This window comes from Rheinheimera sediminis (assembly GCF_004005375.1).
Taxonomy (GTDB): domain Bacteria; phylum Pseudomonadota; class Gammaproteobacteria; order Enterobacterales; family Alteromonadaceae; genus Pararheinheimera.
In genome coordinates, this window is record NZ_RZUF01000005.1 from 115,343 (window position 1) to 173,013 (window position 57,671).

Genomic DNA, 57,671 nt, shown 5'->3' on the forward strand with positions numbered 1-57,671 from the left:
ACTGATCCTGTCCTGATTGCGTACCCTTGGTACCCTTGGTTCAGAAACAGGCGTCACTTGTTGCACTTGTGGTAAGGCCGCCAGACTTTGTAATAATGCTCGATGGTAATTTTGTTGCTGCTCACTATTGTCTACATCGGCATAATTCACCGTTAAAGACCAAAGATCAGTGGAATTCAATCCGGTTGGACGACTAGCTTCAGACCAGGCCGCTGCAAATACGTGTACAGTTGCCAACAATACCAACAGAGATAATAACAACTGCACACCAATTAGACTGTGAGCTGTTCCCTGACGCAGCTGTTTCCCTGCGCCTTTACCACTGCTTTGCAAACTTGCCATTAGCTGCATCTCCCGCACTCCGCTGAGCTCAATCCAGCTAAACAGCAATGCAATACCCAACAACACTAAGGCGGTAAGACATAATATAAAACCATCTATCCGCAGCACGCTAAGCCGCGGTAGTTGCTCTGCAGCAACCTCGATAATCACGCCAAAACTCAGCGATGTTAGCAACAATGCAAAGATGCCTGCGCTGGCTAACAAAGTCGCATTATGGCGAAACACCTGATAAAACATTTGTTTTTTACTAGCGCCAAAGGCATAGCAGACTGCCAGTGGCTGCAACCGCTTTACGGCTCTGGCCAATTGCATACTACATAAATTAACCAAAGCAATCAGAGTGAGTAGTGATACACCGGCCAACAGCATCAATACCAGACGACCAGAATCGCCCTGAATTTGCTGACGTAACGGCACTGCTTTGCCGTTATAATCAAACATATGCTGTAAATCCGGATGGCGTTCGGCCGACGCCTGCTTCATTAGTTTCGAGACTTCATTACTAGCTTGTTGCTGGGTCACACCTGTTTTTAAGCGGCCTAAAGCGGAAAAGTTTGCGTTGTAGCCGTCAATGCCACGAATATTAACTGTCTCATCCATATCCAAAGGTAGCCAGATCGCTTGATGAGCTTGATGAAAGCCAGGTAATTCCAACTCCTGCTTAAGTACACCTATTACCGTAAATTGGCGCTGATTGAGCTGAATACTCTGGCCGACAATATCACTGCGACCTTGATAATACTGTCGCCATACCGCCTGACTTAGTATCGCCGAGGGTTGCTTATTACCCACCTGTTCCTGCTCATTAAATAGCCGGCCTAAGAATGGGTCAACTCCCATAACTTCAAAAATATTATGGGCACCCAAAAGCACCTGTACCTCGGGCCGCTGCGGTAAATCTACCAGTTGGTACTCTGTTTGAAGGCCAAAATATACGGCCATCTGTTCCAGCAACTGGCTTTTTTGCTGCAAATCAAACAATCCCTGAATATGAGTTTGTTGATGCAAGGCTCCCTGATAATTCAACTCGCCACCTATATAATAAAGTTCAGTATCTTTTTTATAAGGTAGGGGCGCAAAGAAGGTGATGTTAACCAGACTCAACACACTAAAGAGTAAAGTTAGAGTGAACACCAGGCTCAATACCACAGTGATATAGTATTGCCGGGCATGGTAAATAGTGCGCCAGATCATTTGCCAATTCATGCAACCTGCTCCAGCTGTTCTGCCGAAACTACCTGGCCATCCAATAAATGAATTTGCCTGTGTGCCATAGTGGCATAACGCGGATCATGGGTGACCAGACAAATGGTGGTTCCCTGAGCATGCAATTCGGCCAGCAAAGCCATCACCGCATCGCCATTTTTTGAGTCAAGGTTACCGGTTGGCTCGTCGACCAGCATAATACCCGAATCAGCGGCAAGAGCCCGAGCTATGGACACCCTCTGCTGTTGTCCGCCAGACAATTGATTGGGGAAAAGAGCAGCTTTATCAGATAAGCCAACTTTTTCCAGACACTGTAGCGCCCTTGCCTGACGCTGTTTGAGGCTATCCCCCCGATATTTGAGCGGCAAGGCGACATTATCCAGCACAGTGTATTCGTCTATCAGGTTAAAAGCCTGAAATACAAAACCAATGCGGCGACTACGCATCTGTGCCCGCTGCTCGGCATTCATATCAGAGACCAGTAAACCGTCGATATAATATTCACCGCTATCTGCGGTATCAAGTAAACCTAAAATATTCAATAAGGTCGATTTGCCACAACCCGAAGGACCACAAATAGCGACATATTCGCCTTCATGCACACTAAAACTAACACCGTTAAGCACTGTTTGCTGCTGCTGACCAGATTGAAAGCTTTTTTTAAGGTGTTTGACTTTAAGTACATCTGTTTTCATCATTGCAATCCTTATTGAGTCAATTTTAGTTGCGCAACAGAGTTTTCAATCTGAAGGTCACTGACAATAATACGGTCACCTGGTGCCAGGCCCGATATCACTTCGATTTGCTGACCTGAGGCCTTGCCGAACTGCACGGGCACCTTGGTTGCAACTTGAAAAGTATCTACCTTAAATAACTCTATTTCCGTATCCTCAGCCACTCCAACTGGCCGGTCGACAAAGTTTACCTGACCTCGGCTTTGTCCACGGATCCGGGCATCCACCATCTGCATAGGGCGGATATCAGCACTTAAATTTTCCGGTAATAGAATATCTACCTGAACTGCACCATCTGCGACCACCGGATCAATCCGCAATACCTGCCCAGTCACAATGCCATGCCGGGTATCCACTTCGGCACTTGCGCCTGGTTGTAATAAACGTACTTGCATTTGTGGCACTTTCACTTCAGCGATAAGCGGCGATAAGCTGCCAACCAGTGCCAGTTCTTCGCCAATATTTACACTCTGTCCCAAACTGACAGGTAAGCGTTGCAACACGCCAGCAATCCCAGCTCGCACCACAAGCAGTTGCTGTTGGTTAGTGGCATTACTAAACTCAGCTTCAGCTTGTTGAATTTCTTCTTGCAGGATCAGCAAATGTTCCTGATGCACTTCTTGCAAGGTATCAAATTTTTGTTTCTCTAATTGGTAACGCTCTTTCAGTTGCTCGGCTTTGGCTCTACTGCGTCTGGCATCCATTGCCGAGATAATACCTGCGTCAGCCAGCGGCGCTTCAGCCTCGACTTGTAGCCCAGCAAGTTCAGCTTCAGATTTAAATTCGGACAAACGTGAACGCTGATCCAATAGTTCGCGCTGCTGTTCCAATGACAGTTTACGACCGTTGGTTTTTTTATTGTGAACATTGGCCATCGCCTGTTGCACAGCTATTTCCAGTGTCGGGTTTTTTAACGTCAGAATAATGCTGTCAGGCTCAACGACCGCACCAGGGCGCAACTTAATTTCATCCACAGTCGCTGCGCTGCTGGCTGTGATCATACGTTGGTTCTGCGACTGCAAACTGCCATAGCCAGTAACTCTTTGGGTAAAGTTGCCGCTTTGTACTGTAGCTATGCTGACAGACGACAAACTCATGTATTGCATGCCTCCAGCAAAACCAATACTCCAACCGCTGATTAAAAGCAGTACCGATATCAGCCCAATGGCACTATAAACCAGTGTGCTCAGATTTTTTTTCATAATTCATCCTATCTTCATGCTCTTGCCATAGTGGCAATCAACTCGGTTAAATCAATAACCCGATCTGCCGCCGCAATAGTCTCTTTGCGGTGCGCCACACTGATACGCGTCATGTTTTTTTGTTTCAGGTACTGATTTACACGTTGTTCGCTCACGCTATCAAGATGGCTGGTTGCTTCATCCAGGAATAAAATTTTGGGTTGGGTATAAAATGCACGAGCCAACAGGATGCGCTGTTTTTGCCCGCCAGATAGCGCACTTCCCAGATCCCCTACCTGAGTATGCAAGCCCATGGGCATAGCCTGTATTTCATCCCAGATAGCAGCACCTTTAAGAGCTTCTTTGACTAATTCAAGATGGGGGGAAGGTTCAAAAAAAGTGATGTTTTCCAGTAAAGAACCGTTGAGCAACTGGTCATTTTGCATCACTGTTGCACAACATTGGCGAAATTGGCGGAACCCTAATGATTTAACAGGCATGCCATCCAGCAACAAGTCGCCTTGCTGTGGCGGTATTAAGCCAGTCATGATTTTTAACAGCGTCGATTTACCTAAACCTGAGCGCCCAATTATTGCAACGGACTCACCAGCCTCCACCCGAAAACTGAGCGCCTGATACAGCCAGGGGGTACTGTCGCTGTAACGAAAATGCAGATTTCGCACTTCCAGAGCACCAATTATCTGCTCTGATTTAAGCGCTACCCTGACTTGGTCCTGTTCCGGCACCTGCATAACGATATCGGACATACGACGCAGATAGGTACCCGCAATCCGAAAACGGAAGATGTTATCAACTAAAGACTGGGCGCTATCGGCAAATTGCTGGCGGTAGGCCAAATAAGCCAGAAACATGCCCAGGCTAAGCGCTCCTTCAATAATAAAAGAGGCACTAATCATCACAATAATCAAATATTCAATTCGGCCAAGTGCGTTTTGGGTAACATCGCTGGCAATGGTTACTTTCTCTCGTTGGATACTGGAGTTTAGTGTATCGGCATAAAGGTTCATCCAACTTGATAAACGGTTATTCTCTTTCGCAAAACTTTTAATCGGCATAATGGCCCGAATAGTTTCAATAAAATGACTATTTTCCTTGGCGTGTTTACTAAGCTGCTGCTCCAGGTGCTCATTTTCTTTGTTGGTCAGGAAAAATCTGATCAAATACAGTGCAACCAGAAAGCAAACCGAAACCAGTGCGAGAGTCTTGTTGTAGTAAAACATGATGGTTAGCGTTGTGATGCTCAATAGTCCATCGACTATAGCCGTAATAAAGCCTCTGCTAATCATACGCTGAACTTCATTAAATGCTTCGAATCTGGACTTGATATCCCCTACATGGCGACTTTCAAAAAAACTGAGCGGCAAATGCAAAAGATGGCGTTGTATATTGGCTTTGACCTGAAAGCTCAGGTTCTTATCCAAATACATTATGGCGGCCGAACGAATAATCTGGGCCAATACAGACAGCATCAACACCAATGAAAAACCGATAAAAACAGACCAGAGCATACTGGTTTGGCCTGAGTTAATCCCTTTATCTATAACAACCCGAATGTAATAGGGAGAGAGCAGTAATAACCCCTGCAACAACAGCGCAATGACCAGAATTTTTCCGAGTGATGCCCATAGGCCATCCACTTTACCTATAAAGTGGCGCAGCGGTATACGAATCCGTTCATCTTTGCGGGCAAAATCACTCGATGGGACCAGTTCAATGACTATACCAGTGAAAGATTCAGAGACCTGATTCCAATCCAGATTTAAGCGTCCTTTTGCCGGATCATGAATAGTGATCCCTTTGCTGTTCACTTTCGCAAGCGTGACGAAGTGATTAAAGTTCCAGTGTAGAATTGCCGGCTTTTTGACTTTTGCCAGTTGCCCGAGATCAAGTTTCAGTACTCGTGCAGACAGGCCTAATTCATCGGCAATATTGACGATTTGTTTTACCGTAACCCCGTGTAAACCAGCGGGGTATTTCTGCCGCATAGCAAGCATATTGGTTTTAAATCCATGGTAGCAAGCCACCATGGCAATACAGGTAATGCCACACTCAGCCACTTCACTTTGCAGATAAACTGGTAGTTGCTGGCTTCTGAATTGAATATAATCAGCAATAAGCATAACTAGCCCTCCTTGATCAGTGCAAAGAAGTTATTACGCTTCACATTGAGCTCAAGCCGAACGTCTGCGGATGGATGAAGCACGCCAGGCTCATAAGGCAGCTGAAGCTGTATCCCCACATTAATTCTGCCTTGCTGAAAAGGTCCAATCACAGAGTGAACTTTTCCCCTGGCCCACAGTGACCCGGCGCGCAGATTTACGACTTGCCCAGGTTGTATCTGATCAGGCTTAGTTCCTGTTAACGAGAAAAAAAACAAATGGTCTTCATTAATTCGCAATACTTTGGCAATGGTTTGAAAAGCCAGAGCAGTAGAGCCTGAGTTCACCATCGCAAAGTAGGTTCCAGACTCACTGCTTTTCAACAAATCAACTTGCTCAAGCTGACTTTTAGAATCGAAAGATCGCACTTGTACTATCACTTGCTCACGATTTATTCGACTGCCATCCATATTCAGATGACGTTCCACAACCACAGGTACAGGAGAAACAATAGGAAAATAGTTTGATTCATGAGCTGCCAGGTTTAATTGTTCGCGACTGACAAAGGGATACACCAAAGCGAAAAAAATAAGCAGACCAAAAGCAATGAACATAATGACTATTGCTTTATCCAACAGATGTGACTGCTGAATAACAGATTTACCAAACTCTTGAGTTTGGTACTGATGCCGCAAAGCCTCTTTCCGAAATAGTTTGAGATAAGACATCATAAGCCTTCTAATGCATGCAATACCGCCACATTTGGACCAATCATTGGCGCCATCAGCCATTCGGTGACCCCATCAGACATTGCAACTATCTGAGTACCCAAAGCATTTATGTTGTGACTAAAATTTCGCAGATTCATCATTCAGTTCAATGTAAACATCTTCCGGATTCAGCAAACCACCCACAATCTTATCCAGTTCATCCAAAGCAGTGACTTCAATAAAGCCTTCTGCTGTGATGGTTGCGGCTAGTGGTTCTTCCAAAGCTATATGATTTTTCATGCTGCACCTCATAGACAAATTTGCCAGCCAGACTATGGATGCTAACCACTGGATATCACCATCACTGTGCTGTGTTTTTTTTATCACCAAAAAATAACCATAAAAAAACTAAATATTATTCATGTAGTTATGAATGAGTTGTTGCCTGTTTGCGCTACCTGTTTTTTGCATACTGTTAGTCAGATGAAAATTCACAGTCCGCTCTGTAATACTGAGAATCCGGCTGATTTCCCAAGAGGTTTTTCCATGAGCAGCCCAGTGAACACATTCAATCTCACGAGGAGTCAGACGCACCTCGACGTCAGGTTCTGTTTCATTTAACCGTCGATAAGTGTCGTAAACGTAAGTACCTACAATTTGCCAAAACCAACCTAGCTTCTCGGCAAACTTTGGCTCTACGTCTTGATTGGTAAACCCCAGAATCAGGCATGCATGATCTGGACGGGAAGTGACAATAGGGATCAGCAGACTGGCTTGTGGTAAAGCTACTTTGGTCAATTTCTCTGAACCAGACCAGCATGGTTTATAGCAATGCAGACATAGCTGTTTAAGTGCTGCGAAGGTAAGCTTTTGCTTGACTCCATCTGGCACTGAACCTATATAGGAGGTACTGTCTCGATGAACAATAAAGCAGCACCAGTCTATATGAGGCAGTTCTGAGAATTGAATCAAATAACGTTCTAACTGAATCAATGTTTCTACCTGATCCAGTTCAGCCAAAGTTTGCTCAAAGAAACTCATAGTGCCTCCCTGAACCTTCAATCAATATCGCAGCTACTGGTCAATTTACACCAGGACAATGGTGGAACAGTTTCACTCTCAGAATTACTCTCAGCCATCAATGCTGAAGGAAATATGAGTACAAACGCAATAACAATGACTTTCATGAAATTCCCCTTTATTAGTAGTGAAGTCAGGGAAATTTTGAATGAGAAACAGCGCGGGGGAAATAACGAGAATCTAATTTTACTGTGGTTAATTTATCACTACTTTATAAGGTAAACAGATAAATCAATGCCACTGAGGCTTGTCATGCGTGTCCCTCGGCTGCTGTAAAGCACAAGACTCCCATTTTGATTAATCGCAAAACGAGGCCGCATTTTTTCGTAAGGAAAACTGGTTTGCCGAAACTCGCCACTGACAAAATCCAACTGGTTTAACCATGTTGATACAAAATCAAAATCGCTCCAAATCAAGGTCTGGTTTTTGACGTACCAGCGGCTAATAAATTCGGTGTTAATGCTATATCCGAGAGCACGAACCTGCCGCAACCCGGTGTCTAACTGATGTAACGCACCGTTTTCAGTCACAGCAATAAAGCCATTGCTGTATTCTCTGGCAGACCTGTAGCCTAACGCGAGTCTTTTGCTACGCTGACTAACACGGTCAAATTGGTGCAATTCCCAATCTCCGACGATCAATTGGCCAAAATAGACTCTTTGACCATCCGATGAAAACGCAGCCTGGCTATCCAGAAGACTTTTCGATGAAGATACTATCTCCACAGAACTTTTGGATACATTCACCACCAGAAGTTGCTCTCCCACATGTAATAACAAGACCCCCTGTTCAGGATGAATATCCAGTAACTCGAGCTTCTTATGGGTGCTAAAAAGAGTTTCTTTATTACCACTGCTTTGATCATACTTCACCAGCATACGTTTATTCTGATCACTGACAACGGCATAATATATATGGTCATGTTCGGAATAGCTCATCATGAGCGTTCCACTGGCAGCGTTAACAATCCGTCCTTCGGACAATTCAGGGGTAAGAATCAGCTCACGAAAAACTGGCTCAACAGCATCTGAATTACGCAATAAATACAATCTGTTATCTGTATTAGCAATTGAGAAATCCGTAATCTGATCTTCAGCCTGCTCCAACAAAATCTGCTCGCTGCCCGACGATAAGCTAACGACACTAAGTTGCTGTTCATCCAGTTTCATCAACGAATTACCGTTCAGCCATTCCAATCGACCAACACGGGCTTGTGTGGCTTTTGAATACACTGTACGCTGCGAGCTTACCTCTTGAATTTCCAACCAATATTCCTGACCACTACGCAAAATAGCACTTGCCAGCCACTGACCATCCAGGGAATGTACTGAATGATAAATGTGATCCAGAGCGCTGCTGCGAGCTTGCACTCGTTCTAAAGTATTTGACTGACTTTGCCAGCGGTATAGCATGGCTGTTCCTTGCTCTGCTTCCATTGCATTAATAAACAACTCTCCTTGTTGTTGACCAGGGCTTACCCGGAAAATCATGAAAAAATTGACAAGAGACTGTTCGCTGACAACGCGCTTATTCTCATCGAGCAGTAAAAGATAGACCGAAGAGTTACCCACCACTTCATCGACAACAAAAAGTGAGTTGTCATTATTAAATTCCAGCATTGATGGTTGCTGTGCACTGGTAGACAAAAGGTGAATATCTTTGGTTTTGCGGTTTTTCAGATAAATTTGCCAAGGTTCACTCTGGTTTAAACGACCAATAAAAGCCAGATATCGCCCATCCGGAGAGACTGTCAGCCCCTTTTTCTCGCCAGCTATGGTCGTAATCACCTGACTGGGTAGATGCCAAAGCTCAGAAATATCAGATTCAGTTTTTCCTCTTGGAAAAAAGAACAGTAAGAGAATAACCAAGACACCAAAAACAACAAAGCCCGCTATAGTGAGGATTTTAGCGGGCTGAAAAGCAATTGGCTCAAACTGTTCCGGCCTTGCGGTATAACCACCCGACACTTCAGCCATACCCGCTATCATTGTAGTTGCGATCAACTTCGGATGATCTGGGGTGACAAGGTCCGTATCTTCACTGATATAGCAAATCAACTTATAGCCACGTTTTGATAGCGATTTAATGTATTTGGGGTCAGCGACATTAGTATCGTCAAACAGGTTTCTGAGTTTTTTGATTGTTCCTCTGACAGCAGTATCACTGACTACACGACCAGACCAGACATGTTGATGCAATTCCTGCAAGCTGATATAACGATCACGATGTAAATACAAGTAAGCAAGCAGCTCCAATACCTGAGGCTCGGCTTCTAACTCTTTTTCGCCAGAAAACAAAACTTTGCTACTGGTATCGAAAATAAACTCTCCAAGAATAACCTTAGACATACACCCCAAATAGGCACAAAAAACCTAATGGCATTATTGTCTGTAAAAACTTACAGGGCAAGAAAATTATCCGTAGCAGGTAAAATTGTAAAGATTTAGTTTATATGCAGAGTTTTACGTCGTATAAGACGATCTGCTGCATAGCTTAGGAAACGACGATGAAACAGAGTAAGGCAAAGGCTTTGCCTATTTTCTGGCTGAATGCTGATTAACCTGCGCACACTGCCGTAACCAATCCGATTGAGCAACAAGCATTTGTTGAATGGTTTCTTTATAACGGTAGGCATGTCGTTCATTATTCAATAATAACAACTTGGCAGGTACGTGATGGGCTTTTAATGCCTGAAACATCATTTCAGATTGTAATGGAGCTGTACCTGGGTTTTCATCAGCCAAACCGTGGATCAGTAATACAGGGGTTTTTATCTTGTCCGCATGGAAAAATGGGGATAGTTGCTGATATAAATCAGGTACCTGCCACAAGGTTCGTTTTTCTCCCTGAAAACCCAAGGGGGTCAGCGATCTATTGTAAGCACCACTTCGTGCTATTGCACAGCGAAAATCTGTGCGTTCTGTCAGCAAGCTTAAAACACTAAAAGCACCGTAAGAGTGTCCCATCAATACCAGCCGGGTAGTATCAATACGGCCGGTCTGTTCCAGGGTTTTAATCAAAGACGACATGTTAAGTTGCTGCTGACTCATAAAAGTATCATTTGGTTCTTGACCGTTCTGGCGGACTATAGGGATCTGACTGGCATCCACAACCGCATAGCCATCTAATAGTGCAATCTCAGGTCCTTGCGGATCAAGAAGCTTAAATCCAAGGTGTTGTGATGGTTTTACTTGTTGCTGATGACTATGATACTCGCGAGGGTAAAGCCAAATCACTGCGGGTAACAACTCATTACTCTGCCTTTTCGGCAGATACAGCTGGCTGTACAACTGCACACCGTCACCACGTTCAAATTCCAGTAATACAGGCTTTGGTACTGAAACCAGATCATCGGAATGCCAATCATACAAAGGTTTTTCGTCGCCGTTGTTATAGTGTATTTGCAAAGATGGAGCTCTCTGAGGTGTCTCGGCAACAAGCATCAGCCATTCTTTCTCGCCCGTTGTTCTGAGATAAACGGGTTTTCTTTGTTGATCTAGGCTGTCGCTTTTAAAAGCAACGCTCTGTTCAGACGCCTTTCTGCCTTGCCTGACTACATAAACTCCATCCCCCCAGCGGTGCTGCCCCTCAGCTTGAAAATACACCTCTTGCCGCTGATTACTGATAAGCTCAATTCTCCCATCGGGCAACAACTGGGTGAGCAGATTGCCGGGAAACTCAGCACTATTGGTATAATCGTATTGAGTTAACAGACTTTCTTTCTGCTGTGCTGCGTTAAGTTGCAAGCTCCAGTACCTAAGCTGCTTTTGGCCTGCATGAAAATCGCTATACACAAGCCGACCTTCCTTTGTCAGATAGAATTGATGTAAACGCCAGTTTGTTTTAAAAAGTTCTGTTACTCCTTTTGTAAATGGAGCTTCAAAAGACATCACAGCATCACGATATCTTGCATCAATTCTATGCCCCTGCGGTTCCACGCTCTCCACCCAAATCACTGTAGCAGGTTGATCCGGCCGCCACTGCACAAGACGGGCGCCTTTGGCAGCAGCATCTGGCTCCCTTGCCCGCAGTCGATCCGTCTGCAGCTTTGGCAAGACGGCTTTTACCTCTGAGGTTAAGATGTCGACAACCTGATACTCTCGAGCCAACCTATTGATGCGGATCCCAGGTTGTACTTCATCCGAAAGATGCTGAACCAATAGATACCGCCCATTCGGGGAAACACTGATGGCCTCCAGTAAAAGCACTGACGTCAAAGAGCGTACTTCCCCATTTTTATGCAGCAGAACAGCTTGTTGACTCAACAAGGCTTTAAAGTTTTGTCGGGCTAGCTCCGTATCAAGTGTATTTCGATAGATCCGAGTCTGAACTGACTGCCCCTCCCAACTTTGCAGCGCAGCAGCTGGCGGTTTTGCTGCATTGATAGAATGCATACGGCTGTGCCGAAGAATAATGCTTTGGCTATCAGGCATCCATACGATGGAAGGTGAATCTAATTGTCCTGATACCTCAATATCCGACCAAAGCTCAAGCTTTTGCTGAGATATATCAAAGCGCCAGATATCCAACACCTTGTCACTCACACCAATGAAGGCAAAGCTTTCAGAGTCGGGAGCCCAACGCACATCACGAACTGTCCGCTCTGGCAATGACAGGTCTTTGCTACGACCGGTACTGATATGAATTAGTTGTACTGTGTTGATTAGAGTAGTGCTGACTTCCAAAGGTCGCCCCAGGTAAAACTCTCGGCCTAAGAACTCTATTCGCTCCAAATTACTTTCGTCGTTAAGAGATGGGTACTTGTTACCATTTGCCAGAATAAGCCACTGTCGATCCGGCGATAACCGCATCAAATCTGGTCCGACACTTTTCATCAGGCGCTGATAATCAAATGATAACTGACCTGATGTCTGGTCGGCCTCTTCTGCTGTGAGAGGCAAGACACTGAGGGCTATACATAAAAACAAAATATGGCAGGTAATCATCAGCACGTCAGACCATCGAAGTGACATTTATGCCTCCAATAACACAGGTCATTCTCTCCACAGCTAAAGTAGTCCAGTTGTTACCTGTTCTGGATATAAGGCCAAACCACAGCTTGGGCCCCTAGTTTCTTTAAGTGGTAATAATGCAAAGGACCCAAATATTCATCTGTGGACGAGGCAGGGCTGCTCGCGCCCTGCCTTTTCACATGAACCCAGTAGAATTAACTCGCGTAAAAACGAACGATGTTCTGACCGAATACGCAAAAGTCTGATGACCAGCTGGTGCTTTGTTTGACCACAGCGAGCTATAGCCAAACAAAGCAACACAGAGAGGTACAAAAAGAATGCAAATTCAGTGACGCAGCCTATTCCGAATTCAGATTTCCCAGTAAAGGGCCTTACTCAACCTGCTGGCTTTCTTTATAGCTACCACAAGCGAAACCGATACATTCGGAATCGTCAGCTTGCTCTGGATTCGTACCACCTGATATTTCATCCAGCAACTCAGGTGAAACCTCATCTGGAGTAGCAGAAGCTTTCTTTTTAGTCAGATCTTTAAATTCAGTCATATTAAACCTCATAAATAAATTGATACTTGGTTTTTTATTAAACCAGTTGGACCACCTTCCGCAGAAACTCTGCGACTTGTCGTTACAACAAGATGTTTAACAACGACTCAGAAAACTATTTTCGTTTTTAACTGAGCCAGATTTTGTTATAGGATTGTTTGTGTCATGCTAAAACCTTAGGAGACAACCAGCATATCTTCTCTGGTTTTTATATATGCTTCTGCCACACTGGCTCTGAATCTTTTCCCGTACCCATCACAATAGTTAGAATGCAAAGTACCGGTCTTTTCTGAAGCATAAACGGCACAACCGCCACCACAATGCAGAGCATAACGACATTGTGAGCACACAGAATTAGATACAACACTTCTTGAGCGCCAATTTTTTTCCTGCTCATTGAAAAACATTAAGCCGGCATATTTATCAACAGTGCCAATCCTGATGTTTTTATCTCCTGTTTTTTCCCAACAGGCATAAATGTCGGCAAGCGCGTCAAAAAGATACATTCTGTCATGTGCTGCGCAGTAATTAGTCTTAATACCTGAGGATGCTTTCTCTGGATTCTTAAATATACCTATGGCTTGATTTCTCATTTTATCGCCATCAACTGAAAACAATGCAGTCTGCGGATGCTGGGCGCGCATCATCTCCATTTCTTTATTTAACTTTAATGTAGTCATACATTGCTCTTTATCAGTATTGTCATTAAGAGCATGTATGGGTGCCAGATAAGCACCAAAATTGGCTTGTTCATGCCATTTTTTAGAATGAATGAAAGAAGATAACGCAGGTAAATCATTAATGTTTCCGTAGTCCACATTGACACGAACATTAATAAAAACTCCTTTTGACAAGGCTAAATCAATGTTACTGGCAATTTTAGCGAAACTGCCTGAACCATCCGGATAGATCCGTCTTTTGTCATGTTCTTCAGGTTTACCATCTAAAGTAATCTGAATTTCGCTGATGCCATCCTTACCTAGCAGATCATGGTAAAACTCAAGTTCAGTGCCGTTGCTTGTTGCTGAGAAGCTGGCCGAACTCAGTGTTTTCGCTTTATCCATAATGTAACTAATGATGTCACGGTTCGCTTTTAAAAGCGGCTCACCGCCAAAGAACGAGATATGCCTGTGCTGTCTCTCTTCAGATAATTCAAAACCATGTTTTTCTTCAATCAGCGGCATACTGGCAAAGATACGATCCACGGTTTCCTTATCCATCAACTTCAAGAATTTTTTAAAGCTGGGTTCTTTTCTCATATGATCCTGAAAGCAATATGGGCAGCGCAGATTGCAATCATAGGTGGGCATAAAAAGGTAACGAGGCATATTCATAGATGATTTACGCCGTTTCACCTCTACATAACGTTTAAAGAAGGCCAACTCTTCATCACTTGTTCTTTTTGTTAAAAAACCATAGTGCACAAGCTGCTGAAAGGTTTCTTCTGTCGGTTTTTCTGGCTCGCCCTGAAACTCAAAATCATCTTGCCACTCTCCGTACAACGGACGAGGCGGGCGCTTAAGTTCAAGCTTCCTTAGGTATGCAGCCACCTTTTTTGATACCAATATTCTATGCCCCAGATAACCATGAACAAGAATCATAGCCTCATCGTTATCCGGTAAGTCGACATAAATAGTGTATTGGCTTGTTCGATGAGCACTCAATGATGGACCATATGAAGGCTGTTCCTTTAAAACTGTACCATCAACCGGCAGATCGTTTTGGTCAGATAATCTAAAAATCTGAATGACATTTTCCATGCGGCACCTACTTGAACTTTTTTTAATACAAGATGGAAAGAGTTTTTTGTTTATCAAACAAGTCACTCCGTTCTGACCTTTGCTGTATTCTGAATTCTGATCTTTGCCATTTACCTAAAAAAACAACATACATATTTCACATAATTGATACAAAGTTCCATTAACCACAAGATTTATAGTTTTTCGGTTGATCGTCAACCTGCAAAATATGACAGGTAATAGGCTCACTCGATGGACTCCGTTTGCTTTCACCAGGGCGTCGACAATTAGGAAAGTGATGGAGATAGGTCAGGCGCTGCGGATTTAAGCTATAGCTTTATAGGATTGGCTTACCTGATATTTTCTACAGGTTTCGACTTAGGAAAATTTGGTTAGACTGATTTTTATGTCTAAATACCAGAAGCAATCCGGAGTCGCCATGAGAATTCTAATTTGTACTTTTGACAGTTTTGGCTTTCTTTACCCTATGATAGGACTGGCGAATAGTTTCAAACGGCTCGGATATGATATCCATTTTATTGGTAGCAAAAGCATCAAAGAGATTGTTCTTAAACAAGGAATTCGATGGATAGAACATGATAAAGAAAGTAAAGATGCATTTTTAATTAAACGCTTTGGTGACCTTGAGGACATTTCCAACCAGATCAAGTATGTTGAATATGCAGTTTCAAATTTTAGTTATGATTTAGTTGTAACATCTCCTTTGTCCTTTGGCACAATTCTGGCCGCTGAAAGATATAGCCTGCGTGTTGTTACTCTTGGTTTTTTTTCATATTTATGGGTCAACGATATAAATATATTTGGTCTTCCTAAAAAGATTCATGACCACTGCAAGTGGCGTACGACAGATATGTTTAATACCTATATGAAATCAAGGGCTAGTCTTGGCTTTCAAAAAATCAACCATGATTTATCTCGTATTCCGTTTACAGGTGATTTGATGCTTCAGAGAAGCGTTCCTGGTCTAATGCACAAAATAGGGGGTATACCCGAAAAAACTGTTCCCTTTGGTTCTTGTATATGGGAACCGGAAACAGTGAGTGATACAGAAGAAATGTTAGAAAATTGGCTTAACCTTACGAAGAATAGAGATCGAAAAGTATTGTATGTAAATCAAGGACGAACATTCTATATGAAGGGATTCTGGAGTTTGATCAAGTCAATATTTGGCGCTTCTGACTACTTAGTGATAGCTGATGTGAACAGGATGGACGGCTTTGTTGGTGAAGTACCAGACAACTTTTTTCTTGCTAACCATATACCCATCAGAGCGGTAGTTTCTCATGCAAGTTTGTTTATCTCAGCTGGGCATACAACGTCTGTACTCGCTGCACTTGAAAACGCTATACCAATGCTGTTATTTCCTAGTGGAGGAGAAACAGTAGATAACTCGTTTTACTGTGAAAAAATTGGCGTGGCAACTGTCTTTCATGAAGACTCATACAATGAGCAGCAAATCTCTGAGACAGTAGATCGCATTATAAAGGAACAAAAATTCAGCGAGACCTGTAGGCAAATGAGTAATGAATTTGCTCTCTACAAAGGGGATTCTTATCGCTCTGGATTAATAAAATCAGCAGCTTTGAGGTTGTCTGGTCATTTATATGCTCCTTAAGCTGGACGTAACGGAGAGCTTTATTTTTACAGCGGGTTTCAGAGTCAATTACAATGCAAATTTGACACACACTGGCAGTTACTCTGATATGACAATTTCAATAGTGAGCGATGTGCTGATTGCTTGGGCCGCTGGTTAACCAGAATTCTCCCTCACGAGCAATCCTGCGGCTGCTCAACGCTAGGCTTTTGTCTGTTCGTCAGGGCCAGCATTTTGCTTTCAGCTTCCTTCAGATTTNGCCGGGTGTGTAGAGGACTTACACCTCTTAGTCACTAGTTTGACTACCACAGTCGATCTGGTTGCGCTTACGCGCAACGCGCCATGCCTGCCGACCTATAAAAAAAGCCACCCTAAGGTGGCTTTGTCATACAGTAATCCGCTTATTTTTTGCGAAGTTTCTGAATTAAACGTAACTGGGCAATAGCTTCAGCTAATTGAGCTGCAGCTTCTGCGTAGTTGAAGTCTGCGCCTGCATGTTGCATCGCTTCTTCAGCACGTTTTTGAGCAGCTAATGCAGCTTGCTCGTCCAGATCTTCAGCCCGTACCGCAATGTCGGCCAGCACTGTGATGCTATGAGGCTGAACTTCCAGCACACCACCAGCAACGTAAATCAGATGCTCTTCGCCAAACTGTTTGACGATACGAACCATACCAGGCTTGATTCCAGTAAGAAGCGGAATGTGGCCAGGTAAAATACCCAGCTCACCTTCACTACCTGTTACCTGAATGGATTCCACCAGACCAGAAAAAATCCGTTCTTCGGCGCTTACCACATCCAGTTGTACTGTCATTGCCATTTCGCTCTCCTAAAGCTGCAGTTGATTACAGCTTCTTCGCTTTTTCGATGGCTTCGTCGATAGAACCAACCATGTAGAAGGCTTGTTCTGGCATGTGATCGAACTCACCGTCCAGAATACCTTTGAAACCACGGATAGTTTCTTTCAACGGAACGTATTTACCTGGTGAACCAGTGAATACTTCAGCAACGAAGAATGGCTGAGACAGGAAACGTTGGATTTTACGTGCACGGTAAACCACAGTTCTGTCTTCATCAGACAACTCATCCATACCTAAGATGGCGATGATGTCTTTTAATTCTTTGTAACGTTGCAGCACTGACTGCACGCCACGGGCTGTATCGTAGTGTTCTTTACCAATCACTAACGGGTCCAGCTGACGTGAAGTAGAGTCCAGTGGATCGATTGCCGGGTAGATACCCAGTGAAGCGATGTTACGAGACAATACAACTGTCGCATCTAAGTGAGAGAACGTAGTAGCTGGTGACGGGTCAGTTAAGTCGTCCGCTGGTACGTAAACCGCTTGTACAGATGTGATAGAACCAGTTTTGGTTGAAGTGATACGCTCTTGCAGTACACCCATCTCTTCGGCCAGCGTTGGCTGGTACCCTACTGCAGATGGCATACGGCCTAACAGAGCTGATACTTCAGTACCGGCCAGGGTGTAACGGTAGATGTTGTCCACGAAGAACAGCACGTCACGGCCTTCGTCACGGAACTTCTCGGCCATAGTCAGACCTGTTAAAGCTACACGTAAACGGTTGCCTGGCGGCTCGTTCATCTGGCCATACACCAGTGATACTTTGTCCAGTACGTTTGAATCGTTCATTTCGTGATAGAAGTCGTTACCTTCACGAGTACGCTCACCTACACCGGCGAATACAGAATAACCACTGTGCTCTATTGCGATGTTACGGATCAGTTCCATCATGTTTACGGTTTTACCAACACCAGCACCACCGAACAGACCTACTTTACCGCCTTTAGCAAACGGACATACCAGGTCGATAACCTTGATGCCTGTTTCTAACAGAGCGTTTGAAGCGGCTTGATCTTCGTAGCTTGGTGCGGCACGGTGGATAGGCATACGCTCATCTTCACCGATAGGACCAGCTTCGTCGATTGGCTCGCCTAATACGTTCATGATACGACCTAAAGTCGCTTTACCTACTGGTACGTGAATGGCTTTGCCAGTGTTAGCCACTTCAGCGCCACGACGTAAACCGTCAGTTGAACCTAACGCGATAGTACGTACAGTACCGCCGCCCAACTGCTGTTGTACTTCAAGTACTAAACCAGCCAGGTCGCCGCTTGTTACGTTTAACGCGTCATAGATACCAGGTACCGATTCTTGTGGAAAGTCGATATCCACAACGGCGCCAATGATTTGGACTACCTTACCTTGACTCATGTTTAATCCTCTAATTTCTGTAACCTTAGCCTTAAACGGCAGCGGCCCCACCGACGATTTCGCTCAGTTCCTGGGTAATAGCTGCTTGACGTGCTTTGTTGTAAACCAACTTCAGGTCATCCATTAAGCTACCAGCGTTGTCTGTTGCGGCTTTCATCGCAACCATACGGGCAGCTTGTTCGCTGGCGCCGTTTTCAACTACACCCTGGTACACCTGAGACTCCACGTAACGGCTCAGTAATTTGTCTAAAATCACCTTTGGATCCGGTTCGTAAATGTAATCCCAGCTATGGCTTTTCGCTGCTACGTCTGCTTTTGGCAAAGGTAAGAGTTGTTCGATCACTGGCTCTTGTTTCATGGTATTTACAAACTTGTTGTAGACCAGGAACAAACGGTCAATACGGCCTTCTTCGTATGCTTTAAGCATCACCTGAACCGAACCAATCACATCAGCCAAACGTGGGGTGTCACCAGCTCCAGCTTGTTGTGCCAGCACTTTGCCGCCAAAACGTTTGAAAAACGCTGTAGCTTTGTTGCCGATCACCGCAATTTGAGCCTGGGCTCCCTGCTCTTTCCAGCTTTTCATGTCCAGAGCAATACGTTTGAACTCATTGGTATTTAAGCCGCCGCAAAGGCCACGGTCTGTCGATATCACAATGTAGCCAACACTTTTCACCGGACGTTCCGTTAAATACGGATGACGGTATTCAATGCTGCCGTTTGCAATATTGCCGATCACTTTGCGCATACCTTCAGCGTATGGACGGCTTTGTGCAACCCGCTCTTGCGCTCTGCGCATTTTGCTGACTGCTACCTTTTCCATTGCGCTGGTGATCTTACGAGTATTGTTAATACTCCCGATCTTACTTTTTATCTCTTTTGCGCCGGCCATGACTAATCTCCGAAAGTTTCAACGACCGGGTGCGGTTACCCGCACCCGATATGTTTACCAAGTCTGAGTTGCTTTAAACTTCTCAATAGCGCCTTTTAATGTCGCTTCGATTTGGTCGTTGTAGTTACCGGTTTTGTTCAGATCAGCCATAAACGCTGCGTGCTCTGAGTGCATGTAAGCAATTAAAGCAGCTTCAAAATCAAGGATTTTGGCAACTTCGATGTCTTTCATGTAGCCTTTTTCGATAGCGAAAATAGACACACCCATGTCAGCTACGCCCATTGGCGCGTATTGTAACTGTTTCATCAGTTCAGTAACTTTCTGGCCGTGGTCTAACTGCGCACGAGTCGCGTCATCCAGGTCAGAAGCGAACTGAGCGAACGCAGCCAGTTCAGAGTACTGAGCTAAGGCTAAACGGATACCGCCACCCAGCTTTTTGATGATTTTGGTTTGAGCAGCACCACCAACACGAGATACCGAGATACCAGCGTTTACAGCTGGACGGATACCGGCGTTGAATAAACCAGATTCTAAGAAGATCTGACCGTCAGTGATCGAAATTACGTTGGTTGGAACGAACGCAGAAACGTCGCCAGCCTGAGTTTCGATGATTGGCAGTGCAGTTAATGAACCAGTTTTGCCTTTCACTTCACCGTTAGTTAAACGCTCAACATAATGTTCGTTGACACGAGATGCGCGCTCTAACAGACGGCTGTGGAGATAGAATACGTCACCTGGGTAAGCTTCACGGCCTGGTGGACGACGTAACAACAGAGAGATTTGACGGTAAGCAACGGCTTGTTTAGACAAGTCATCGTATACGATCAGTGCATCTTCACCGCGGTCACGGAAGTATTCACCCATAGTACAACCAGAGTATGGCGCCAGGAATTGCAGTGCAGCCGCTTCAGAAGCTGAAGCTACAACAACAATAGTGTGGGCCAGAGCGTTATGCTCTTCCAGTTTACGTACTACGTTAGCGATAGTAGAAGCTTTTTGGCCGATAGCGACATAGATACATTTCACGCCAGAAGTTTTCTGGTTGATGATGGCATCGATAGCTAAAGCCGTTTTACCCGTCTGACGGTCACCGATTAACAATTCACGCTGACCACGACCGATTGGGATCATGGAGTCAACTGACTTGTAACCAGTTTGCAGAGGTTGGTCTACTGAACGACGATCGATAACGCCCGGAGCGATTTTTTCTACTGGTGCAAAACCAGCAGCATCGATTGGGCCTTTACCGTCGATTGGCTCACCTAAAGTGTTGACCACACGGCCTAATAAGCCTGGGCCAACTGGTACTTCAAGGATACGGCCAGTAGATTTAACTTTTGTACCTTCACGCAGGTCCGCATATGGACCCATAACTACAGCACCTACTGAGTCGCGCTCAAGGTTTAATGCGATAGCGTAACGGTTGCCTGGAAGCTCAATCATCTCACCCTGCATACAATCAGCAAGGCCATTGATACGAATAATACCGTCTGTAACTGCGACTATAGTACCTTCGTTGCGAGCTTCACTGACAACCTCAAACTGCTCAATACGTTTTTTGATCAGTTCAGAAATTTCAGTGGAATTCAGTTGCATGCTCTAATCCCCAATTATGACTGCAGTGCAGTAGCTAAACGATGTAATTTGCCACGAACCGAGCCATCAATAACCATATCACCGGATTTGATAACCATACCGCCAACGACGGCCGGATCTACACTGCAGTTCAATTTTACTTTACGTGCTAAACGTTGCGATAAAGCTTCAACCAGTTTGGCTTGCTGAGCTGCGTCTAATTCGGTCGCAGAAACCACTTCTACAGTGGCTTCTTTTTCATATTCAGCTTTTAACTGAATAAAGGCGTCGAAGACTTCAGGCAAAGCAACCAAACGGTGGTTTTCAGCCATGATCCGGATCAGGTTTTGGCCCGAACTATTCAGCTGTTCTGCGCATACTTTGATAAAAAAGTCAGCTTGCTTTTCTGAAGAACCTAAAGCATGTAACCGTGAAGCTACTTCAGTGGTTTTTGCAACTTCAGCTGCGAAAAACAACATGGTGGCCCATGAATCCAATGCTTTTTGTTCTACAGCAACGTCAAAGGCTGCTTTAGCATAAGGACGAGCAACGATAGTCAGTTTAGACATGGCTCACCCTCATTAAAGTTCTGCGACCAGTTTATCCAGGATGTCGCTGTGTGCAGCTGCATCAATAGAACGCTGAAGAATTTTTTCAGCACCAGCTACAGCTAACACTGCAACCTGCTTGCGTAATTCTTCTCTGGCTTTAATACGTTCAGCGTCGATTTCGGCTTTAGCCTGAGCAAGAATTTTCTCGCGCTCAGACTGAGCTTTAACAGAAGCTTCATCAATAATTTGTTGTTCACGCTTTTTAGCTTGATCAATTAATGCAGAAGCCTGTGTTTTGGCTTCAGCTAATTGCTGCTTAACCTTGTCCTGAACCAGACGTAAGTCTTGTTCAGCACGGTCAGAGGCTGCTAAACCGTCAGCAATTTTTTGCTGACGAGCTTCTATAGCACCAATCAATGGTGGCCATACAAACTTCATGCAGAACAGCACGAACACTGCGAAAGCTATTAACTCTCCGAGTAGAGTGGCGTTAAGATTCACGACCCCTCCTCCTATTAAAGTTGTTGTTCATTAAAAAATGAGTGTTTTGAATTACAGAACGAACAACAACACCATCGCAATACCAACACCGATCATCGCTACCGCATCGATCAGACCTGCAAGGATAAACATTTTAACTTGCAGTGAAGGAGCTAACTCTGGCTGACGGGCACAAGCTTCTAAGAACTTACCACCCATGTTACCGAAACCAATTGCAGTGCCGATAGCACCGAAACCGATCAGCAGAGCAACAGCGATATATTTTAAACCTAATACTAGTTCCATTTTTTTCTCCAAAGTTTCAATTGTTAAAGTTAAAGCGAAATCTTCTAGTGATTGTCAGCGCTAGCCATGCTCAGGTAAACAATGGTCAGCATCATAAATACGAAAGCTTGTAACACAATAACCAGGATGTGGAATACAGCCCAGATAAAGTGCAGTGGTAACTGCATCAGACCTACAGCACCGATCAAAATAAAGATCAGCTCGCCGGCATACAGGTTACCGAACAGACGCAGTGCCAGCGAGAATGGTTTAGCTACTAATGCAATCAGTTCTAACAACAGGTTGAATGGTACTAACAACGCCTGCACGAACACGTTTGAAGCGTGGAAAGGGTGCAGAGTTAATTCTTTAACAAAACCTGTCACACCTTTAATTCTGATGGAGTAACCAATCATCAGTAAAAATACGCCAATAGCCAGAGCTGCTGTCATATTGATATCTGTGGTTGGTACTATCTTCATGTACACGTCATGAGAGTCGACACCAAAACCAGCTTCACCGACATAACCGGCAAATGCAGGAAGGAAATCAACAGGGATTAAGTCCATCAAGTTCATTAAGAACACCCAAACGAAAATCGTCAGGGCTAGTGGAGCAATAAGTTTGCTTTTGCCGTGGTAAGTGTCTTTCACGTTGTTGGCTACAAATTCAACAACCATTTCGATAAAACACTGGAATTTACCAGGTACGCCCACAGTGGCTTTGCTCGCTGCTCTTTTGAATAAAAACAAAAAAAGCAAACCTAAGCCAATAGACCATGCCAAGGTATCAATGTGCCAAGTCCAGAAGCCAGCCTCACTACATGCTTTATTAAATGCGACACTGCCATCGACAGTACACATTTTTGCATTAGTAAGGTGGTGCTGAATATGACCGGTGAGAGTAATCTCTTCGCCTGCTGCCATTTTTAGTCCCAATAGTTAATGTTTAAAAAAGAAAGCTGTACAAAACTGCAGCATCACTACTATAGAGTAGGACAACAAAAAAGGTGCGGCTTCGATGGCCGAACCACTTAAAACAGCTGCAAATAATAAAATACTAATCATCGTTTTCAGCGATACGGCCTTTTGCATCATTTGCCTGGCCAATTCTTGGTTTTGTGACGCATCCACTTTAAACGATAAAAAAACAAATACTACATTAGCAATAACAGCAATTAGTCCGCCTTTTAAGGCTGATTTCGCTTCGAGCTCGCCAGAATAAAAGAAACAAGCAGCGATCAAAAACGTCAGAGCCAGCTGAAAAACAACAAATTTATAGGCTTGCTTCTTATTCTGTTGATGTGAAGCCACTGTAATTTGTTCAGTCTGAACCATCTGTAAACCACGGTTAAAATGCCGTCGCAAGTATACTTATCTGCCTTTTTTTTGCAAGAAAAAGCGGGATTACTCAACTTTTTGTCTGAGATAGTGAAAAATTACAGTCTAGGATTCAGAATCCTGAGTCTGCAATTTGCTTAATATGCCCTCGAGCTCATCTAAACTGCTGTATGAAATCACCAGATTGCCTTTGCCTTTTTTGTTGTAATTAATCTCAACAGGCGCAGCAAAACGTTCACTTAAGCGTTGTTCCAGCGAGCTGACATCAGGATCTTTTATTTTAGGAATCACTTCAGGAGCTGGTTCAAGCAGTCGACGCACCATATTTTCAGTATCTCGCACTGTCATCTGCTTGGCAGCCACTATGCGGGCAGCATCAGATTGCGCTGTACCATCCAATGCCAATAAAGCACGGGCATGACCCATTTCAATATCACCATGTTCCAGTAATAACTTCACATCATCATTTAACTGGTTCAGGCGCAATAAATTAGTCACACTGGCGCGTGATTTGCCAACAGCATCAGCCACTTGCTGATGTGTCAATTCAAATTCGGATAACAAACGCTGCAAAGCAATAGCTTCTTCCATCGCATTCAGATCTTCACGCTGAATGTTTTCAATCAGAGCTATAGCTACTGCAGCTTCGTCAGGTACATCTTTGATAATACAAGGAATAACGTCCAATTGCGCCAACTGGCTAGCGCGCCAGCGCCGTTCACCAGCGATGATTTCATAGGATTCTTCCCCCACTTGGCGCACAACAATAGGTTGAATAATGCCTTGAGAGCGAATTGAACTGGCTAAATCTTCCAGCGCATCCTGTGACATGTCTTTACGCGGCTGATATTTACCTGGCTTGAGCCATTCAATCGGTAGTTTTTGCAATTCACTGCGTTGGGCTGAAGAAAAGTTGGCGTCATTCTGTTGCTCAGACACAGGTTTAGTCGTAAGTAAAGCATCTAAGCCCCGGCCTAAGCCACGTTTTTTTACCGACATCTTCAGTTGTATTCCTTGTCTATTAGGCGCTTTTTAATTAGGCGGAAATGGAGGTTTTTACGGTTTTTTTATCAGCACGGCGTAAAATTTCGCCCGCCAATGCCAGATAAGCCTTGGCCCCTGTTGAACCTTTGTCGTAATACATCACAGGAGTACCAAAACTCGGCGCTTCCGCCAGTCGCACATTACGTGGGATCACTGCACGGTAGACTTTATCACCAAAATGTTGTTTCAACTGTTCAGACACATCATTGGCCAGGCGATTACGCGGGTCGTACATAGTGCGCAGAATACCTTCAATTTTAAGATCGGCATTCACCACGGACGTCAACTGGTTGATGGTGTCCATCAGAGCGGTTAAACCTTCCAGCGCATAGTATTCACATTGCATAGGCACCAGCACAGAATCGGCCGCGGCCATCGCATTCACCGTCAACATATTGAGGGAAGGCGGGCAATCAATAAAAATAAAATCATAATGCAGTCTTGCTTCCTTCAAGGCATTACGTAATCGAAGTTCACGTGCGAAAACATTCATCAACCTGACTTCAGCTGCTGTTACATCTGAATTTGCGGCGATCAGGTGGTAGCCACCAGCAGTTTCCTTCACCACAACTTCATGAAAAGGTTTTTCATCCACCAACAATTCATAAGCACTGGCATGCACAGCATATTTATCTATGCCACTGCCCATGGTGGCATTCCCTTGAGGATCTAAATCAATCAGCAGCACCTTGCGTTTGGTTGCGGCCATAGACGCAGCCAGATTAACCGCTGTGGTTGTTTTGCCCACACCACCTTTCTGGTTTGCAATAGCTATGACTTTTCCCACAAGGACCCCAATAAGAATGTAATTAAATTAGACGTTCTCCAACACCACCAGATAACGTTCAGCGTTCAGTGTTGGCACCTGTAACGGATGACTGCCGACAACTTTAACAAAATTCGGCAAAGCTGCAATTTCTTCTTGAACCAAAGCGCCTTTCATGGCTAAAAACTGGCCATTAGCAGCTGGTAGGTGCTTACACCAGTTCACCATATCCGACATTGAAGCAAAAGCACGGCTCAGTACCGCATCATACCCTGTTTCCGGTTGATGGTCTTCCACACGGCTCTGAATAGATTCAAAGTTTTGTAATTTCAGCTGCAATTTAACGTGATTTAAAAAGCGAATGCGCTTACCAAGACTATCCAGCAAGTAAAATTGTTTGTCAGGTAAAGCGATCGCAAGTGGGATACCGGGCAAACCTGGGCCCGTGCCTACATCGATAATGCGTTCTCCGCTGACAAAAGGGCTTACAGCTAAACTGTCCATGATGTGTTTCACCAGCATCTCTTCCGGATCACGCACTGAAGTCAGATTATAAGCACTGTTCCATTTATCCAATAACTGAACATAAGCCACTAATTGTTCTAGTTGATGTTGAGATAAAACCAAGCTGGTCTGAGCGACCAGCTTTTTTAATTTTTCCAGCATGTTGTTCCCAATGCTTAAGCAGATTTGCGCAGTAAACCCTGTTTCTTCAGGTACACCAGCAGTAATGAAATAGCAGCAGGCGTTATGCCTGAAATACGTGAAGCTTGACCCATAGTTTCAGGTTGTACCTGATTTAGTTTTAGTATCACTTCGTTGGATAAACCTTTCACCACTTTGTAATCAAAATTTGCAGGCAAACGGGTATTTTCGTTACGCTCCTGCTTGGAGATCTCATCCTGCTGACGATTAATATAACCTTCGTACTTGATCTGAATTTCAACTTGTTCAGCTGCAGCAGGATCTGTCAATCCAGGGCCTACTAAATCGATTTTCATCAGATCCTGATAATTCACTTCAGGGCGACGAATTAGATCTTCCAGGCTTGCTTCTTTGCTCAGCGGTGTTTTCACCAGCTTGTTCACTTCAGCCAAAGCTGCGTGTTGTGGGTGGATCCACTGCTGTTTTAAGCGTTGGCGTTCCAGTTCAATTTGTTCAATTTTGTGGTTAAATGCCGCCCAGCGGTCGTCGTCGACTAGGCCTAATTCGCGACCTTTGGCGGTTAAACGAATATCAGCGTTGTCTTCACGTAACATCAGACGGTATTCAGCACGGCTGGTGAACATGCGATACGGCTCTTTGGTACCCATAGTGGTTAGATCATCAACCAATACACCGACATAAGCCTGATCCCGGCTTGGGGTCCAGGAGTCTTTGTCCTGAGCAGAAAGCGCGGCGTTCATACCGGCCATTAAGCCTTGAGCTCCCGCTTCTTCGTAACCTGTAGTGCCGTTAATTTGACCAGCAAAAAACAGGCCTTTGATAAATTTAGTTTCGAATGACGTTTTTAGGTCTCTCGGATCGAAAAAGTCATATTCAATGGCATAACCAGGCCGAGTAATGTGAGCATTTTCTAAACCTTTGATTGACCGCACAAGGTTTAACTGTACGTCAAAAGGCAAGCTGGTCGATATGCCGTTTGGATACAGTTCGTGTGTGGTTAAACCTTCAGGTTCAATAAAGATCTGGTGTTTATCTTTGTCAGCAAAACGGGTGATCTTGTCTTCGATTGAAGGGCAATATCTCGGGCCAATGCCTTCAATCACGCCAGTGTACATGGGCGAGCGATCTAAACCATTACGAATAATATCGTGGGTTTGCTCGTTGGTGTAGGTGATATGACAAGGGATCTGAGTGGGTTGATCCTTGTGGGATCCCATAAACGAAAACACTGGAGTAGGGTTATCACCAGGTTGGGCCTGCATCACAGAAAAATCAACGGTTCTGGCGTCGATACGAGGTGGAGTACCGGTTTTTAAACGACCTACACGGAAAGGCAATTCGCGTAGACGTCGCGCTAAAGCTATGGATGGTGGATCACCAGCGCGGCCACCACTGTAATTTTGTAAGCCAATATGGATCTGGCCACCGAGGAAAGTACCTACGGTCAGTACCACTGATTTGGCTTTAAATTTCAAACCCATTTGAGTCACTACACCACAAACCTGATCATTTTCTACGATCAAATCATCACAGGCTTGTTGAAAGATCTTCAGATTAGGCTGGTTTTCAAGAACTAAACGTACAGCTGCACGATAAAGCTGACGGTCAGCCTGAGCACGGGTTGCGCGGACGGCAGGGCCTTTGGAACTATTTAAAGTTCTAAATTGGATCCCGGCACGATCTGTTGCTTTTGCCATAACGCCGCCCAGGGCATCAATTTCTTTCACCAGATGGCCTTTACCAATGCCGCCAATGGCTGGGTTACAGGACATCTGACCTAAAGTCTCAACGTTGTGAGTCAGCAATAATGTTTGCATTCCCATGCGGGCCGCAGCAAGCGCAGCCTCTGTGCCGGCGTGACCACCACCAACAACGATGACATCAAATGTTTCCTGAAAAAGCATAGTAAGCCTCGAACTCAAAACCAGTTCTGTAAAAAGGGCGCGTATTGTAACTGGATCTTAGGCTTTGTGGAATGGTTAAAACTCGATCACGATCCTGGAAAGATCACTAATAATATATAAGGATCTTTAAAGAGATCTTTTTATTATGTTTACTACTATACAGAGCCTTTTCTGTGGGTAACCCTTGATCTGTTTTGAAGATCAATCAGTTAGAAAGGATCGGATCCTGTGATCAACACAAGATCCTGAGTCGAACAAGCGGTGTTTAACTAGCACTTTTATACACAGACCATAAAACCTGATTTGTTACACAGAGGATAACTTCAGCTTTTACATAAGTTATAACTATACTTATGCACATTAGACTTAAAAATTAGTTAAAACTGTGGATATCCATGTGTAACTGGATCATAAGTATGATCCTCTGTATATGGAAGTGGATCATGATCGGGCTATAAAGAGTACAGGCCCTTTGTATACGGGCCTTTGAGTGGCGGACTGTAAAAGATCCTGTTCTGTATAACTAAGCGGGGTTTAAGGCAGGGTTTTGATAAATTCAGGCAGCCAGACCAAAGCTTGATCTTCAGGCAGTTCAGCCGTTAAAACATCGATATTCAGTCCTGGTAACAATAATCTGCCGCCTAAAGAATCGAAAAGCTCAGAGATTTTTTTACCAGCCAGACAAAAAGTATCGTAACTGGAATCACCTAAAGTGATCACTGCGTACGAAACTGTGGTAAGATCTGTTTGATCTTGTGCTAATTGATCCACAAAAGGTTGGATATTATCGGGCAGATCCCCTGCGCCATACGTCGAAGTGACGACTAACCAGATACTGTTTCTGGTTAACAGTGTTAAATCAGGGGTGAGATGAAGTTTTACTTCATAACCCGCTTTTTCCAAAGTTTCAGCTACTTGTTCTGCTGCATATTCTGCAGCGCCCATTTGGCTGCCCACAAGGATCTCGATCATACTGCATCCTATTGTCAGTGAAATGATTGGCTATACTACTGGAATTAAAACGTGCAAAGCGAATGCTTCTTGCACCTTTTTGGGTATTTTTACTGCAAAGCAGGCTCAGTAAATCTACGATAGCACAAACCGTTCGCCTGCGTGTTATTGAGGTTTATACAATATATGTCCGAGTCCATGTCTTTTTCCCAGCTAGCGCTGCCGGAACCTATTCTTCGTGCAGTTTTAGAACTTGGTTATGAACACCCGTCTCCAATTCAGGAAGCGGCTATTCCTAAGTTACTGGCTGGTGAAGACTTGCTAGGCCAAGCCCAGACAGGTACTGGTAAAACAGCTGCATTTGCACTGCCTTTATTAGCCCGTTTAGATCCGGCCCAAAATGATCCACAAATTTTAGTGTTGGCTCCAACCCGCGAACTGGCTATCCAGGTTGCAGAAGCCTTTCAGGCTTATGCCCGTTATATGCCAGCTTTCCATGTACTGCCTTTATACGGCGGTCAAAACTACACCACTCAGTTAAAAGCGCTGAAACGTGGTTCTCAGGTTATTGTAGGTACGCCAGGTCGTATCATGGATCACTTGGATCGTGGCACTTTAGTGCTGGATAAACTGCGCGCCATAGTACTGGACGAAGCCGACGAAATGTTGCGTATGGGTTTTATCGATGATGTACAAACCATCATGGATGCTACTCCGCCAGGCCGTCAGGTGGCTATGTTCTCTGCGACTATGCCAAACCAGATCCGTGCTATCGCTCAGAAGCATTTGAAAAATGCGCATGAAGTGAAAATCGAATCAAAAACGTCCACTGTTGAACGTATTCAACAGCGTTACGTGATGCTGGATAATAACCAGAAGCTGGATGCGTTAACCCGTATTCTGGAAGGCGAAGAATATGATGCAAGCATCATTTTCGTTCGTACTAAAAGTGCGACTGAAGAAATTGCAGAGAAACTGGGCGCCCGCGGTTATGCTGTAGCCTGTTTAAATGGTGATATGAACCAGGCTCACCGCGAACTGACAATCCGTCGTTTAAAGGCTGATCAGTTGGATGTGATAGTGGCTACAGATGTTGCTGCCCGTGGTCTGGACGTAGAACGTATCAGTCTGGTTATCAACTATGACATTCCATACGATAGCGAAGCTTATGTACACCGTATCGGTCGTACTGGTCGTGCTGGTCGTGATGGTAAAGCTATCCTGTTTGTATCACCACGTGAACGTCGTTTACTGCGTACTATCGAACATGCGACTCGTCAGCCGATTGAAAAAATGTCGCTGCCAACAGGTCAGGTCATTGAACAACGTCGCATTGAGTCTTTCCGTGCTCAGTTAGCTCAGACTATTGAAGCCAGAAATTTGAGCTTCTTCCAGGATCTGGTAAACGAATGGCGTGATAAGTTAGAAACAACAGATGTTGATATGGCTGCAGCCTTGTTGTATCTGGCGCAAAAAGATTCTCCGTTAAACGTAGCGAACCAGTTCCCGGAAATCCGTGAACCACATAGCCGTGACCGTGATGATCGTGCTCCGTCTTCAGGCCGTGATAAATTTTCCCGTGGCGACAGACCAGAACGTTCAGGTGACCGTCCTGAGCGCGGTGGCGATCGTCCACCACGTCAACGTCGTGAGTTAAAAGGTGATTACACCAATTATCGCATTGAAGTGGGTAAAGAGCATGGCGTGCGCGCTGGTGACATAGTTGGCGCTATCGCCAACGAAGCCAACATCGATAGCCAGTTCATCGGTAACATCAAACTGTTTGATCATTTCAGTACTGTAGAATTACCAGCCAATATCCCGGCTGAAACTATGCAGCACCTGAAAAAGGTTTATGTGCGTAAGCAAAAACTGAACATCAGTGTGGATACTGGCTCAACAGCTGGCGGTTCAACCTCTGGTTCAGCTCCAGGCTCAGCGCCACGTCGTGAACGTACTGAAACAGGCTCAGGCCCGCGTCCAGGTGCAGCTCCACGTGTACCACGTAAGCCAAGAGATTAATCTCTGACTTATTAAATTAAGGACCCGACGAAAGTCGGGTTTCTTGTTTCTGCCCCTATGAAAACCTCTCCAGTGCCCATATTTAGCTTCAATAGCCAAATCTGGAGTCAGTTATGATTATTGCCTGTCCTCACTGTTCAACCTTAAACCGGGTTCAGCCGGAAAAGTTTGCCGATCATCCGAAATGTGGCCAGTGCAAAGACGCACTTTTTGCCGGCAAACCCATAGAGCTAACCCAGCAAAATTTTGCCAATCAGATCCAAAAGTCAGAATTACCTGTGGTAGTGGATTTTTGGGCCAGTTGGTGTGGGCCTTGCCTGAATTTTGCGCCGGTGTTTAATCAAGCCGCTGTTGAGTTAGAGCCGCAATTTCGTTTTGCCAAAGTAAATACTGAGCAGCAACAACAGCTGGCTGCACAGTTTCAAATTCGATCTATTCCCACTCTGATGCTGTTTAAAGCCGGTAAATTGGTTGCGCAGCAATCAGGTGCTATGCCAAAACAAATGTTTTATCAGTGGTTACAGCAACATAGTTAAAGAGCTTCGGACTAAGTTGGTCGCAAAAGTCTGGATTTTGCCTGTTGTTAAACCCAGACTAACGCCATAATCATCCCCATTGTTTTGATGCTTACACAAGGAAACACCATGACATCTACTGTATTTCAGCTGACCAGCCCGGACATCAGCGAAGGCCATTTTATGGCAAAAACTTTTGAATTTAATGGTTTTGGTTGTGATGGCCCTAACCTGTCGCCAGCATTAAATTGGCAGAATGCGCCAGTTGGTACTCAAAGTTTTGCTATTACCGTCTTTGATCCGGACGCACCTACAGGTTCAGGTTTCTGGCATTGGCTGGTTCTGGATATTCCTGCTGCTATCACTTCGTTAGCTCAGGGTGCTGGCAATGGCCTGTTACCAGCAGGCTGCCGCTGTTTTAACAATGACTATGGTATTAAAGAGTTTGGTGGCGCTTGCCCGCCTGAAGGCCATGGTATGCACCGTTATCAGTTTACCGTCTGGGCTTTACCGGAAGCTACTTTAGGCGTACCTGATGGTGCCAGCGCTGCTGTGGTTGGTTTTATGCTGAATGCGACCGCCATTGGCAAAGCCACTTTAACTGCTACTTATGCGCGCTAAATAATGAGTACATCTAAGGCCTGCAGAAGCAGGCCTTTTTAGTTAAAGCGGGAAATTATGGATTTGTGGGTACTGACGTTATTTGTTTTTGCAGGTGTAGCAGGCGGATTATTATTGGGCCTGATCGGTGTAGGTATGGCACTGGTCACAGTACCTTTTTTAACTTTTATGCTGCCATCTTTAGGTTTTAATGCAGAAGTTTCGCCTGTGATAGCCCTTGGCAGTTCTATGGTCATTGCCGCTATAGGTTCTATTTCGTCACTTCGAGTACATCAGCAAATGGGCACTATTAACTGGACATTGATCAGGTTGATGTTACCTGCCAGTTTATTCGGCGTTGTACTTGGTTCCTTGCTGGTCACTCGTTTGCCAGCTTTATGGCTACAGTCTATCTTTGCTGCTTTTTTGCTTTACGTGGCTTTTTCAATGCTTAAACCAGCTTCGTTAAAAACGGCACAACTGCAACCACCACCCTCAAATCAACTATTACGCTGGTTTCCCGCAGTAGTTGGAGCCACCGGCAGTTTTATCGGCGCTGCGGGTGGTGTTTTGATGGTGCCTTTTTTAAGCCGTTTTATGGCCATGCCTAAAGCCGTAGCCAGTTCAGTGGCCATTGGTTTCCCTGTGACAGTGTTTGGTGCTATTTCCTATATGATGCAAACAGCTCCTGTTGCTCATCCGGATCTGATAGGGGCCGTGTATTGGCCTGCCGTACTGGGAATGAGTATAGGCTCAATGGTCGCTGCACCGATTGGGGTGCCGCTGGCTACGAAAGTACCTGCTGCTTTGTTAAAGAAGATGTTTGCCTGCGTGTTATTACTGATAGCGCTGAAGATGCTGCTGTCTTTTTAGTTAAGACTATTCGCCTATAGCTCTGCCGGATTGTGCATGTCAGTCTGGTAGAAAGGAAAAGTACTTTAAAGGATGTTTATGTCTGATCCAGTGGCCCGCCGCTTCCTGTTGGCTGGTTTTTTTAGTCAGCTGTTGTGTTTGGGCATAGCGCGTTTTGCCTATACTCCGCTTATTCCTTTAATGTCCGGTGCTGGTCTTACTGAAGCTTTGGCTGGTTATTTAGCAGCAGTAAATTATCTGGGGTATTTTGCCGGTGCTTTATTGGCTGTGCGGTTAAAAGACTGGCATTGGAAGTTTTATGCCTATCGTATAGGTTTAATTTTTGCTGTCCTAAGCACACTAGCCACTGCTTATAGTTCAGAGCCGCTGTTTTGGGGCTTGTGGCGCTTTCTGGCAGGTTTAAGTTCCGCTGCTTCGATGTTATTGGCCTCTGGTCTTATTTTGCAGCAGCTGGCTGCACGTGGTGCTAAAGCTGAACTGGGTTTACATTTTGCTGGTCTCGGCTTGGGCATAGCTCTAGTGGCGTTATTAGTCGAGTTGTTTAGCTTTGCCACTTTGAGCTGGGATCAACAATGGCTGGCGCTTAGTCTGCTTGGATTGGTATTGATTATTCCGGCATGGCGCTGGCTGCCTGCACCGCAGCTGACGTTATTCAGCAATAACACAGATGCAATACCTTTAGCTTTGCCCCGCAGTTTTCTCTGGCCCTTATTTTTGATGTATTTCTGCGCCGGTTATGGCTATGTGGTCACCATCACTTTTATTGTCGCTATGGCGAGTATTAATGCAGAACTTTCAGGTTTTGGTAACTGGGCATTTTTTGCTTTAGGTCTGGGCGCAGCACCAGCGGCTCTAATCTGGGATAGGGTTGCGCGGCTATCAGGTTATTTAGTCAGTTTACGTTGGGCTTTGTTGTTAAACGCTTTGGCTATTGTGTTACCTGTGCTCTGGAGTCAGAGCCTGGTGTTATTTTTCAGTGCTTTTTTATTTGGTATCAGTTTTGTCGGTTGCGTCAGCTTAATGCTGACAATGGCAGGGCGCTTATTGCCAGCAAAACCAGCTCAGCTGATGGGTAAAATGACGCTTTGTTATGGTACTGCCCAAGTTATTGCACCTGCGATCAGTGGTTATTTAGCCAAGCAAAGCGGCAGTTTTGATTCAGGTTTACTTCTGGCAAGCGTGATTACGTTATGTGGAGCCGGAGTACTTACACTGCTGATCCGCCGCACCGCCAGCGATCATCTGGCCATGCGGGGAGGGCGTTAAAACTAGTTATTTCCCAATACAAAATGAGCTGAAAATCCTGCCCAATAAATCATCCGAACTAAATTCGCCGGTAATTTCATTCAGGTGTTGCTGAGTCAGGCGTAGTTCTTCTGCTAATAGCTCGCCAGCCAGGTGGTTATGCAACTGAGCATCGCCAATAGCCAAATGCTCTGCAGCGCGTTCCAGCGCGTCTAAATGGCGACGGCGTGCGATAAAGCTGCCTTCGGTATTGGCGTCAAAGCCCATACAGGCTTTTAAGTGATCCCGTAACTCTTCTATACCGGAATTGGTTTTTGCCGAGATATGAAATACCGGATAGTCACCGTCCTGGCTGGCACCATAAGTTTCACCCGTTAAGTCCGCTTTATTACGAATGACAGTTAAGCCTAAGTCTTTCGGTAAACGTGACATAAAATCTGGCCAGATATCGGCTGGGCTGGTGGCATTGGTGGTGGTGCCGTCGACCATAAAAAGTACGCGGTCTGCTTGCTCTATTTCCTGCCAAGCGCGTTCTATGCCTATTTGTTCCACTTTGTCTGTGGCTTCACGTAAACCCGCGGTATCGATGATATGCAACGGCATACCGTCGATATGAATATGTTCACGCAGTACATCACGGGTGGTGCCTGCTATTTCCGTCACTATGGCGGCTTCACGGCCTGCCAACGCGTTTAATAAGCTGGATTTACCCGCATTAGGCCGGCCAGCAATCACTACGCGCATACCTTCGCGCAATATGCTGCCTTGAGTGGCTTGTTTCTGAATACCTGTTAAATCTGAGATAATTTCGGCTAAATCACCTGCCACTTTGCCGTCTGATAAAAAGTCGATTTCTTCATCCGGAAAGTCGATAGCTGCTTCGACATAAATCCGCAGGTAAATCACTTTTTCTACCAGGTCGTGTATTTTGCGCGAGAACTCCCCTTGCAACGAATGCATAGCTGAACGTGCTGCCTGCTCTGAGCTTGCGTCAATTAAGTCGGCTATGGCTTCGGCTTGAGTTAAATCTAATTTATCGTTTAAAAAGGCCCGTTCGGAAAACTCGCCTGGGCGTGCTATACGTATATCCTTGATCTCGAGTACACGACGCAGCAGCATATCCAAAAGCACAGGGCCGCCGTGGCCTTGTAATTCAAGTACATCTTCACCGGTAAAGGAATTAGGGCCTGGGAAATACAAAGCTATGCCCTGATCCAGCGTTTGTTTTTGTGCATCTAAAAACGGCAGGTATTCAGCAGTACGGGGCTTTGGCACTTTGCCCAGAATGGCAGAAGCCACTGCAGATACGGCAGGGCCTGATACTCTTATAATTCCTACACCGGCACGACCTGTGGCTGTGGCCTGAGCGGCGATAGTGTCTGTGCTGTACATAGATCAAACCTCGACTTAATTTATAGCCTTCGTACTTGGAGCTGCAGTTTTGTTGACCGCCCGATTTTAATGAAGAGACTCGCCCCAGTCACATAGACAACTATGCTCCTGATTCGCTTGTCGCCTCACTGCAACACCAATTACTTTGGCCACAGGATCAATTTGTTAAACTCAAAAAAACAAAAAGGCCTGAGAACAGGCCTTTAAAGTGTAGCTCAGGAGTATCAGGCCTTAGTGTATAAGCCTTTCTTTTCCATACCACGGTAGATATACAGCATCTGGGCTAAAGAAATCAGGTTGCTGACTAACCAGTACAGCACCAGACCACTTGGGAACCACAGGAAGAATACTGAGAACACCACAGGCATCCACAGCATAATTTTTTGCTGCATAGGATCCGTCACTGTCATAGGCGTCAGCTTCTGCATCACAAACATACTGATACCAAATAGCACTGGTAATACGTAGTAAGGATCTTGAGTGGATAAATCCTGGATCCATAACATAAACGGCGCCTGACGTAATTCCACGCTCTCAACGAACACCCAGTACAGAGCCAGGAAGATTGGCATTTGTACCAGCATAGGTAAGCAGCCACCCATAGGGTTTACTTTTTCTTTGCGGTACAGCTCCATCATGGCAGGGCCCATTTTTGAGCGGTCGTCTTTATAACGGGCCTGCAGCTCGTCAATTTTTGGCTTCAGATTACGCATCTTGGCCATAGACTCGTACTGCACTTTGGTCAGAGGGTACATTAAACCCTTCACCAGTAAAGTAATTATAATAATGGCTACACCCCAGTTGCTGACAAAACCTTGAATAATGGTCAGTAACCAGAATAAAAATTGAGAAATAAACCATAAAAAACCGTAGTCGACTGTCAGATCCAGACCATCAGCAATAGCGGCTAATTTATCCTGATCCTTAGGACCGGCATAAAAAGTAGAAGCTATCGTCAGGCCTTCACCAGCTGGGACAGTCAGCTCAGGGCCTTTCACGCCTACAATACCGTTGCCGTTATTCACTAAGCTATACAGCTGATTATCAGCTGTTTTTTCTGGGATCCAGGCAGCGACAAAGTAGTGTTCCAGCATGGCTACCCAACCCCCTTTGGTCGATTGAGCCAGGTTGGTTTCCTGCATCTCTTCAAAATCGTATTTTTCATAACGTTTTTCAGAAGTAGAGAACGCCGCGCCGCGGTAAATAGGCATCATCATATTGCTGCCTTCGCCGTTATCAATGGTTTGCACCAGATGTTGATAAGGCTGAACCAGCTTAGTGCCTGTTGTGGTATTTTTCAGCAAATACTCTACCCGGACATCATATTTTCCAGCGGTAAATGTGTAGCGTTTTTCAATTTCTAAGCCGTTGTGGCTAAAAGTTAAAGGGACGACCACTTGCTGTTCACCCTCGGCAAGGGTGTAACTGGTTTGTGCCACGCTGTATACAGGACGACCGCTGTTGCGTTTGTCATCCGGACCATCGGCCAATAAACCTGACTGAGCCACATACTCAAAACCATTGAGCTTACGCATCAGCTGATAAGGCTGGTCGCTGTCTTTGGTTAAAGTAAAAGCAGGCAAGGTTAAGTCAACAATATCGCCGCCTTTAGTGTCGATTTGCACTTTTAGTACATCTGTGCTGACAGTGATCAGTTGCTGTGCTGCAACAACTGCTGCCGCTTGAGCTGATGCGCCTGAACTGCTTAATTGCAAATCCGCTGAACCAGCAGAGCTGGTTGTGCTTTGTTCAGTAACAGGAGTTACTGGTTTAGGCGCGTGATCGGTTTGCCATGCTTGCCATAACAATAAGCTAACGAAGGCGAGTGCTATTACTAATAAACTGCGTTGAGAATCCATCTGTTAGTTAGTCTCTTTCTGCTTTTGTGGAACCGGGTCTTCACCACCGGGATGTAAGGGGTGACATTTTAATAAACGTTTTGTAGTTAACCAACCACCTTTTACGGCACCAAAGCGTTCTATGGCTTCAATAGCGTAGTGAGAACAGGTGGGATAAAACCGGCAACTAGGCCCAAATAAAGGACTGAGCAACTTCTGATAACCACGTACAGTAGAAATTAGCAGTCTTGCACCAGTGTTTTGTATTGGCGAGCTATTTTGCCCCATAACTTGTCCAGTTGCTTGTGCAATTCTTCATTGGGTGTGTTGCTGATATCACCTTTTACCATCAAAACTAAATCAACAGGAGGAAGTTCATGTTGGTGTAGCCTGAAGCTATCCCGTGAACATCTTTTGATGCGGTTTCGATGCGTGGCTAATTTAACACGTTTTTTGGCAATAGTCAGACCTAGTCTTGGATGAGAAGACTGAGTAGGTTTGCACAATATGGTAAAGAGAGGAGAAGAAACCCTGAAAGGATTTTGGAAGACATTGTCGAATTCGCGGGGAGTTAACAGACGTAACTCCCTGCTGAATGTATAGCTGACCACGCAGCGCTTACGAATCTGACTAGACTGTTAAGCGCTTGCGGCCTTTAGCACGGCGACGTGCAATCACTTGGCGGCCATTTTTAGTAGCCATGCGAGCACGGAAGCCGTGGACGCGAGCACGTTTTAAAACGCTAGGTTGAAATGTTCTTTTCATAACTTCGTCCGTCCGGTCGATATTTACTAAGGGTCTGTGTTTTAGTAAAAACCAAAACGCAGCGATTAAAAAAGAGCGCGAATTCTAAGCGGGTCGGCAGCTGTTGTCAATGCAGATCCTTGTGTTTCTGCTGATCTGATCATTATTTTTCATCGATCTTTAAAAGTTGTCCACAAGGTGGATGGCTTGACTGGGATAAAATGTGTGTTGTTTTAAAAAACAGCTTTTTTTGGACCGCTTTGCTCTTATATTTTGCCTGCATATCAGTAAATAGAATAAGAGGTTTATTTTTATATAAAACAATCACTTAAATATTGTTTTCGTCGCTTGTTGCATTTTTGCAAAAGTCAATATTGAACTTGTGGATAAGATCGTATGATAATACCGCTCTTTTCACTTCCGCCCGCCTGACTAAATAATAATTATTAGGGGCTTTTGGAGATATGGTGTATCAGTCCGTTTGGAAAAATTGCCTCGAAGCGCTCCAGGCCGAGCTACCGGCTCGTGATTTTGGAACCTGGATCCGTCCATTACAAGCTGACAGCTCGCATGACGCACTGACTTTGTATGCGCCTAACCGCTTTGTGTTGGATTGGGTGCGTGACAAATACCTGAACCGGATCAATGAATTGATCCAGGGCTACTGTGGCGATCATGCGCCACGTTTACGCTTTGACGTAGGTTCAACCCAAAAGCCTTTGGCCGCCCCTGTGAATCAATTGCCGCGAATTGCACCTGCTGCGGCGCCGGTGGCTGCAATGCCTGAGCCAGCGCCGAAAACTATTGTCAACAGCAATGTCAATGCGAAACACAATTTCGATAACTTTGTAGAAGGTAAATCGAACCAGTTAGCGCGCGCTGCTGCTAAGCAAGTGGCTGATAATCCAGGCACTGCCTACAATCCGCTATTTTTATACGGCGGTACAGGTTTAGGTAAAACTCACTTATTGCATGCAGTTGGCAACGGTATTCTGGCGAAAAATCCAAATGCCAAAGTCATCTACATGCACTCAGAACGTTTTGTTCAGGATATGGTTAAAGCTTTACAAAACAATGCGATAGAAGAATTTAAACGCTATTACCGTTCTGTGGATGCGCTACTTATCGATGATATTCAATTCTTCGCGAAAAAAGATCGGTCCCAGGAAGAGTTCTTCCATACCTTTAATGCTTTGCTTGAAGGTAACCAGCAGATCATTTTAACCAGCGATCGTTATCCAAAAGAAATCGACGGCGTGGAAGAGCGCTTAAAAAGTCGTTTCGGTTGGGGTTTAACTATCGCCATCGAACCACCAGAGCTGGAAACCCGGGTTGCGATCCTGATGCGTAAAGCTCAGGAGATCAATATTCGCTTGCCGGAAGAAGTGGCTTTTTTCGTCGCTAAACGCCTTCGCTCCAATGTGCGTGAATTAGAAGGGGCGTTAAACCGTATTTCTGCCAATGCCAATTTTACAGGCCGTCCTATTACCATCGATTTCGTACGCGAAGCGTTACGCGATATGCTGGCGTTGCAGGACAAGTTAGTGACTATCGAGAATATTCAGAAAACTGTGGCTGAGTATTACAAAATACGGGTGGCGGATTTGCTGTCTAAACGCCGCAGTCGGTCAGTGGCTCGTCCTCGTCAAATGGCTATGGCTTTGGCGAAAGAGCTGACCAATCACAGCTTGCCGGAAATTGGCGATGCTTTTGGTGGCCGTGACCACACCACAGTCTTGCATGCGTGTCGTAAAATCGAGTCGTTAAAAGAAGAGACGCATGAAATTAAAGAAGATTTCCAAAATTTAATTCGAACATTGTCTTCATAATAGGGAATGGTGATGCAATTTACTATTGAACGCGACGCTCTGCTCAAACCCTTGCAAATGGTGTCAGGTGCTATTGAACGACGCCACACTTTACCTATTTTGTCGAATGTGTTGATTGAGGCGCGTGACGACGGTCAGCTTATTCTGACTGGTACCGATTTAGAAATCGAACTGGTGGCCATGTCACCAATCCAGCAATTGTTCAGCCCTGGCCGCATTACAGTGCCTGCGAAAAAGATTCTGGATATTTGCCGCAGCCTGCCCGATACCTCTTTATTAAGTGTCACAGTGCAGGGGGACAACTGTGTGGTTAGCACAGGTAAAAGTAAGTTTACTTTATCGACCTTAAGCGCCAACGATTATCCAAATTTAGAAAGCTGGCAAGGAGAGGTCGACTTACAGTTGCCACGTAGCCAGTTGCGTCATTTGTTAGACGACACTGCCTTTTCTATGGCAAACCAGGATGTGCGTTATTACCTGAACGGTTTGTTGTTTGAAGTAGATAACGGCACTTTACGTTCTGTCGCAACAGACGGTCATCGTCTGGCCATGAGTTCTATTGAATTAGCTGCTACAGCTGGTCATTCAAAACAAATCATTATTCCGCGCAAAGGTGTGTTGGAAGTCATGCGGTTATTAATAGCTGACGATCAGTTGGTGACTTTAAGTTTAGGCCAAAATCATATTCGTTTAACCGACACTCAGTTTAGCTTCAGCTGTAAATTGATTGACGGCCGTTTCCCTGATTATCGTCGTGTACTACCACGCAATAGCACTAAGCTGGTAACAGCGCACCGCGATGTATTAAAAGATTCTTGTGTCCGCGCTTCCATTTTATCGAATGAAAAATACCGTGGCGTACGTTTTACTTTGAGTTCAGGCGAACTGCAAATTGTGGCAAATAATCCTGAGCACGAACAAGCGGAAGAAAGTATTGAAGTGGAATACCAGGGCGATACGCTGGAGATTGGTTTTAACGTCGGCTACTTGCTCGATGTACTGAATACCTTGTCAACTGATCTGGTGCTGCTGCATTTAAGTGACGGTAATTCCAGTGCGCTGATTGAAGGTGTAGCAGCTAAATCAGGCGCCATGTACGTTGTGATGCCAATGCGTTTATAGTGAATGGCATTAAATACGCTTAGAATTCAGCAGTTTCGCAACATTGCCGAAGCTCACTTAGAGTTTCGTTCCGAGATCAACCTGATTTATGGCGAAAATGGCAGCGGCAAAACCAGTTTGCTCGAGGCCATTTATTATTTGGCGCATGGCCGTTCTTTTCGCAGTAGCAGACCAGAAAAACTGATCCGCTATGAACAACCGGCATTTTTACTCAATGCCAAAGTTGAGATGGCGCAGCAGATAGTAAATCTTGGTTTGCAGCGCGAACGCGAAGGCGAGCTGCGGATGCGGTTAAACGGGGAAGACCTGAACCGTGTCTCTGAACTGGCGCAATTGCTGCCGGTTCAACTAATTACCCCAGAGAGCTTTAAGCTTTTATTGGGTGGCCCAAAAGAAAGACGGCAGTTTTTCGATATGGGATTGTTTCACGTGGAACACAGTTTCTATTCCTTGTGGAGTAAATTGCAGCGTGTACTGAAACATCGAAATGCGTTGTTAAAAACACAAAAGCGCTATAACGATGAATATGCCTACTGGGACCAGAACCTGACCAGTTTGGCATTTGAATTACAGGCATTACGCCAGCGTTACATTTCGGCTTTAGATGCAGCGGTTCAGCCTTTGTTGATTGAAGCGCCTTGGGCTTCGGCTTTAACCATGCAGTTGTATTCAGGCTGGCCCGAACGTATCGATACGCCGGAGCAATTACAGCAACTACTGCAGCAGAATTTTCTGCAGGACCTGCGCTTAGGACATTGCCAGTTTGGCCCACAAAAAGCGGATTTAAAGCTGAAAGTAGCGGGCCAAGCGGTAGAAGAAGTCTTGTCGCGTGGACAACTGAAAGTATTACTCTTTGCGCTGAAAGTCGCGCAAAGTAACGTGATCTATAACTACGGCCATAAAAAGCCAGTGTTATTAATTGATGATTTGGCCTCGGAATTAGACGATAATTCCAAGCGTCATATATTTAGTTTTTTAAACACCATTAATTCGCAGGTATTTATTTCAGCGATTAATACTGATCAGGTTCTGCCTGCAATACCGGATGTGAATCCAGCATTGTTTCACGTGGAACACGGACAGATAACAATACGGACAGAATGAAGATGGCCGAAGAACATATTTACGACTCGTCGAGTATCAAAGTATTAAAAGGCCTGGATGCCGTACGTAAAAGACCCGGTATGTATATCGGTGATACGGACGACGGCTCAGGCTTACATCACATGGTATTCGAAGTCGTCGACAACTCCATCGATGAAGCCTTAGCTGGCCACTGTACTGATGTATGGGTCACTATCCATACCGATAACTCAGTATCAGTACGCGACAACGGTCGTGGCATTCCTACAGATATGCACGAAGAGGGTGTATCTGCAGCTGAAGTTATCATGACGGTATTACACGCCGGTGGTAAATTCGATGATAACTCCTACAAAGTATCTGGTGGTTTGCACGGTGTAGGTGTATCTGTAGTAAACGCTTTATCTGACAAGTTAGAGCTGACCATTCGCCGTAAGCAAAAAGTGCATTCACAAATTTACCGTTTAGGTGTGCCAGACGCGCCTTTATCTATAGTAGGTGAAACAGAAGGCACTGGTACTTCCATTCGTTTCTGGCCAAGCCCAACCATTTTCAGCGATATCAATTTCCACTACGATATTCTGGCCAAACGTTTACGCGAATTGTCATTCCTGAACTCTGGCGTCAGCATTATTCTGACCGACGAGCGTGACGACAAAACCGACCATTTCAAATACGAAGGTGGTATCGAAGCTTTTGTGCAGTACTTAAACCGCACAAAAACTCCGGTTCACCAGAAAGCCTTTTACTTCACTTCTCATCGTGAAGAAGATGGCATTTCTGTCGAAGTAGCAATGCAGTGGAACGATTCCTTCCAGGAAGGCATTTACTGTTTCACCAACAACATTCCACAGCGGGATGGTGGTGCTCACTTAGCAGGTTTCCGCTCGGCGTTAACCCGGGTGTTAAACACTTATATTGAGCACGAAGGCTACGCTAAAAAAATGAAAGTTTCGGCCACAGGCGACGACGCCCGTGAAGGTTTAACAGCTGTTATCAGCGTTAAAGTGCCGGACCCTAAGTTCAGTTCTCAGACCAAAGACAAGCTGGTATCCAGCGAAGTGAAGTCTGCAGTTGAAAGTGCAATGCACGAAAAACTGAACGAATACCTGTTAGAAAACCCCGGTGAAGCCCGTATCATTGTTGGCAAAATTGTCGACGCAGCCCGTGCCCGTGAAGCCGCGCGTAAAGCCCGTGAAATGACTCGCCGTAAAGGTGCGTTAGATATCGCAGGTTTACCAGGTAAGCTGGCCGACTGTCAGGAAAAAGATCCAGCATTATCAGAACTTTACCTGGTAGAGGGTGATTCTGCGGGTGGTTCTGCCAAGCAGGGCCGTAACCGCAAAAACCAGGCTATTCTACCGTTAAAAGGTAAAATCCTGAACGTAGAAAAAGCCCGTTTCGACAAGATGATTTCATCTCAGGAAGTAGGCACGCTGATCACCGCTTTAGGTTGTGGTATTGGTCGTGATGAATACAACCCGGACAAAACCCGTTATCACAGCATCATCCTGATGACGGATGCCGACGTAGATGGTTCTCACATCCGTACTCTGTTACTGACGTTCTTCTACCGTCAAACCCCAGAGCTGATTGAACGTGGTTATATCTATATTGCTCAGCCGCCTTTATATAAAGTGAAAAAAGGTAAGCAAGAACAATATATTAAAGATGATCCGGCTTTAACTGAGTACTTAACTACTTTGGCACTTGATGAAGCTACTTTGCATGTGAATGCAGATGCTCCTGGCATAGGTGGTTTGCAGCTGGAAACTTTGGTGCAGCTGTACCATAAAGTAACAGCTACTATCACTCGTTTAAGTCGTAAGATCCCGTCGAACTTACTGAACGAACTGGTGTATGTGCCAGCTCTGACGCCTGAGCTGTGCAAAGACGCTGCTTTAGCAGAAGTCTGGGCCAAGCACATAGTCACACGCTTACAAGAGCGTGAAGGCGATGGTTCAAGCTATGCGCACTCTATAGTAGAAGACCGCGAACGTCAGCTATTTATACCAAAAGTCATTATCCGTCAGCACGGTATCGACAACGAATACCTGCTGCATTATGACTTTATCACTTCAGTAGACTACGGCCGCATAATTGAATTAGGCAGCGCTATAGCGGGCCTGATTGAAGAGGGTGGTTATGTTCGTCGTGGTGAGAAAATCAAGCCAATAGAAAGCTTTGTAGAAGGGCTTGACTGGCTGATGGCCGAATCCAAACGTGGTTTATATATCCAGCGTTATAAAGGACTGGGTGAGATGAACCCTGAACAATTATGGGAAACCACCATGGATCCAAATACTCGCCGTATGCTGCGCGTTACTATTGAAGACGCCATTGGTGCCGACCAGCTATTCAGCACACTAATGGGTGACGACGTAGAACCACGCCGCAACTTTATCGAAGAAAACGCACTGCGGGTTGCAAACCTGGACGTGTAAACAAACAACTTCTAATCATACAGTATTATTACTGGTATTCTTTTTTATATCTATTAAGGCCAGTTAGCAGAAGCTAACTGGCCTACCTCTTTAATACTATACCTCTTGCGTGCTATCTGCCTTATTGTCTAACAATGCACTAGAAAAACTCTGCGAATACAAATGATTTTTCGCCTGCATCTCGAATAAAAAATAATACCCAACAACGATCAGCTGAGAAAAGCTATGGCAAATAAAACTGCCCAAACATCAATTTTCTAAAAAATAAAACTGTAAGGTTGGAAAATAGGACTGCCTGCTACTAGAGTTGAAAGTGGAAGCAAATATAAGGAAAATCAGATGAACCTAAGTAAACTTGGTATAACGATTTTTACATTAAGTCTTTTCAGTAACCCCCTCTATAGTCAGGTAGCCGTTATCGTCCATGCAACAAACCAACAAGCTTTAACGGAATCAGATATTAAAAACCTATTTACCGGAAAACTAAAAAGCTTCCCTGATGGCAATCCTGTGATTGTATTAAATTTACCCGAGGGTGATCCTAATCAATCATTGTTCAACCAGAAGGTGCTTGGCCGCTCTGATGCACAAGTCAAAGCGTTTTGGTCAAAGTTAATGTTCACAGGAAAAGGAACTCCGCCAAAAGAAGTCACCGCTGAGGAGATGATAAAGCTCGTGAGTGAAAATCCAAGCACTATCGGCATAGTTGATAGCGCTGCTGTCTCGGATAAGGTTCGGGTTTTAATCCAACATTGAGGATTTCCTTATGCTAAAAATACTTAGTTTTATTGTGATGGTGATAGCCTTTAACGTTCATGCCGATAGTGATATCAAATTTAGCGGATATGGATCCTTCGTTGCGGGTAAGGTCATTGGCGGGGATATAGATCCATCAGGTGAAAAAGAGTTCCAAGTCGATTTTTATGACTATGCGTTTTACACCGAAGAACTGGGTCTTGAACAAGAATCTCTGGTCGCCTTGCAAATGCAGGCGGCTATTAATGACAAACTAAATGCTACTATACAACTTGTTGCCAAAGGTGCTGATGAATGGAGCCCAGACATAGATTGGGCCTATTTAAGCTATCAGGTGGGTACTGACGGTTCATTAATTGTAGGTAGACGAATGTTGCCTATGTATTACTTTTCAGAATATATGGAGGTAGGGTATGCCTATCCTTGGATCAGACCTCCAGCTAATCTTTATTGGTGGGAAATAACTCAATTCAATGGCTTGACCTATATTCATACAATAAACTTTGGAGACTGGACTGTAAACGCTAGTGTGTTTGGCGGAAGAGAGACACAGAATAATATTAAATCACATGATTTTTGGAGAAACAGAGGCGGGTATTATTTTCCAGAAGAAGGTAATTATATTGCAGGGACTGCAGATGTAACCTGGAGTAAGATACTTGGAACTAACATTGCGTTTAGTAATGACTGGATAGACATCAGAGCTTCATACTTTAGTACAAACTATAATACAACAGCTGACATATATTTTATTGACGAATTTGACCTCGATGGCGATGGCGTCATAGACCAAAGAATTGAACGAAGAACAAATCCTGATGGTACTCCTATTACGTCAGGAGATTGGCCGTTAACTGACTTTGGTCTAGATTTTTTTGGCTTGGGTGGCAGTTTTACGTTTGAGTATGTGACTTTTTTGTTCGACTACAACTATGTCTTTTATGACGATGGTTATGGTTCCGAGTTCCCTACCTACTATTTAAGCCTTGTTTACAATCATGATACTTGGCAACCTTATGTCGGATTGTCATCAGCAAAACTCAAACTGACTAAAGACTGGCAAGGATTTGGTACAGGTGAGGCTGAAGAACATGAGATTTTCACAGTGGGTGTCAGATACAACCTGGCTAGCAGTGCAGCTGTAAAACTAGAATACAACGATTTTAAAGACAAAGGAGATAGACTTCCCTGGTACGATTTCAGTTATCACAATGATGCGCAGTTGATAAGCCTTGGAATAGATTTTGTATTTTGAAAAGAAAAATGAGTGGCGGTCTTGTGGTGGCTCTCCAGCTACTTGACTGCCACGTTTTATCCTCAGTGGGATATTTCATATTACGCTGATTCAAAGCCAATTTATGTGTTTATTCATGTAGGTATCCGAAAAGGCGAACAGGCCGCAATATGCTGAGTACGTAAGTTCAAAAAAACCACACTCTTGATATCATTTAAATTTCAATATGACCCTGAATCTTAAAAAACCCATAAAAAACGCGGCTTAGCGCTACAGTTCGACGCCGCAAATGGGTATACTTTTCAGTCATTTTTACCAGCAGGTCAGGCTAATGCAAAAGTACGATATGAAGACCTTCCAGGGGTTGATCCTGGCATTACAAGATTATTGGGCACGCCAGGGCTGCGTTATTGTTCAGCCGCTGGATATGGAAGTAGGGGCCGGTACTTTCCATCCTATGACTTTTTTACGTTCTTTAGGCCCTGAGCCTACCAACGTGGCTTATGTGCAGCCTTGCCGCCGTCCTACCGATGGCCGTTACGGTGAAAACCCAAACCGTCTGCAGCACTACTATCAGTTTCAGGTGATCTTAAAGCCGTCACCAGCCAATATTCAGGAACTGTATTTAGGTTCCTTACGTGAACTGGGTATTGATACCCTGGTGCACGATATCCGCTTTGTCGAAGACAACTGGGAATCGCCAACGCTGGGCGCCTGGGGTCTGGGCTGGGAAGTATGGCTAAACGGCATGGAAGTGACTCAGTTCACTTATTTCCAGCAAGTAGGTGGCTTAGAGTGCCGCCCTGTCACAGGCGAAATTACCTATGGTTTAGAGCGTCTGGCGATGTACATCCAGGGCGTCGACAGTATTTATGATCTGGTGTGGGCTGACGGTCCTTTAGGCCGTGTCACTTACGGTGATGTGTTCCACCAGAACGAAGTAGAGCAGTCCACCTACAACTTTGAATATGCGGACGTGCCAGCGCTGTTCACTTACTTCGATCAGTGTGAAGCTGAAAGCCAGAAGCTGATTGAAGCAGGTTTAGCTTTACCGGCTTATGAAAAAGTAATGAAAGCCTCGCACGCTTTTAACTTACTGGATGCTCGTCACGCCATTTCTGTGACCGAGCGTCAGCGTTATATTCTGCGGGTACGCACCCTGGCTAAAGCCTGTGCTGAAGCCTATTTCGCTGCGCGGGAAAAGTTAGGTTTTCCCCTATGTAGTGACAGCAAGAGCCGTAACCAGTCAACGCAGGAGGCATAATGTCTGTGCAAGATTTTTTCGTAGAAATTGGTACCGAAGAGTTACCACCAAAAGCTTTAAAAACCTTAGCTACTGCCTTTAGCGACAACATTGTTGAAGAGCTGGCGAAACACAACTTAAGCCATGGCGACGTCAGCTGGTACGCAGCACCTCGTCGTTTAGCTGTTCGCGTCAATCAACTGGCGTTGCAACAGCAAGACAAAGTGGTTGAAAAACGTGGCCCGGCTTTAGCTGCTGCTTTTGATGCCGATGGTCAGCCCACTAAAGCTGCTGCAGCCTGGGCTGCATCAAACGGTATTACCGCTGAGCAGGCCGAGCGTTTAGAAACCGACAAAGGCGCCTGGCTCATTCATAAAGCACTGATTAAAGGCGAAAGCACTGCTTCTTTATTACCAGCTGTGATCAGCACTGCTTTAGCTAAACTGCCAATTGCCAAGCCAATGCGCTGGGGCAATTCAACGGCCGAATTTATCCGCCCTGTGCACACTGTTACTCTTTTATTAGGTGACGACGTAGTGCCTGCTACTATTCTTGGCAAAGAGTCGGGCCGCGTTAGCTATGGCCACCGTTTCCATGCACCAGCTTTGGTAGAAATCAAAAATGCCGATGCCTACTTAAGCACGCTGGAACAGCGTTATGTCATTGCCGACTTCGCCAAACGTAAAGCCATTATTGCTGAAAACGTGACAGCTCAGGCTAAAGCTTTAAACGGCGTGGCGCTGATGGATGATGCCCTGCTTGAAGAAGTTGCCTCTTTAGTGGAATGGCCAGTTGTGTTGGTCGGTTCTTTTGAAGAACGTTTCCTGCAAGTTCCGGCTGAGCCGTTAATCTCCACCATGAAAGACAACCAGAAGTATTTTCCGCTGGTTGATAACAATGGCAAGTTATTGAATAAATTCATTTTTGTAGCGAACATCGCCAGCAAAGACCCAAGCCAGATTATCTCTGGTAACGAAAAAGTCGTGCGCCCACGTTTATCCGACGCTCAGTTCTTTTTTGTCACAGACGCCAAAACCAAACTTGTTGATCGTCTGCCAGCTTTAAGTACCGTATTGTTCCAGCAAAAGCTGGGTACTTTATTAGAAAAGTCAGAGCGTATTGCCAAAGTTGCCGCTTTTATTGCCGGCAAAATTGGTGCTGATGTACAACATGCAGAACGCGCTGGTTTGTTATCTAAAACCGATTTAATGACTAATATGGTTGGCGAGTTCCCTGAAGTGCAGGGCGTGATGGGTATGCATTATGCCCGTCTGGACGGTGAAGCCGAAGCTGTGGCTGTAGCGCTGAATGAGCAATACAAACCACGTTTTGCCGGTGACAGCCTGCCAAGCCAGCTCGAAGCTTGTGCTGTAGCCATCGCCGATAAGATGGATTCGTTGGTTGGTATTTTTGGTATAGGTCAGGCGCCAAAAGGCGACAAAGACCCCTTCGCCTTACGTCGTGCTGCCATTGGTGCACTGCGTATTATGGTCGAAAAACAGTTACCACTGGATCTGATTGAACTGATTGAATTCAGCAAAACCACCTTTGGTGACAAATTGACTCAAGCCAGCGTTTCCGACGAAGTGCTGGACTTTATGTTAGGCCGTTTCCGCGCCTGGTACGAAGGCGAAGGTTTTGGTGTAGACGTGATCCAGGCTGTATTAGCCCGCCGTCCAACCAATCCGGCCGACTTCGACCGTCGTGTTAAAGCTGTAGCTGAATTCCGTAAACTGGATGCCGCTTTAGCTTTAGCTGCTGCCAATAAGCGGGTAGCGAATATCCTGGCCAAAGTGACAGAAGCTATTCCTGCCAGCATCAACAGCGCTCTGCTGACTGAAGAAGCCGAACAAGCTCTGTATAAGGCCATAGTGGCTGAACAGGCCTATCAGGCCACAGTGAGCAGCTACGCTGAAGGTTTAAGCCATCTGGCGGCCATGCGCGATGTAGTAGACCAGTTCTTCGACAAAGTGATGGTGAATGCCGACGACGCAGCAGTACGCTTAAACCGTCAGGCTTTGTTGCAGCAATTGCGTCAGTTATTCCTGCGCGTAGCGGATATTTCAGTATTGCAGTGATACATTGCCTTGATCGTTAATTGATTGATAGTAATTAAAAAAGGAGCTTCGGCTCCTTTTTTAATTTCTCAATTAGAACAAATAGGTTTCGCTCGCAGTACTTCTAGCTGTCCATCAATCGTTACTAAAGTATTGTGCTCAGACCACTTTAGAGAGCTGGAACTGTGCCACTTCAAGTGAACGTTATCTTTATTTAAGATTAAAACTTAAGGATGTGCCAAGTCTGTTATAAAAGATTTACCGCTTTTATAGCTTACACAATAGCAGGGTGATTGGTGTGAATATAAGGTTCTCTGTAATCTTGGGTGAGAGAGCCTTATCACAAGAAGGTGAATAGAATGCTTAATTTAGTAATTGGTCTTCATATACTACTTTGGTTTGTCGCCTTTGGTACTTTTGCTTCCGATACGAATATTGCTTTAATTAAGGTCGGCGGCGGTTTAATGTTAAGCCTCATTTTTGGCTGCATTATTTTTGAGTTGATTAAAACATCACAGGTAGTTTCCCATCTAACTGTTATTGTAAGAAAAACTCTCGCACATAGTTTAGGTTTCTTATTTGGCTTTCCACTTGTTTTGCTTATTGTTCATTTATCCTTTCGATTAACCTCTTAGTTCATAGTGGTGCAATTGAACAAAAAGTAGATGAAGCATCTTCGTTTACAATCTTGCTCTGTTTTTTATCGAAAACCTACTGATTTAACCACTTCCTAAACAACGCCGTTCTGGTTTTGCTGCTGATAGCCGGTTCTTTATCGCAGCTTAGCACTACAGCCACTGACTCTTTGTTGTAAGGCTCTACCTGCAAAATACTGCTGATATGTAGGATATCGCTGCGGTTTAGCCGGAAGAATTCGCTGGGGTCGAGTTGGCTTTCTATATCGCCTAAGTTTGCTTCTGTCAGTATATGCACGCTGTTGTGTTTATCTGTCGCAAGCAACACGCCGTTTGCGGCACGGATAAGCAGAATATCGGCAACTGGTAAAATAGATAAGCTTTGGCCTTTACGTAATAAAAAGCGTTTTTTATATGCAGGAGCTGCGGCTATAAAGGGCTGCTGCAGCTTATGTTTAAGCTGGGCAAAGTTCAGCATAGCTTCGGCGAATCTGGGGTAGGAGAAGGGCTTCAGTAAATAATCCACGGCTTGGTATTGAAACACCTGCATCCAGTATTGATCGTAAGCTGTGGTGAAAAGCACAGGACAAGGTAAATCCAGCTGTTCCAACGCAGTAAATACCTGACCATCTGTCAGCTCTACATCAGAGAAGATTAAATCCAGCTGCACAGCTTTAGGCTCAGCAGCGAAAAACTCCAGTACCTGGGCTACAGAACTGAGCTGAGCGATCACTTCGGCATCGGGCTGATATCGTTTCAGATAACCGGCCAGCTTTTCTGCTGCTAAAAGCTCGTCTTCAATAATCAGTACTTTCATGGCTAATCCTTGCTTATACCGCTAATTTACACACTATGCTGCAGCGGCACTTGAACGATAAATTCGTCGTTTTGTATCACTGCGATGGGCTTGCCAAGCAGGGCCAGGCAACGTTCGGATAAGTTAGCTAAACCAGTGCCAGTGCCTGGCTGAGCAAAAGCTTTGGGTCTCAGTGAATGGCGCACTATCAACTGGTTGTGCTGAAGTTTCAGTTGAATCAACAAAGGTTGTTCGGCTGAAGCGCTGTTATGTTTCACTGCGTTTTCCAATAGCAGCTGCAGGCAGCAGGGTACTAATTGGTAGTTGGTTTGCTGCTGCGGCTCAATAGTGATTTGCAACTGAAAACTGGCCGGAAAACGCTGTGCCAGCAGCGCCATATACTGCTGTGCAAAAGCAAGCTCGTCGGCCAAAGGTACTAAATTTTTACCGCCTTGTTGCAACTGGTAACGGTAAATATCGGCAAAATGGTCGAGAAACTGTTCGGCCTGATCCGGGTTCTTATGTATCAGCACAGAGAGCACATTTAAGTTATTAAATAAAAAGTGCGGGTCCAGCTGTTGTTGCAGCAATTGCAGTTTGAACTGCTGGTTATGCTGCTGCGCCTGCATCAGTTCCAGTTGCTGTTGTTGCTGGCGTTTTAATGCCTGCCATAGCAGGTCTGCAGCCGCTATTAAACTATGTACCAGCAGATACATCAGGCTGACCCGCAGATACTGCTGCAGTACCAATGGCTGGCTAGTTACTGTGTCTATTAGCAGCTGTAGTCCTGTCATCAAGCTAACAAAAATCAGCAAACTTAAGCCAAAGTTTTGGCTATAACGCTGCAGCAATGAAGCCGCAGCGCCTTTAGCCCAAAGTACAGCATCTAACTTGCGGCTTAACCAAAGCGATAACATAGCCTGCAAGGTTAGCCAGACAGGTGCATCGGCATGAAATTGTAGCTGTTGTCCTGGCGCTGTTTGCAGCAGCGCCAGGTACAACATCAAGCCATAAGAGAACAACAATAACAGGGCAAAGGTTTTTAGCTGTTTCATTAGTTCACCTGCACTGCTTCTGGTAAACGCATCAGTTCGCTGCCATCTGCGGCATAAAACACCAGTTGAGGCTTGCCATCTGTACCCACAGCCATTTCAATTCGTTTATTTCCTTGTGGATCATTAAGTTGCAGCATAGCTTTTTTGTTTAATGTGCCATAAAAAGCCCTTCTGTTACCATGAATATCTGGGTGGAGTTGCTCTAGCTCTTTTATGCGTGCTGAAGCTTTGGCATCACCTTTTTCTGCGGCCAGCATCAGTTGCATATAGTCATCAACAGGGTATTGCGGTCTGTCTATCACGTTCAGGCCAGTCACCAGCATACCGTCTTGTTCCACATGCTGCAGCGCCAGGCTTTGGTCCTGATTGTAACGGTCAAAAGATAAATGCAGGCCATGCTCCACTTTGCCGTCTTTTTCAAAACCCCGGAATACAAAGCCACCGTTTTCTGTACCTTCGTCATTGTAAAAAATCATGCCTGGACGCGGACCCGGATCAAAAAACTCTTTGCCATCTTTAATGGCTTTAGGCGCATGGCCGGTATTGGCAATGACCAAACGTGGATGACCGCTGGGTTCCATCACATTAATACGCTGCACATTGAGTTCTCGCACTGTAGTGCTGTCGCTTGGCAGCAGCTGGGTTTTAATGGTTAAAGCCGCCAGCGCCGTGACTAGCAGCAGGTTTAAGTTGGTTTGGTTAAAGACTTTGTTGGACTGTTGCATGGTATTTTCCTTGTTTATCAGTGGCTAAGTGTCTTGATGCAGGCAGTGTGGCGGAAGGGGGTTGGCCCTCACAGAGCGAACAGATAAAGAGCGGAAAAACGCATTTAAAGGGAGGATAAATTCAGACGGAATAGCGAATGGTGTTTAAATAACTGCTTACATTTAATGCCTTAAGTGGTTTTTGTTTTTCTGTCAGTCTGATTGTTATTAAAAGCTAAATAAGGAAAATCTGATGCGGAACAGGATCAATCTAAAGCTGTTGAGTGGTGGCTTACTTATGGCGACCAGTATTCTGGCCATGCCGGCTTCGGCTATTGTTATTCGTCACGACAAAGCGCCAGAGCTGTATCTGGCGTCCAGGGCTGATTTTCCACCTTTGGTGACCTTCTACAACATTGGTGTGCACGGCACTTTGATTGCGCCTGAATGGGTACTTACCGCTGCTCATACGGTGTTTTGCTTAAATCCCGGCCAGCCTGTTCAGGTGGGAGATGAGTTGGTAGAAGTAAAAGCTCGTTATAGCTACCCGTCATATCAGTTGGGTGAACACAATGATTTGGCACTGATTAAACTGGCAAAACCTGTGCTTGGTGTGGAGCCTGCTAAGTTATACCGCCAGCAGGACGAGCGCGATCAAGTGCTTTGGTTTATTGGCAGCGGCGGCACTGGTACTGGTTTAACAGGTGAAACTCTAGGCTATAAAGAAAACAACGGCGTACTGCGTAAGGCTCAGAATAAAGTAACTGCAGTGACCAAATCCGATCTGCGTTTTGTTTTTGAATCTGATCAACAAGCTCTGGAGCTGGAAGGTATATCAGGCAATGGCGACAGTGGTGGCCCGGCGTATCTGAAAAAAGACGATGGTTATTACCTGCTGGGCGTGAGTTCCAGAGTGGATTCCTGGTTTAAAGATGTAGGCGAATATGGCGTCAAAGAGCTGTATACCAGAGTATCCAGTCATGCCAGTTGGATAGATCAGGTGATGGCTGCGGATGATGCAGCAAGAGCAAAACTAAGCTCTGCAGATGGGTTTTTACAAGAAGGTATGACAGCTGAAAACCTGCCGGGCATTTGTGCTTCTTTAAGCCTTAAAGCTAAGCCTGAAAACTAAGTCTTAGCTGTGGTTAGCCAGATTTTTTCACTAAATAGCGATAAGGCTCGACACTGGTATCACTGGCTACCAGCTCATGTTCCATAAAACGACAGAAAGCCGGAATATCGCGGGTAGTGGCCGGGTCGTCCGCTATGATCAATAGCGTCTGGCCCGCCGTCATTTTTCGAATAGCAAGTCGAGTCAGCATCACAGGCTCAGGACAACGTAAACCTAAAGTATCCAGCTGCTGATCGGCCGCTAAAAACAACTGTTCCGGATTCGACATAGTTCAGGTTCCACGTGAGAAAAGGCGCTTATGCTAACTTAGCTTATTCGTGCTGAAAAGCCGGATTTAGGCGAAAACCCCAACTTCAGGCTAAGATAGGGCAAAAGATAGCAAATTACGCTAGCATAGCGTTAATTTCCCCTATACCTGCGGTTGTGACAAAGCTTGATACAGGACTTAGCTGATGAATGATTTGGTTCTCGATCTCACCCCTTTACATAATGCCACCAATAGGCTGCATGAAGGTTGGTTAAGGTATCAGCAAGATATAAGTGACACGCAAATTCGCGATGGTCTGGTACAACGTTTTGAGTTTACTTATGAAATCAGCCATAAAATGCTGAAACGTTACCTGGAAATGGCGTCGGCGACCCCTGAGCTATTTGATCAGATGCCTTTTCAGGATTTGATCCGCACCGGTAATGAGCAGGGTTTATTACTCGGAAGCTGGCCAGACTGGCGTTTGTATCGTGAAATGCGTGGCAAAACCAGTCATAGCTACGATGAAGCTGTGGCTTTAGAAGTGGTGGCAGGTATTCCAAAGTTTTTAGCTGAGGCCAGCTATTTATCTGAGCAGTTGCAAAAGAGGATGGCATGAGTATCAGTCAGTTAGATATCAGTTCTGAACATTTGGCCATAGTGCAGCAGATCTTGCGACAACTAGTGCCTTCCTGTGAAGTCTGGGCTTTTGGCTCACGCGTGAAAGGGGCAGCTAAGCCTTTTTCTGATTTGGATTTGGTGGTTATGTCACAGCAGCCTTTGCCTTTAGCCTTAATGGCCAGTTTAAGCGAAGCCTTTTCGGAGTCTGATTTACCGTGGAAAGTCGATATTGTAGATTGGTCGACAACAAGCCCTGATTTCAAAGCTGTGATTGATCAGCAGAAAGTCAAAGTTCAGGCTGTGGTGTTTTAAAGCCTCCGCAGTTGCATTTCAAAGTACAAATAGAAAGGGCTGGCCAACGCCAACCCTCTTATTCAAAAGCTAGTATCTAATACCCTAAGTAATTGATGTTGCAGAGCGGCAACAAGGGTACGAGACCCCAGGAGCATAGCTCACTATGTGACTGGGGCGAGAGCCCGCAGTCAACAAAGCTGCAGCTTCAAGTACGAAGGGTATCCTATTCAACACGCTCAAACACTGTCGCTATACCCTGGCCTAAGCCAATACACATAGTAGCTAAGCCGTATTTGCCGCCTTTATCTTCCAGCACGTTAATCAGTGTGGTGCTGATCCGTGAACCAGAGCAGCCCAGCGGGTGGCCTAAAGCGATAGCGCCGCCATTTAAGTTTACTTTGGTGTCCATCACTTCCAGTAAACCTAAGTCTTTCATCACAGGCAGAGCCTGTGCAGCGAAAGCTTCGTTTAACTCAGCGTAGTCGATATCGGCGATAGTGATACCAGCAGCTTTTAAAGCTTTTTTACTGGCTGGCACTGGGCCATAACCCATAATAGACGGATCACAACCTGCGATACCCATACCTATGACTTTGGCGCGGATTTTTAAGCCTAAGGCTTTGGCTTTTTCTTCACTCATCACCAGCATGCCAGAAGCACCGTCTGATAAGGCAGAAGAAGTACCAGCAGTCACAGTACCGTTAGCCGGGTCAAATACAGGACGTAAAGCGCCCAAAGCTTCTACTGTGGTCTCAGGACGAATGACTTCGTCGGTATCAAATACTCTTAATACGCCATCAGCGTCATGGCCCTGCACAGGGATAATTTCGTTTTTAAAACGACCCTGCAAAGTGGCTTCATACGCCAAACGGTGTGAGCGGGCGCCAAACTCGTCTTGTTGCTGACGGCTGATGCCATGCAGTTTACCTAAGAGTTCAGCTGTTAAACCCATCATGCCTGAAGCTTTGGCGATGTTTTTGCCTAAACCAGGGTGGAAATCCACACCGTGGGTCATAGGCACATGGCCCATATGTTCCACGCCACCAATTAAATACACCTCACCCATACCGGTTTGAATGGCACGTACTGCGTCGTGTAAGGCTTGCATCGATGAACCACAAAGGCGGTTTACCGTGACTGCCGGCACTGAATGTGGAATACCTGCCAATAACGACGCATTACGGGCGACGTTAAAACCTTGTTCCAGAGTTTGTTGTACACAACCCCAGATAATGTCGTCTATCTCGGCCGGATCTAAAGCCGGATTACGCTCGACCAGAGCGGCCATTACATAGGCTGATAATTCTTCAGCACGCACGTTGCGGAAGATACCAGCTTTAGAACGACCCATAGGGGTACGGATACAATCAACGATCACTGCTTGTTTCATTTGTTTCTCTCCGCCTTAAACCGGGTAGAACACGGCACCAGAAGCTGCCATGGCGCGGGTTTTGTCTGTTACCTGATAGATTTCACCTAAGTGGGCATATTTGTCAGCTAAAGCAACAAAGTTCGCCAGACCAATGGTGTCGGCATAACGCAACGGGCCACCACGGAACGGAGGGAAACCTAAACCATAAATTAAGCCCATATCCGCTTCTGCAGCGCTGGCAACAATGCCTTCTTCTAAGCAGCGGATCACTTCGTTAATCATGGGCACCATACAACGGGCAATAATATCGTCGGCGCTGAATTCCACGCCTGAAGCACCAGCTTTAGCCAGTAAGTCATAGGATACTGCATCAGAATCTTTTTTCGGCTTGCCTTTGGCATCTTTGCTGTACGCATAGAAACCTACACCGTTTTTCTGACCATAACGCTGTGCCTGATACATCAGAGCCACTGGGTCGTTTTCGACTTTGCCCATACGGGTTGGGAAACCAGCTGCCATCACGTCTGTGCAGTGGAAGGCGGTATCTAAACCAACAACGTCCAGCAAGTAAGCAGGGCCCATAGGCCAGCCGAAAGTTTTTTCCATCACTTTGTCTACTTTGGCAAAGTCAGCACCGTCTAATACCAGTTTGCTGAAACCTGCAAAGTACGGGAACAAGACGCGGTTGACATAGAAACCAGGGCAGTCGTTGACCACAATAGGAGATTTACCCATTCTGGCAGCGTAAGCTACCACTGCAGCTACAGTTTCTTCGCTGGTGTCTTTACCACGAATCACTTCGACCAAAGGCATTTGGTGCACAGGGTTAAAGAAGTGCATACCACAGAAGCGGCTTGGGTCTTTTAAGTTTGCCGCTAAAGAATCAATGGAGA

At 45.2% G+C, this 57,671-nt stretch carries 54 protein-coding genes (2 of these 54 running past the window's edge); 18 read left to right on the forward strand and 36 right to left on the reverse strand.

Features of this window, described 5'->3' with window-relative positions:
- The 11 genes from EMM73_RS04700 to EMM73_RS04740 form a co-directional block, all read right to left on the reverse strand.
- Positions 1-1,548, reverse strand: partial view of an ABC transporter permease gene (locus EMM73_RS04700; RefSeq protein WP_127685304.1) — the 5' portion only. Its footprint begins 861 nt before the window's first position; only the first 1,548 of its 2,409 coding nucleotides appear in the window; the start codon lies at positions 1,546-1,548; its stop codon lies beyond the left edge, outside the window.
- Complete coding sequence (locus tag EMM73_RS04705; RefSeq protein ID WP_127685305.1) at positions 1,545-2,243, reverse strand: ABC transporter ATP-binding protein; 699 nt, start codon at positions 2,241-2,243, stop codon at positions 1,545-1,547. The genes EMM73_RS04700 and EMM73_RS04705 overlap by 4 nt, the downstream gene beginning before the upstream one ends.
- An 11-nt stretch (positions 2,244-2,254) precedes the next feature.
- Positions 2,255-3,484, reverse strand: coding sequence for an efflux RND transporter periplasmic adaptor subunit (locus EMM73_RS04710; protein WP_127685306.1), 1,230 nt, complete (start codon positions 3,482-3,484; stop codon positions 2,255-2,257).
- A 14-nt stretch (positions 3,485-3,498) separates the two neighbouring features.
- Positions 3,499-5,604 (reverse strand): peptidase domain-containing ABC transporter, encoded by a 2,106-nt coding sequence (locus tag EMM73_RS04715; RefSeq protein WP_127685307.1) that lies wholly within the window; start codon positions 5,602-5,604, stop codon positions 3,499-3,501.
- 2 nt (positions 5,605-5,606) lie between these two features.
- The gene (locus EMM73_RS04720; RefSeq protein ID WP_127685308.1) at positions 5,607-6,311 is read right to left on the reverse strand and encodes a hypothetical protein; all 705 of its coding nucleotides are present in this window, start codon (positions 6,309-6,311) and stop codon (positions 5,607-5,609) included.
- A 120-nt stretch (positions 6,312-6,431) separates the two neighbouring features.
- The gene (locus EMM73_RS20005; protein ID WP_186435129.1) at positions 6,432-6,593 is read right to left on the reverse strand and encodes a hypothetical protein; all 162 of its coding nucleotides are present in this window, start codon (positions 6,591-6,593) and stop codon (positions 6,432-6,434) included.
- A 108-nt stretch (positions 6,594-6,701) separates the two neighbouring features.
- Entirely contained in the window at positions 6,702-7,334 is a 633-nt protein-coding gene (locus tag EMM73_RS20455; protein WP_127685309.1) for a helix-turn-helix domain-containing protein, read from the reverse strand.
- Between the two features lie 245 nt (positions 7,335-7,579).
- Positions 7,580-9,721 (reverse strand): winged helix-turn-helix domain-containing protein, encoded by a 2,142-nt coding sequence (locus tag EMM73_RS04730; protein WP_127685310.1) that lies wholly within the window; start codon positions 9,719-9,721, stop codon positions 7,580-7,582.
- A gap of 186 nt (positions 9,722-9,907) precedes the next feature.
- A complete protein-coding gene (locus EMM73_RS04735) occupies positions 9,908-12,346 on the reverse strand; it encodes a S9 family peptidase (protein ID WP_127685311.1) in 2,439 nt (812 codons plus the stop codon).
- Positions 12,347-12,717: 371 nt separating this feature from the next.
- On the reverse strand, positions 12,718-12,888 hold the full coding sequence (locus tag EMM73_RS20010) for a hypothetical protein (protein ID WP_186435130.1): 171 nt from the start codon (positions 12,886-12,888) through the stop codon (positions 12,718-12,720).
- A 176-nt stretch (positions 12,889-13,064) separates the two neighbouring features.
- Positions 13,065-14,648: a radical SAM/SPASM domain-containing protein gene (locus EMM73_RS04740; protein WP_127685312.1), complete on the reverse strand. Its 1,584-nt coding sequence runs from the start codon at positions 14,646-14,648 to the stop codon at positions 13,065-13,067.
- Between the two features lie 418 nt (positions 14,649-15,066).
- On the opposite strand from EMM73_RS04740, the gene EMM73_RS04745 reads away from it, so the two are divergent.
- Entirely contained in the window at positions 15,067-16,263 is a 1,197-nt protein-coding gene (locus tag EMM73_RS04745) for a glycosyltransferase (protein WP_127685313.1), read from the forward strand.
- A 380-nt stretch (positions 16,264-16,643) separates the two neighbouring features.
- Here EMM73_RS04745 and EMM73_RS04750 read toward each other — a convergent pair whose 3' ends face one another.
- The 14 genes from EMM73_RS04750 to mioC form a co-directional block, all read right to left on the reverse strand.
- A complete protein-coding gene (locus EMM73_RS04750) occupies positions 16,644-17,060 on the reverse strand; it encodes a F0F1 ATP synthase subunit epsilon (protein WP_127685314.1) in 417 nt (138 codons plus the stop codon).
- 25 nt (positions 17,061-17,085) lie between these two features.
- Entirely contained in the window at positions 17,086-18,471 is a 1,386-nt protein-coding gene (atpD, locus tag EMM73_RS04755) for a F0F1 ATP synthase subunit beta (RefSeq protein WP_008897146.1), read from the reverse strand.
- A gap of 31 nt (positions 18,472-18,502) precedes the next feature.
- Positions 18,503-19,363: a F0F1 ATP synthase subunit gamma gene (gene atpG / locus EMM73_RS04760; protein WP_127685315.1), complete on the reverse strand. Its 861-nt coding sequence runs from the start codon at positions 19,361-19,363 to the stop codon at positions 18,503-18,505.
- Between the two features lie 54 nt (positions 19,364-19,417).
- Complete coding sequence (gene atpA / locus EMM73_RS04765; protein WP_053423948.1) at positions 19,418-20,959, reverse strand: F0F1 ATP synthase subunit alpha; 1,542 nt, start codon at positions 20,957-20,959, stop codon at positions 19,418-19,420.
- A gap of 14 nt (positions 20,960-20,973) precedes the next feature.
- Positions 20,974-21,507, reverse strand: coding sequence for a F0F1 ATP synthase subunit delta (gene atpH, locus EMM73_RS04770; protein ID WP_008897149.1), 534 nt, complete (start codon positions 21,505-21,507; stop codon positions 20,974-20,976).
- A gap of 12 nt (positions 21,508-21,519) precedes the next feature.
- Positions 21,520-21,990: a F0F1 ATP synthase subunit B gene (gene atpF / locus EMM73_RS04775; protein ID WP_127685316.1), complete on the reverse strand. Its 471-nt coding sequence runs from the start codon at positions 21,988-21,990 to the stop codon at positions 21,520-21,522.
- 51 nt (positions 21,991-22,041) lie between these two features.
- Complete coding sequence (gene atpE / locus EMM73_RS04780) at positions 22,042-22,275, reverse strand: F0F1 ATP synthase subunit C (RefSeq protein ID WP_004335261.1); 234 nt, start codon at positions 22,273-22,275, stop codon at positions 22,042-22,044.
- A gap of 44 nt (positions 22,276-22,319) precedes the next feature.
- Positions 22,320-23,180 (reverse strand): F0F1 ATP synthase subunit A, encoded by an 861-nt coding sequence (gene atpB / locus EMM73_RS04785; RefSeq protein ID WP_127685317.1) that lies wholly within the window; start codon positions 23,178-23,180, stop codon positions 22,320-22,322.
- A 15-nt stretch (positions 23,181-23,195) separates the two neighbouring features.
- Positions 23,196-23,567: an ATP synthase subunit I gene (locus EMM73_RS04790; protein WP_186435131.1), complete on the reverse strand. Its 372-nt coding sequence runs from the start codon at positions 23,565-23,567 to the stop codon at positions 23,196-23,198.
- Positions 23,568-23,699: 132 nt separating this feature from the next.
- A complete protein-coding gene (locus EMM73_RS04795; protein WP_127685319.1) occupies positions 23,700-24,593 on the reverse strand; it encodes a ParB/RepB/Spo0J family partition protein in 894 nt (297 codons plus the stop codon).
- Between the two features lie 37 nt (positions 24,594-24,630).
- Positions 24,631-25,425 (reverse strand): ParA family protein, encoded by a 795-nt coding sequence (locus EMM73_RS04800; RefSeq protein WP_127685320.1) that lies wholly within the window; start codon positions 25,423-25,425, stop codon positions 24,631-24,633.
- A gap of 27 nt (positions 25,426-25,452) precedes the next feature.
- Complete coding sequence (gene rsmG, locus EMM73_RS04805; protein ID WP_127685321.1) at positions 25,453-26,070, reverse strand: 16S rRNA (guanine(527)-N(7))-methyltransferase RsmG; 618 nt, start codon at positions 26,068-26,070, stop codon at positions 25,453-25,455.
- A 14-nt stretch (positions 26,071-26,084) separates the two neighbouring features.
- Complete coding sequence (gene mnmG / locus EMM73_RS04810; protein ID WP_127685322.1) at positions 26,085-27,974, reverse strand: tRNA uridine-5-carboxymethylaminomethyl(34) synthesis enzyme MnmG; 1,890 nt, start codon at positions 27,972-27,974, stop codon at positions 26,085-26,087.
- Between the two features lie 534 nt (positions 27,975-28,508).
- Positions 28,509-28,946, reverse strand: a complete 438-nt coding sequence (mioC, locus tag EMM73_RS04815; RefSeq protein ID WP_127685323.1) for an FMN-binding protein MioC — start codon at positions 28,944-28,946, stop codon at positions 28,509-28,511.
- 165 nt (positions 28,947-29,111) lie between these two features.
- Here mioC and EMM73_RS04820 point away from each other — a divergent pair, with 165 nt between their 5' ends.
- The 5 genes from EMM73_RS04820 (at position 29,112) to EMM73_RS04840 (ending at position 34,201) form a co-directional block, all read left to right on the forward strand.
- Positions 29,112-30,947 carry a DEAD/DEAH box helicase gene (locus tag EMM73_RS04820; protein ID WP_186435132.1) on the forward strand — a complete coding sequence of 612 codons (1,836 nt, stop codon included), beginning with the start codon at positions 29,112-29,114 and terminating at the stop codon, positions 30,945-30,947.
- A gap of 113 nt (positions 30,948-31,060) precedes the next feature.
- Positions 31,061-31,483, forward strand: a complete 423-nt coding sequence (trxC, locus tag EMM73_RS04825; protein ID WP_127685324.1) for a thioredoxin TrxC — start codon at positions 31,061-31,063, stop codon at positions 31,481-31,483.
- Positions 31,484-31,591: 108 nt separating this feature from the next.
- Positions 31,592-32,083 (forward strand): YbhB/YbcL family Raf kinase inhibitor-like protein, encoded by a 492-nt coding sequence (locus tag EMM73_RS04830; RefSeq protein ID WP_127685325.1) that lies wholly within the window; start codon positions 31,592-31,594, stop codon positions 32,081-32,083.
- Between the two features lie 57 nt (positions 32,084-32,140).
- Positions 32,141-32,935 (forward strand): sulfite exporter TauE/SafE family protein, encoded by a 795-nt coding sequence (locus EMM73_RS04835; protein WP_127685326.1) that lies wholly within the window; start codon positions 32,141-32,143, stop codon positions 32,933-32,935.
- A 78-nt stretch (positions 32,936-33,013) separates the two neighbouring features.
- Positions 33,014-34,201 carry a YbfB/YjiJ family MFS transporter gene (locus EMM73_RS04840; protein WP_127685327.1) on the forward strand — a complete coding sequence of 396 codons (1,188 nt, stop codon included), beginning with the start codon at positions 33,014-33,016 and terminating at the stop codon, positions 34,199-34,201.
- Between the two features lie 6 nt (positions 34,202-34,207).
- On the opposite strand, the gene mnmE is transcribed toward EMM73_RS04840, so the two are convergent.
- The 5 genes from mnmE to rpmH all read right to left on the reverse strand — a co-directional run bounded on the left by mnmE (position 34,208) and on the right by rpmH (position 38,175).
- Entirely contained in the window at positions 34,208-35,572 is a 1,365-nt protein-coding gene (gene mnmE / locus EMM73_RS04845; RefSeq protein WP_127685328.1) for a tRNA uridine-5-carboxymethylaminomethyl(34) synthesis GTPase MnmE, read from the reverse strand.
- A gap of 224 nt (positions 35,573-35,796) precedes the next feature.
- A complete protein-coding gene (gene yidC, locus EMM73_RS04850; protein WP_127685329.1) occupies positions 35,797-37,431 on the reverse strand; it encodes a membrane protein insertase YidC in 1,635 nt (544 codons plus the stop codon).
- Between the two features lie 3 nt (positions 37,432-37,434).
- Entirely contained in the window at positions 37,435-37,698 is a 264-nt protein-coding gene (yidD, locus tag EMM73_RS04855; RefSeq protein WP_127685330.1) for a membrane protein insertion efficiency factor YidD, read from the reverse strand.
- The gene (gene rnpA, locus EMM73_RS04860) at positions 37,650-38,021 is read right to left on the reverse strand and encodes a ribonuclease P protein component (RefSeq protein ID WP_127685331.1); all 372 of its coding nucleotides are present in this window, start codon (positions 38,019-38,021) and stop codon (positions 37,650-37,652) included. The genes yidD and rnpA overlap by 49 nt, the downstream gene beginning before the upstream one ends.
- A gap of 19 nt (positions 38,022-38,040) precedes the next feature.
- A complete protein-coding gene (gene rpmH / locus EMM73_RS04865; RefSeq protein WP_008897167.1) occupies positions 38,041-38,175 on the reverse strand; it encodes a 50S ribosomal protein L34 in 135 nt (44 codons plus the stop codon).
- 446 nt (positions 38,176-38,621) lie between these two features.
- On the opposite strand from rpmH, the gene dnaA reads away from it, so the two are divergent.
- The 9 genes from dnaA to EMM73_RS04910 all read left to right on the forward strand — a co-directional run bounded on the left by dnaA (position 38,622) and on the right by EMM73_RS04910 (position 50,557).
- On the forward strand, positions 38,622-39,983 hold the full coding sequence (gene dnaA, locus EMM73_RS04870) for a chromosomal replication initiator protein DnaA (protein ID WP_008897168.1): 1,362 nt from the start codon (positions 38,622-38,624) through the stop codon (positions 39,981-39,983).
- Between the two features lie 12 nt (positions 39,984-39,995).
- A complete protein-coding gene (gene dnaN / locus EMM73_RS04875) occupies positions 39,996-41,105 on the forward strand; it encodes a DNA polymerase III subunit beta (RefSeq protein WP_127685332.1) in 1,110 nt (369 codons plus the stop codon).
- A 3-nt stretch (positions 41,106-41,108) separates the two neighbouring features.
- Complete coding sequence (gene recF / locus EMM73_RS04880; RefSeq protein WP_127685333.1) at positions 41,109-42,209, forward strand: DNA replication/repair protein RecF; 1,101 nt, start codon at positions 41,109-41,111, stop codon at positions 42,207-42,209.
- Between the two features lie 2 nt (positions 42,210-42,211).
- Positions 42,212-44,632, forward strand: coding sequence for a DNA topoisomerase (ATP-hydrolyzing) subunit B (gene gyrB, locus EMM73_RS04885; RefSeq protein WP_127685334.1), 2,421 nt, complete (start codon positions 42,212-42,214; stop codon positions 44,630-44,632).
- A gap of 339 nt (positions 44,633-44,971) precedes the next feature.
- Positions 44,972-45,388, forward strand: coding sequence for a type 2 periplasmic-binding domain-containing protein (locus tag EMM73_RS04890; RefSeq protein ID WP_222422599.1), 417 nt, complete (start codon positions 44,972-44,974; stop codon positions 45,386-45,388).
- A 10-nt stretch (positions 45,389-45,398) separates the two neighbouring features.
- Positions 45,399-46,643: a porin gene (locus tag EMM73_RS04895; RefSeq protein ID WP_127685335.1), complete on the forward strand. Its 1,245-nt coding sequence runs from the start codon at positions 45,399-45,401 to the stop codon at positions 46,641-46,643.
- A 310-nt stretch (positions 46,644-46,953) separates the two neighbouring features.
- Positions 46,954-47,886, forward strand: coding sequence for a glycine--tRNA ligase subunit alpha (gene glyQ, locus EMM73_RS04900; protein ID WP_127685336.1), 933 nt, complete (start codon positions 46,954-46,956; stop codon positions 47,884-47,886).
- Positions 47,886-49,943, forward strand: coding sequence for a glycine--tRNA ligase subunit beta (gene glyS / locus EMM73_RS04905; RefSeq protein WP_127685337.1), 2,058 nt, complete (start codon positions 47,886-47,888; stop codon positions 49,941-49,943). The genes glyQ and glyS overlap by 1 nt, the downstream gene beginning before the upstream one ends.
- 338 nt (positions 49,944-50,281) lie before the next feature.
- Positions 50,282-50,557, forward strand: coding sequence for a hypothetical protein (locus tag EMM73_RS04910; protein ID WP_127685338.1), 276 nt, complete (start codon positions 50,282-50,284; stop codon positions 50,555-50,557).
- Between the two features lie 76 nt (positions 50,558-50,633).
- Here the strand turns inward: EMM73_RS04910 and EMM73_RS04915 are convergent, their stop codons facing one another.
- Genes EMM73_RS04915 through EMM73_RS04925 form a run of 3 tightly spaced genes read right to left on the reverse strand, consistent with a single transcriptional unit; the run spans position 50,634 to position 53,133 of the window.
- A complete protein-coding gene (locus tag EMM73_RS04915; protein WP_127685339.1) occupies positions 50,634-51,374 on the reverse strand; it encodes a LytR/AlgR family response regulator transcription factor in 741 nt (246 codons plus the stop codon).
- A 26-nt stretch (positions 51,375-51,400) separates the two neighbouring features.
- Positions 51,401-52,408 (reverse strand): sensor histidine kinase, encoded by a 1,008-nt coding sequence (locus tag EMM73_RS04920; protein WP_127685340.1) that lies wholly within the window; start codon positions 52,406-52,408, stop codon positions 51,401-51,403.
- Positions 52,408-53,133, reverse strand: coding sequence for a hypothetical protein (locus EMM73_RS04925; RefSeq protein WP_127685341.1), 726 nt, complete (start codon positions 53,131-53,133; stop codon positions 52,408-52,410). Before EMM73_RS04925 ends, EMM73_RS04920 begins: the two co-directional genes overlap by 1 nt.
- A gap of 232 nt (positions 53,134-53,365) precedes the next feature.
- Between EMM73_RS04925 and EMM73_RS04930 the strand changes: the two genes are divergently transcribed.
- The gene (locus EMM73_RS04930) at positions 53,366-54,244 is read left to right on the forward strand and encodes a S1 family peptidase (protein WP_127685342.1); all 879 of its coding nucleotides are present in this window, start codon (positions 53,366-53,368) and stop codon (positions 54,242-54,244) included.
- A 13-nt stretch (positions 54,245-54,257) separates the two neighbouring features.
- On the opposite strand, the gene tusA is transcribed toward EMM73_RS04930, so the two are convergent.
- Positions 54,258-54,512, reverse strand: a complete 255-nt coding sequence (gene tusA / locus EMM73_RS04935; RefSeq protein WP_127685343.1) for a sulfurtransferase TusA — start codon at positions 54,510-54,512, stop codon at positions 54,258-54,260.
- A gap of 184 nt (positions 54,513-54,696) precedes the next feature.
- Here tusA and EMM73_RS04940 point away from each other — a divergent pair, with 184 nt between their 5' ends.
- Positions 54,697-55,110 (forward strand): nucleotidyltransferase substrate binding protein, encoded by a 414-nt coding sequence (locus EMM73_RS04940; protein WP_127685344.1) that lies wholly within the window; start codon positions 54,697-54,699, stop codon positions 55,108-55,110.
- Entirely contained in the window at positions 55,107-55,424 is a 318-nt protein-coding gene (locus EMM73_RS04945) for a nucleotidyltransferase family protein (RefSeq protein WP_127685345.1), read from the forward strand. Before EMM73_RS04940 ends, EMM73_RS04945 begins: the two co-directional genes overlap by 4 nt.
- 205 nt (positions 55,425-55,629) lie before the next feature.
- Here EMM73_RS04945 and fadA read toward each other — a convergent pair whose 3' ends face one another.
- Positions 55,630-56,796 (reverse strand): acetyl-CoA C-acyltransferase FadA, encoded by a 1,167-nt coding sequence (fadA, locus tag EMM73_RS04950; protein WP_127685346.1) that lies wholly within the window; start codon positions 56,794-56,796, stop codon positions 55,630-55,632.
- 15 nt (positions 56,797-56,811) lie between these two features.
- Positions 56,812-57,671 carry the 3' portion of a fatty acid oxidation complex subunit alpha FadB gene (gene fadB / locus EMM73_RS04955; protein WP_127685347.1) on the reverse strand. Its footprint extends 1,294 nt past the window's final position, so the window shows 860 of its 2,154 coding nt (coding positions 1,295-2,154); the start codon falls outside the window, past its right edge; the stop codon is at positions 56,812-56,814.

Bases quoted from the DNA above. Each gene is read 5' to 3' on its own strand.
- yidD (WP_127685330.1), bottom strand. From the start codon at position 37,698: ATGGGGCAAAATAGCTCGCCAATACAAAACACTGGTGCAAGACTGCTA.
- EMM73_RS04925 (WP_127685341.1), bottom strand. From the start codon at position 53,133: ATGCAACAGTCCAACAAAGTCTTTAACCAAACCAACTTAAACCTGCTG.
- EMM73_RS04750 (WP_127685314.1), bottom strand. From the start codon at position 17,060: ATGGCAATGACAGTACAACTGGATGTGGTAAGCGCCGAAGAACGGATT.
- EMM73_RS04820 (WP_186435132.1), top strand. From the start codon at position 29,112: ATGTCCGAGTCCATGTCTTTTTCCCAGCTAGCGCTGCCGGAACCTATT.
- EMM73_RS20010 (WP_186435130.1), bottom strand. From the start codon at position 12,888: ATGACTGAATTTAAAGATCTGACTAAAAAGAAAGCTTCTGCTACTCCA.
- recF (WP_127685333.1), top strand. From the start codon at position 41,109: ATGGCATTAAATACGCTTAGAATTCAGCAGTTTCGCAACATTGCCGAA.
- EMM73_RS04835 (WP_127685326.1), top strand. From the start codon at position 32,141: ATGGATTTGTGGGTACTGACGTTATTTGTTTTTGCAGGTGTAGCAGGC.
- EMM73_RS04940 (WP_127685344.1), top strand. From the start codon at position 54,697: ATGAATGATTTGGTTCTCGATCTCACCCCTTTACATAATGCCACCAAT.
- EMM73_RS04710 (WP_127685306.1), bottom strand. From the start codon at position 3,484: ATGAAAAAAAATCTGAGCACACTGGTTTATAGTGCCATTGGGCTGATA.
- tusA (WP_127685343.1), bottom strand. From the start codon at position 54,512: ATGTCGAATCCGGAACAGTTGTTTTTAGCGGCCGATCAGCAGCTGGAT.
- EMM73_RS04735 (WP_127685311.1), bottom strand. From the start codon at position 12,346: ATGTCACTTCGATGGTCTGACGTGCTGATGATTACCTGCCATATTTTG.
- EMM73_RS04745 (WP_127685313.1), top strand. From the start codon at position 15,067: ATGAGAATTCTAATTTGTACTTTTGACAGTTTTGGCTTTCTTTACCCT.
- trxC (WP_127685324.1), top strand. From the start codon at position 31,061: ATGATTATTGCCTGTCCTCACTGTTCAACCTTAAACCGGGTTCAGCCG.
- mnmE (WP_127685328.1), bottom strand. From the start codon at position 35,572: ATGTACAGCACAGACACTATCGCCGCTCAGGCCACAGCCACAGGTCGT.
- EMM73_RS04720 (WP_127685308.1), bottom strand. From the start codon at position 6,311: ATGTCTTATCTCAAACTATTTCGGAAAGAGGCTTTGCGGCATCAGTAC.
- mioC (WP_127685323.1), bottom strand. From the start codon at position 28,946: ATGATCGAGATCCTTGTGGGCAGCCAAATGGGCGCTGCAGAATATGCA.
- glyS (WP_127685337.1), top strand. From the start codon at position 47,886: ATGTCTGTGCAAGATTTTTTCGTAGAAATTGGTACCGAAGAGTTACCA.
- EMM73_RS04715 (WP_127685307.1), bottom strand. From the start codon at position 5,604: ATGCTTATTGCTGATTATATTCAATTCAGAAGCCAGCAACTACCAGTT.
- glyQ (WP_127685336.1), top strand. From the start codon at position 46,954: ATGCAAAAGTACGATATGAAGACCTTCCAGGGGTTGATCCTGGCATTA.
- yidC (WP_127685329.1), bottom strand. From the start codon at position 37,431: ATGGATTCTCAACGCAGTTTATTAGTAATAGCACTCGCCTTCGTTAGC.
- EMM73_RS04945 (WP_127685345.1), top strand. From the start codon at position 55,107: ATGAGTATCAGTCAGTTAGATATCAGTTCTGAACATTTGGCCATAGTG.
- atpD (WP_008897146.1), bottom strand. From the start codon at position 18,471: ATGAGTCAAGGTAAGGTAGTCCAAATCATTGGCGCCGTTGTGGATATC.
- rsmG (WP_127685321.1), bottom strand. From the start codon at position 26,070: ATGCTGGAAAAATTAAAAAAGCTGGTCGCTCAGACCAGCTTGGTTTTA.
- EMM73_RS04705 (WP_127685305.1), bottom strand. From the start codon at position 2,243: ATGAAAACAGATGTACTTAAAGTCAAACACCTTAAAAAAAGCTTTCAA.
- mnmG (WP_127685322.1), bottom strand. From the start codon at position 27,974: ATGCTTTTTCAGGAAACATTTGATGTCATCGTTGTTGGTGGTGGTCAC.
- atpH (WP_008897149.1), bottom strand. From the start codon at position 21,507: ATGTCTAAACTGACTATCGTTGCTCGTCCTTATGCTAAAGCAGCCTTT.
- EMM73_RS04920 (WP_127685340.1), bottom strand. From the start codon at position 52,408: ATGAAACAGCTAAAAACCTTTGCCCTGTTATTGTTGTTCTCTTATGGC.
- atpB (WP_127685317.1), bottom strand. From the start codon at position 23,180: ATGGCAGCAGGCGAAGAGATTACTCTCACCGGTCATATTCAGCACCAC.
- atpG (WP_127685315.1), bottom strand. From the start codon at position 19,363: ATGGCCGGCGCAAAAGAGATAAAAAGTAAGATCGGGAGTATTAACAAT.
- dnaN (WP_127685332.1), top strand. From the start codon at position 39,996: ATGCAATTTACTATTGAACGCGACGCTCTGCTCAAACCCTTGCAAATG.
- EMM73_RS04930 (WP_127685342.1), top strand. From the start codon at position 53,366: ATGCGGAACAGGATCAATCTAAAGCTGTTGAGTGGTGGCTTACTTATG.
- atpA (WP_053423948.1), bottom strand. From the start codon at position 20,959: ATGCAACTGAATTCCACTGAAATTTCTGAACTGATCAAAAAACGTATT.
- EMM73_RS04730 (WP_127685310.1), bottom strand. From the start codon at position 9,721: ATGTCTAAGGTTATTCTTGGAGAGTTTATTTTCGATACCAGTAGCAAA.
- EMM73_RS04895 (WP_127685335.1), top strand. From the start codon at position 45,399: ATGCTAAAAATACTTAGTTTTATTGTGATGGTGATAGCCTTTAACGTT.
- fadA (WP_127685346.1), bottom strand. From the start codon at position 56,796: ATGAAACAAGCAGTGATCGTTGATTGTATCCGTACCCCTATGGGTCGT.
- EMM73_RS04910 (WP_127685338.1), top strand. From the start codon at position 50,282: ATGCTTAATTTAGTAATTGGTCTTCATATACTACTTTGGTTTGTCGCC.
- EMM73_RS04795 (WP_127685319.1), bottom strand. From the start codon at position 24,593: ATGTCGGTAAAAAAACGTGGCTTAGGCCGGGGCTTAGATGCTTTACTT.
- atpE (WP_004335261.1), bottom strand. From the start codon at position 22,275: ATGGAACTAGTATTAGGTTTAAAATATATCGCTGTTGCTCTGCTGATC.
- EMM73_RS04840 (WP_127685327.1), top strand. From the start codon at position 33,014: ATGTCTGATCCAGTGGCCCGCCGCTTCCTGTTGGCTGGTTTTTTTAGT.
- EMM73_RS20005 (WP_186435129.1), bottom strand. From the start codon at position 6,593: ATGAAAAATCATATAGCTTTGGAAGAACCACTAGCCGCAACCATCACA.
- EMM73_RS20455 (WP_127685309.1), bottom strand. From the start codon at position 7,334: ATGAGTTTCTTTGAGCAAACTTTGGCTGAACTGGATCAGGTAGAAACA.
- EMM73_RS04915 (WP_127685339.1), bottom strand. From the start codon at position 51,374: ATGAAAGTACTGATTATTGAAGACGAGCTTTTAGCAGCAGAAAAGCTG.
- rpmH (WP_008897167.1), bottom strand. From the start codon at position 38,175: ATGAAAAGAACATTTCAACCTAGCGTTTTAAAACGTGCTCGCGTCCAC.
- gyrB (WP_127685334.1), top strand. From the start codon at position 42,212: ATGGCCGAAGAACATATTTACGACTCGTCGAGTATCAAAGTATTAAAA.
- EMM73_RS04740 (WP_127685312.1), bottom strand. From the start codon at position 14,648: ATGGAAAATGTCATTCAGATTTTTAGATTATCTGACCAAAACGATCTG.
- EMM73_RS04830 (WP_127685325.1), top strand. From the start codon at position 31,592: ATGACATCTACTGTATTTCAGCTGACCAGCCCGGACATCAGCGAAGGC.
- EMM73_RS04890 (WP_222422599.1), top strand. From the start codon at position 44,972: ATGAACCTAAGTAAACTTGGTATAACGATTTTTACATTAAGTCTTTTC.